The organism is Bacillus sp. 17RED48 (genome assembly GCF_019837545.1).
Lineage (GTDB): Bacteria > Bacillota > Bacilli > Bacillales > Bacillaceae_G > Bacillus_A > Bacillus_A wiedmannii.
The window spans coordinates 403,231-460,241 of the sequence record NZ_JADAXG010000002.1; the positions used below are offsets into that span (position 1 = coordinate 403,231).

The 57,011-nt window shown below is 35.9% G+C and carries 68 protein-coding genes (1 of these 68 running past the window's edge); 5 read left to right on the forward strand and 63 right to left on the reverse strand.

The window, feature by feature from the left end:
• The 10 genes from ILT06_RS08690 to panB all read right to left on the reverse strand — a co-directional run.
• Nucleotides 1–255 carry the beginning of a YpoC family protein gene (locus ILT06_RS08690; protein ID WP_064476604.1) on the reverse strand. The gene continues 264 nt to the left of window position 1, outside the view, so only the first 255 of its 519 coding nucleotides appear in the window; it begins with the start codon at nt 253–255; its stop codon lies off the left edge, out of view.
• 3 nt (nt 256–258) lie between these two features.
• A complete protein-coding gene (gene nth, locus ILT06_RS08695; protein WP_002158563.1) occupies nt 259–906 on the reverse strand; it encodes an endonuclease III in 648 nt (215 codons plus the stop codon).
• Nucleotides 907–921: 15 nt separating this feature from the next.
• Complete coding sequence (gene dnaD / locus ILT06_RS08700) at nt 922–1,629, reverse strand: DNA replication protein DnaD (protein ID WP_064476605.1); 708 nt, start codon at nt 1,627–1,629, stop codon at nt 922–924.
• Nucleotides 1,630–1,750: 121 nt separating this feature from the next.
• Nucleotides 1,751–2,938, reverse strand: coding sequence for an aspartate transaminase AspB (gene aspB / locus ILT06_RS08705; protein ID WP_000761545.1), 1,188 nt, complete (start codon nt 2,936–2,938; stop codon nt 1,751–1,753).
• An 18-nt stretch (nt 2,939–2,956) separates the two neighbouring features.
• A complete protein-coding gene (locus ILT06_RS08710; RefSeq protein ID WP_000758745.1) occupies nt 2,957–3,460 on the reverse strand; it encodes a cell wall elongation regulator TseB-like domain-containing protein in 504 nt (167 codons plus the stop codon).
• 7 nt (nt 3,461–3,467) lie between these two features.
• Entirely contained in the window at nt 3,468–3,638 is a 171-nt protein-coding gene (locus tag ILT06_RS08715) for a YpmA family protein (protein ID WP_000358354.1), read from the reverse strand.
• A gap of 250 nt (nt 3,639–3,888) precedes the next feature.
• On the reverse strand, nt 3,889–6,693 hold the full coding sequence (gene dinG, locus ILT06_RS08720) for an ATP-dependent DNA helicase DinG (RefSeq protein WP_222655021.1): 2,805 nt from the start codon (nt 6,691–6,693) through the stop codon (nt 3,889–3,891).
• Between the two features lie 128 nt (nt 6,694–6,821).
• Nucleotides 6,822–7,205 carry an aspartate 1-decarboxylase gene (gene panD, locus ILT06_RS08725; protein ID WP_075308788.1) on the reverse strand — a complete coding sequence of 128 codons (384 nt, stop codon included), beginning with the start codon at nt 7,203–7,205 and terminating at the stop codon, nt 6,822–6,824.
• A 12-nt stretch (nt 7,206–7,217) separates the two neighbouring features.
• A complete protein-coding gene (gene panC / locus ILT06_RS08730) occupies nt 7,218–8,066 on the reverse strand; it encodes a pantoate--beta-alanine ligase (protein WP_222655022.1) in 849 nt (282 codons plus the stop codon).
• Entirely contained in the window at nt 8,066–8,902 is an 837-nt protein-coding gene (panB, locus tag ILT06_RS08735) for a 3-methyl-2-oxobutanoate hydroxymethyltransferase (protein ID WP_000853116.1), read from the reverse strand. The genes panC and panB overlap by 1 nt, the downstream gene beginning before the upstream one ends.
• 412 nt (nt 8,903–9,314) lie before the next feature.
• Here panB and ILT06_RS08740 point away from each other — a divergent pair, with 412 nt between their 5' ends.
• Nucleotides 9,315–9,704, forward strand: coding sequence for a cupredoxin domain-containing protein (locus ILT06_RS08740; RefSeq protein ID WP_142315013.1), 390 nt, complete (start codon nt 9,315–9,317; stop codon nt 9,702–9,704).
• 26 nt (nt 9,705–9,730) lie between these two features.
• Here the strand turns inward: ILT06_RS08740 and ILT06_RS08745 are convergent, their stop codons facing one another.
• From ILT06_RS08745 to ILT06_RS08775, 7 genes are read right to left on the reverse strand one after another with little or no spacing between them, the layout of a single operon-like run.
• The gene (locus ILT06_RS08745; RefSeq protein WP_064476609.1) at nt 9,731–10,711 is read right to left on the reverse strand and encodes a biotin--[acetyl-CoA-carboxylase] ligase; all 981 of its coding nucleotides are present in this window, start codon (nt 10,709–10,711) and stop codon (nt 9,731–9,733) included.
• Nucleotides 10,696–11,889 (reverse strand): CCA tRNA nucleotidyltransferase, encoded by a 1,194-nt coding sequence (locus tag ILT06_RS08750; protein WP_064476610.1) that lies wholly within the window; start codon nt 11,887–11,889, stop codon nt 10,696–10,698. Before ILT06_RS08750 ends, ILT06_RS08745 begins: the two co-directional genes overlap by 16 nt.
• On the reverse strand, nt 11,876–13,021 hold the full coding sequence (gene bshA, locus ILT06_RS08755; protein WP_222655023.1) for an N-acetyl-alpha-D-glucosaminyl L-malate synthase BshA: 1,146 nt from the start codon (nt 13,019–13,021) through the stop codon (nt 11,876–11,878). Before bshA ends, ILT06_RS08750 begins: the two co-directional genes overlap by 14 nt.
• Nucleotides 13,018–13,722: a bacillithiol biosynthesis deacetylase BshB1 gene (gene bshB1, locus ILT06_RS08760; protein ID WP_087979995.1), complete on the reverse strand. Its 705-nt coding sequence runs from the start codon at nt 13,720–13,722 to the stop codon at nt 13,018–13,020. Before bshB1 ends, bshA begins: the two co-directional genes overlap by 4 nt.
• An 11-nt stretch (nt 13,723–13,733) precedes the next feature.
• Nucleotides 13,734–14,129, reverse strand: coding sequence for a methylglyoxal synthase (mgsA, locus tag ILT06_RS08765; protein ID WP_000684766.1), 396 nt, complete (start codon nt 14,127–14,129; stop codon nt 13,734–13,736).
• A 14-nt stretch (nt 14,130–14,143) separates the two neighbouring features.
• On the reverse strand, nt 14,144–14,944 hold the full coding sequence (gene dapB / locus ILT06_RS08770) for a dihydrodipicolinate reductase (RefSeq protein WP_000658814.1): 801 nt from the start codon (nt 14,942–14,944) through the stop codon (nt 14,144–14,146).
• Entirely contained in the window at nt 14,944–15,285 is a 342-nt protein-coding gene (locus ILT06_RS08775) for a nucleotide pyrophosphohydrolase (protein ID WP_001992677.1), read from the reverse strand. Before ILT06_RS08775 ends, dapB begins: the two co-directional genes overlap by 1 nt.
• Before the next feature lie 270 nt (nt 15,286–15,555).
• Here ILT06_RS08775 and ILT06_RS08780 point away from each other — a divergent pair, with 270 nt between their 5' ends.
• Complete coding sequence (locus tag ILT06_RS08780) at nt 15,556–16,437, forward strand: YitT family protein (protein WP_064476612.1); 882 nt, start codon at nt 15,556–15,558, stop codon at nt 16,435–16,437.
• Between the two features lie 28 nt (nt 16,438–16,465).
• Here ILT06_RS08780 and ILT06_RS08785 read toward each other — a convergent pair whose 3' ends face one another.
• The 30 genes from ILT06_RS08785 to ILT06_RS08930 all read right to left on the reverse strand — a co-directional run bounded on the left by ILT06_RS08785 (nt 16,466) and on the right by ILT06_RS08930 (nt 41,099).
• Nucleotides 16,466–17,107 carry a uracil-DNA glycosylase gene (locus ILT06_RS08785; RefSeq protein ID WP_088048408.1) on the reverse strand — a complete coding sequence of 214 codons (642 nt, stop codon included), beginning with the start codon at nt 17,105–17,107 and terminating at the stop codon, nt 16,466–16,468.
• A gap of 109 nt (nt 17,108–17,216) precedes the next feature.
• Entirely contained in the window at nt 17,217–17,900 is a 684-nt protein-coding gene (locus tag ILT06_RS08790; protein WP_073517780.1) for a zinc metallopeptidase, read from the reverse strand.
• A gap of 101 nt (nt 17,901–18,001) precedes the next feature.
• On the reverse strand, nt 18,002–18,790 hold the full coding sequence (ypjB, locus tag ILT06_RS08795; protein WP_048561338.1) for a sporulation protein YpjB: 789 nt from the start codon (nt 18,788–18,790) through the stop codon (nt 18,002–18,004).
• Nucleotides 18,791–18,897: 107 nt separating this feature from the next.
• Nucleotides 18,898–19,584 carry a lipoprotein intramolecular transacylase Lit gene (gene lit, locus ILT06_RS08800; protein WP_000739736.1) on the reverse strand — a complete coding sequence of 229 codons (687 nt, stop codon included), beginning with the start codon at nt 19,582–19,584 and terminating at the stop codon, nt 18,898–18,900.
• A 25-nt stretch (nt 19,585–19,609) separates the two neighbouring features.
• Nucleotides 19,610–20,200 (reverse strand): lipoprotein heptaprenylglyceryl N-acetyltransferase LhaT, encoded by a 591-nt coding sequence (gene lhaT, locus ILT06_RS08805; protein WP_098102214.1) that lies wholly within the window; start codon nt 20,198–20,200, stop codon nt 19,610–19,612.
• A 120-nt stretch (nt 20,201–20,320) separates the two neighbouring features.
• Nucleotides 20,321–21,088 (reverse strand): menaquinol-cytochrome c reductase cytochrome b/c subunit, encoded by a 768-nt coding sequence (qcrC, locus tag ILT06_RS08810; RefSeq protein WP_000554600.1) that lies wholly within the window; start codon nt 21,086–21,088, stop codon nt 20,321–20,323.
• Nucleotides 21,089–21,131: 43 nt separating this feature from the next.
• The gene (gene qcrB, locus ILT06_RS08815) at nt 21,132–21,806 is read right to left on the reverse strand and encodes a menaquinol-cytochrome c reductase cytochrome b subunit (protein WP_000932700.1); all 675 of its coding nucleotides are present in this window, start codon (nt 21,804–21,806) and stop codon (nt 21,132–21,134) included.
• Nucleotides 21,807–22,319, reverse strand: a complete 513-nt coding sequence (qcrA, locus tag ILT06_RS08820; RefSeq protein WP_001290419.1) for a menaquinol-cytochrome c reductase iron-sulfur subunit — start codon at nt 22,317–22,319, stop codon at nt 21,807–21,809.
• Nucleotides 22,320–22,462: 143 nt separating this feature from the next.
• A complete protein-coding gene (locus tag ILT06_RS08825; protein WP_000872168.1) occupies nt 22,463–22,918 on the reverse strand; it encodes a YpiF family protein in 456 nt (151 codons plus the stop codon).
• Nucleotides 22,919–23,072: 154 nt separating this feature from the next.
• Complete coding sequence (locus ILT06_RS08830) at nt 23,073–23,609, reverse strand: ReoY family proteolytic degradation factor (protein WP_001095922.1); 537 nt, start codon at nt 23,607–23,609, stop codon at nt 23,073–23,075.
• A gap of 73 nt (nt 23,610–23,682) precedes the next feature.
• Nucleotides 23,683–24,945: a tetratricopeptide repeat protein gene (locus ILT06_RS08835; RefSeq protein ID WP_064476614.1), complete on the reverse strand. Its 1,263-nt coding sequence runs from the start codon at nt 24,943–24,945 to the stop codon at nt 23,683–23,685.
• A 99-nt stretch (nt 24,946–25,044) separates the two neighbouring features.
• Nucleotides 25,045–25,188 (reverse strand): hypothetical protein, encoded by a 144-nt coding sequence (locus ILT06_RS08840; RefSeq protein ID WP_179194479.1) that lies wholly within the window; start codon nt 25,186–25,188, stop codon nt 25,045–25,047.
• Nucleotides 25,189–25,308: 120 nt separating this feature from the next.
• Entirely contained in the window at nt 25,309–26,421 is a 1,113-nt protein-coding gene (hisC, locus tag ILT06_RS08845) for a histidinol-phosphate transaminase (RefSeq protein ID WP_064476615.1), read from the reverse strand.
• Nucleotides 26,422–26,537: 116 nt separating this feature from the next.
• Nucleotides 26,538–27,623, reverse strand: coding sequence for a 3-dehydroquinate synthase (gene aroB, locus ILT06_RS08850; RefSeq protein WP_064476616.1), 1,086 nt, complete (start codon nt 27,621–27,623; stop codon nt 26,538–26,540).
• Complete coding sequence (aroC, locus tag ILT06_RS08855) at nt 27,623–28,795, reverse strand: chorismate synthase (RefSeq protein WP_064476617.1); 1,173 nt, start codon at nt 28,793–28,795, stop codon at nt 27,623–27,625. Before aroC ends, aroB begins: the two co-directional genes overlap by 1 nt.
• Before the next feature lie 273 nt (nt 28,796–29,068).
• On the reverse strand, nt 29,069–29,515 hold the full coding sequence (gene ndk / locus ILT06_RS08860; protein WP_222655024.1) for a nucleoside-diphosphate kinase: 447 nt from the start codon (nt 29,513–29,515) through the stop codon (nt 29,069–29,071).
• A gap of 124 nt (nt 29,516–29,639) precedes the next feature.
• Entirely contained in the window at nt 29,640–30,602 is a 963-nt protein-coding gene (gene hepT / locus ILT06_RS08865; RefSeq protein WP_064476618.1) for a heptaprenyl diphosphate synthase component II, read from the reverse strand.
• 39 nt (nt 30,603–30,641) lie between these two features.
• Nucleotides 30,642–31,355, reverse strand: a complete 714-nt coding sequence (menG, locus tag ILT06_RS08870; protein ID WP_001187666.1) for a 2-heptaprenyl-1,4-naphthoquinone methyltransferase — start codon at nt 31,353–31,355, stop codon at nt 30,642–30,644.
• Nucleotides 31,356–31,384: 29 nt separating this feature from the next.
• On the reverse strand, nt 31,385–32,134 hold the full coding sequence (locus ILT06_RS08875; RefSeq protein WP_002096763.1) for a heptaprenyl diphosphate synthase component 1: 750 nt from the start codon (nt 32,132–32,134) through the stop codon (nt 31,385–31,387).
• Between the two features lie 212 nt (nt 32,135–32,346).
• On the reverse strand, nt 32,347–32,916 hold the full coding sequence (gene folE / locus ILT06_RS08880) for a GTP cyclohydrolase I FolE (protein ID WP_001151478.1): 570 nt from the start codon (nt 32,914–32,916) through the stop codon (nt 32,347–32,349).
• Nucleotides 32,917–33,036: 120 nt separating this feature from the next.
• Nucleotides 33,037–33,309: an HU family DNA-binding protein gene (locus ILT06_RS08885; protein WP_001043860.1), complete on the reverse strand. Its 273-nt coding sequence runs from the start codon at nt 33,307–33,309 to the stop codon at nt 33,037–33,039.
• Between the two features lie 298 nt (nt 33,310–33,607).
• Nucleotides 33,608–35,086, reverse strand: coding sequence for a stage IV sporulation protein A (spoIVA, locus tag ILT06_RS08890; protein ID WP_000416522.1), 1,479 nt, complete (start codon nt 35,084–35,086; stop codon nt 33,608–33,610).
• 242 nt (nt 35,087–35,328) lie between these two features.
• The gene (locus ILT06_RS08895) at nt 35,329–36,042 is read right to left on the reverse strand and encodes a hypothetical protein (protein ID WP_064476619.1); all 714 of its coding nucleotides are present in this window, start codon (nt 36,040–36,042) and stop codon (nt 35,329–35,331) included.
• Between the two features lie 64 nt (nt 36,043–36,106).
• Nucleotides 36,107–36,310 carry a DUF2768 domain-containing protein gene (locus ILT06_RS08900; RefSeq protein ID WP_001288995.1) on the reverse strand — a complete coding sequence of 68 codons (204 nt, stop codon included), beginning with the start codon at nt 36,308–36,310 and terminating at the stop codon, nt 36,107–36,109.
• A 266-nt stretch (nt 36,311–36,576) separates the two neighbouring features.
• On the reverse strand, nt 36,577–36,828 hold the full coding sequence (locus ILT06_RS08905) for a stage VI sporulation protein F (RefSeq protein WP_000369753.1): 252 nt from the start codon (nt 36,826–36,828) through the stop codon (nt 36,577–36,579).
• Nucleotides 36,829–36,943: 115 nt separating this feature from the next.
• Nucleotides 36,944–37,966 (reverse strand): NAD(P)H-dependent glycerol-3-phosphate dehydrogenase, encoded by a 1,023-nt coding sequence (locus tag ILT06_RS08910; protein WP_000161770.1) that lies wholly within the window; start codon nt 37,964–37,966, stop codon nt 36,944–36,946.
• An 18-nt stretch (nt 37,967–37,984) separates the two neighbouring features.
• Nucleotides 37,985–39,295, reverse strand: a complete 1,311-nt coding sequence (gene der / locus ILT06_RS08915; protein ID WP_001125888.1) for a ribosome biogenesis GTPase Der — start codon at nt 39,293–39,295, stop codon at nt 37,985–37,987.
• A gap of 124 nt (nt 39,296–39,419) precedes the next feature.
• Complete coding sequence (locus ILT06_RS08920) at nt 39,420–39,605, reverse strand: capping complex subunit for YIEGIA (protein ID WP_000979052.1); 186 nt, start codon at nt 39,603–39,605, stop codon at nt 39,420–39,422.
• Nucleotides 39,602–40,495 carry a YIEGIA family protein gene (locus ILT06_RS08925; RefSeq protein WP_064476620.1) on the reverse strand — a complete coding sequence of 298 codons (894 nt, stop codon included), beginning with the start codon at nt 40,493–40,495 and terminating at the stop codon, nt 39,602–39,604. Before ILT06_RS08925 ends, ILT06_RS08920 begins: the two co-directional genes overlap by 4 nt.
• Nucleotides 40,488–41,099: a YphA family membrane protein gene (locus tag ILT06_RS08930; protein ID WP_000399216.1), complete on the reverse strand. Its 612-nt coding sequence runs from the start codon at nt 41,097–41,099 to the stop codon at nt 40,488–40,490. Before ILT06_RS08930 ends, ILT06_RS08925 begins: the two co-directional genes overlap by 8 nt.
• Before the next feature lie 116 nt (nt 41,100–41,215).
• Between ILT06_RS08930 and ILT06_RS08935 the strand changes: the two genes are divergently transcribed.
• The gene (locus ILT06_RS08935; protein ID WP_000513900.1) at nt 41,216–41,350 is read left to right on the forward strand and encodes a YpzI family protein; all 135 of its coding nucleotides are present in this window, start codon (nt 41,216–41,218) and stop codon (nt 41,348–41,350) included.
• 331 nt (nt 41,351–41,681) lie between these two features.
• Here ILT06_RS08935 and ILT06_RS08940 read toward each other — a convergent pair whose 3' ends face one another.
• The 4 genes from ILT06_RS08940 to ILT06_RS08955 all read right to left on the reverse strand — a co-directional run bounded on the left by ILT06_RS08940 (nt 41,682) and on the right by ILT06_RS08955 (nt 45,204).
• Nucleotides 41,682–42,731, reverse strand: a complete 1,050-nt coding sequence (locus ILT06_RS08940; protein WP_088048403.1) for a type 2 isopentenyl-diphosphate Delta-isomerase — start codon at nt 42,729–42,731, stop codon at nt 41,682–41,684.
• Between the two features lie 12 nt (nt 42,732–42,743).
• Nucleotides 42,744–43,892: a 30S ribosomal protein S1 gene (rpsA, locus tag ILT06_RS08945; RefSeq protein WP_000229549.1), complete on the reverse strand. Its 1,149-nt coding sequence runs from the start codon at nt 43,890–43,892 to the stop codon at nt 42,744–42,746.
• Nucleotides 43,893–44,224: 332 nt separating this feature from the next.
• Complete coding sequence (gene cmk / locus ILT06_RS08950; protein WP_088048402.1) at nt 44,225–44,902, reverse strand: (d)CMP kinase; 678 nt, start codon at nt 44,900–44,902, stop codon at nt 44,225–44,227.
• A gap of 128 nt (nt 44,903–45,030) precedes the next feature.
• Complete coding sequence (locus ILT06_RS08955; protein WP_000738047.1) at nt 45,031–45,204, reverse strand: YpfB family protein; 174 nt, start codon at nt 45,202–45,204, stop codon at nt 45,031–45,033.
• 180 nt (nt 45,205–45,384) lie between these two features.
• Here ILT06_RS08955 and ansA point away from each other — a divergent pair, with 180 nt between their 5' ends.
• Nucleotides 45,385–46,359 carry an asparaginase gene (ansA, locus tag ILT06_RS08960; protein ID WP_081257388.1) on the forward strand — a complete coding sequence of 325 codons (975 nt, stop codon included), beginning with the start codon at nt 45,385–45,387 and terminating at the stop codon, nt 46,357–46,359.
• A gap of 36 nt (nt 46,360–46,395) precedes the next feature.
• Here the strand turns inward: ansA and ILT06_RS08965 are convergent, their stop codons facing one another.
• The 12 genes from ILT06_RS08965 to ILT06_RS09020 all read right to left on the reverse strand — a co-directional run bounded on the left by ILT06_RS08965 (nt 46,396) and on the right by ILT06_RS09020 (nt 56,394).
• On the reverse strand, nt 46,396–47,376 hold the full coding sequence (locus ILT06_RS08965; RefSeq protein WP_001168483.1) for a YpdA family putative bacillithiol disulfide reductase: 981 nt from the start codon (nt 47,374–47,376) through the stop codon (nt 46,396–46,398).
• 109 nt (nt 47,377–47,485) lie between these two features.
• The gene (locus ILT06_RS08970) at nt 47,486–48,016 is read right to left on the reverse strand and encodes a peptidoglycan recognition protein family protein (RefSeq protein ID WP_001240648.1); all 531 of its coding nucleotides are present in this window, start codon (nt 48,014–48,016) and stop codon (nt 47,486–47,488) included.
• A gap of 79 nt (nt 48,017–48,095) precedes the next feature.
• The gene (locus tag ILT06_RS08975) at nt 48,096–48,332 is read right to left on the reverse strand and encodes a DUF3961 domain-containing protein (protein ID WP_001983018.1); all 237 of its coding nucleotides are present in this window, start codon (nt 48,330–48,332) and stop codon (nt 48,096–48,098) included.
• Nucleotides 48,333–48,425: 93 nt separating this feature from the next.
• A complete protein-coding gene (locus tag ILT06_RS08980; protein ID WP_000426773.1) occupies nt 48,426–48,635 on the reverse strand; it encodes a hypothetical protein in 210 nt (69 codons plus the stop codon).
• Between the two features lie 79 nt (nt 48,636–48,714).
• On the reverse strand, nt 48,715–50,001 hold the full coding sequence (gene gudB / locus ILT06_RS08985) for an NAD-specific glutamate dehydrogenase (protein ID WP_000225171.1): 1,287 nt from the start codon (nt 49,999–50,001) through the stop codon (nt 48,715–48,717).
• 351 nt (nt 50,002–50,352) lie between these two features.
• The gene (locus tag ILT06_RS08990; RefSeq protein WP_001235391.1) at nt 50,353–50,961 is read right to left on the reverse strand and encodes a genetic competence negative regulator; all 609 of its coding nucleotides are present in this window, start codon (nt 50,959–50,961) and stop codon (nt 50,353–50,355) included.
• Nucleotides 50,962–51,038: 77 nt separating this feature from the next.
• Complete coding sequence (locus tag ILT06_RS08995; protein WP_064476623.1) at nt 51,039–51,914, reverse strand: MerR family transcriptional regulator; 876 nt, start codon at nt 51,912–51,914, stop codon at nt 51,039–51,041.
• Nucleotides 51,914–52,690, reverse strand: coding sequence for a metallophosphoesterase (locus ILT06_RS09000; RefSeq protein ID WP_064476624.1), 777 nt, complete (start codon nt 52,688–52,690; stop codon nt 51,914–51,916). Before ILT06_RS09000 ends, ILT06_RS08995 begins: the two co-directional genes overlap by 1 nt.
• A 58-nt stretch (nt 52,691–52,748) precedes the next feature.
• Nucleotides 52,749–53,228 carry a LysM peptidoglycan-binding domain-containing protein gene (locus ILT06_RS09005; protein WP_001231546.1) on the reverse strand — a complete coding sequence of 160 codons (480 nt, stop codon included), beginning with the start codon at nt 53,226–53,228 and terminating at the stop codon, nt 52,749–52,751.
• Between the two features lie 22 nt (nt 53,229–53,250).
• Nucleotides 53,251–53,814, reverse strand: coding sequence for a CPBP family intramembrane glutamic endopeptidase (locus ILT06_RS09010; RefSeq protein ID WP_001025763.1), 564 nt, complete (start codon nt 53,812–53,814; stop codon nt 53,251–53,253).
• Nucleotides 53,814–55,343, reverse strand: coding sequence for a RecQ family ATP-dependent DNA helicase (locus ILT06_RS09015; RefSeq protein ID WP_064476626.1), 1,530 nt, complete (start codon nt 55,341–55,343; stop codon nt 53,814–53,816). The genes ILT06_RS09010 and ILT06_RS09015 overlap by 1 nt, the downstream gene beginning before the upstream one ends.
• A complete protein-coding gene (locus ILT06_RS09020; protein ID WP_064476627.1) occupies nt 55,333–56,394 on the reverse strand; it encodes a YpbB family protein in 1,062 nt (353 codons plus the stop codon). The genes ILT06_RS09015 and ILT06_RS09020 overlap by 11 nt, the downstream gene beginning before the upstream one ends.
• Nucleotides 56,395–56,692: 298 nt before the next feature.
• Here ILT06_RS09020 and ILT06_RS09025 point away from each other — a divergent pair, with 298 nt between their 5' ends.
• Nucleotides 56,693–56,941, forward strand: coding sequence for a ferredoxin (locus ILT06_RS09025; RefSeq protein ID WP_001151994.1), 249 nt, complete (start codon nt 56,693–56,695; stop codon nt 56,939–56,941).
• The last annotated feature ends 70 nt before the right edge of the window (nt 56,942–57,011 follow it).

A 57,011-nucleotide genomic window follows, 5' to 3' on the forward strand; every position in this document is an offset into this window, starting at 1 on the left:
AGCTTCTTGCTTATTTCTGTTTCGAAATAGTGTAGCAATGTCTTCATGCTTACTTTTCCACACTTTCAACAGTACAGGAATACTATTTTCAATTTCATTCCATGGCTCATATTGTCTTTCAATATCATGTATAAAGTAAGTATTTTGTATTATTTCTTCAAAAGATTGGTCTGTGTGATACGTAATCGAATTCGCACTCTCTTTAAAAAATGGTACGCACCGAAACTCTTTCGGTATTTCTATAACTCGCTCCATCCTTTATTTCCCCTTCATTCGTTTCTTTCCTTCGCGACATATTTCTAGTAATCGGCACTCTTCACATTGTGGTCGTTGCGCCTTACAGTAATAACGTCCAAAGAAAATCATACGGTGGTGTGTAACTCCCCACTCATCCATTGGAATTTTCTTCATCAATGTCTTTTCCACTTCTAACACAGAATCTTTCCATCTACAAATTGCTAACCGTTTACTCACTCTCTCTACATGCGTATCAACAGCAATCGCTGGAATTCCAAATGCAACCGAAACAACTACATTCGCTGTCTTTCTTCCTACTCCTGGTAGTTTCGTCAGCTCGTCCCGGTCTTCTGGAACTTTCCCGTTATAATCATCTAGCAACATCTGGCACAATTTTTGAATGTTTTTCGCCTTATTTCTAAACAATCCAATGGAACGTATATCTTGTTGTAATTCTTCTAAAGACACACTTAAATAATCCTCTGGTGTTTTGTATTTTTGAAATAAATTTTTCGTCACTTTATTTACAAGTGCATCTGTACATTGTGCAGATAATGCCACCGCGATTACTAATTCAAACGGATTATCATGAATTAATTCACAATGTGCTTCTGGATACATATCCGCCATTGTGTCTAAACAATAGCGAATTTGCGTTTTATTTAACATATACTTCCTCCTACATTACTGCTCCAACCAATTATAAAAAGGCACTTTCCCAGTAAATTTCGTCTCTTGTTTTGTCGTTTGCTGCGTTCGTTGTTGATTTGCTCTAAATTTCCGTCCTTGGTTTTGGGCTTGATCTACTGTTTTAATACCATTCTTTTTCCACTCAAATAAAATACGATCAATATATCGGAAATTAAGCTTACCACTCATTACAGCTTCCCTGAGGGCCGCTTGAATTAAATTCGGATGATGTTGATCTTGATCTTCCCACATACCCAACGTTTCACATTCAAACGGAGAAAGTGGTCTTCCAAATTCTTTTTCAAATACTGTATATAAATTTACTTGCAGTTGTTTTATTTCTTTTTGTTCTTCCTCTATTGATTCGTTCATTAAGAAATGCAATATTTTTTCCCATAGCGGTTGTAAAGAATAACTTTCACAAATCATCGCTTCTGATTTTTGTCCACCTTCTAATGATAAAAAACCTTTTTGAATCAATGTCTGAATTACTTCCATACATTTCATTTCAGTAATCGTCATCCGTTCTGAAATCTCTGACGGAGTCGGGAACGAATTGCCCGATTCTAAAAATGTGTGTACATGAAGTACAACCATAAATTCCACTTCATTTAACCCTAATTTTTTATAATGCATCATAAGTAATTTTGGAATTGCAATGCTTCCCTGCTCAAACCACTGTAACATCATTTTCTTTTTCATCACCAAACACCTCGCTCTCTAGTATAACACACCTTTCGCTATTTCTTTTTGTCACAATTCGTCAAAAAAACCTCCCTATTATGTAGGAAGGTTTTTTGTATTGCGTTAATAAAATATACAATTAAGCTTGCACTTTACTTTTCATAAACGTATGAATGCGTTCTAATGCTTTCTCTACTTGTTCAAGAGATGTCGCATATGATAAACGAACATTATTTGGAGCACCAAATCCTGTACCTGGTACAAGAGCCACTTTTTCCTCTTCTAATAGAGCTTTTGCCCAATCATCTACAGTTTCGTATCCTGATAAAGCTACAGCTTCTTTTACATTAGGGAATAAGTAAAATGCACCTTGTGGTTTAATGCAAGTAAAGCCAGGGATTTGAATTAATTTATCATAAATAATGTTTAATCTTTCTTCAAATGCTTGACGCATTGTTTCTACAGGTTCTTGTGAGCCTGCATATGCTGCAATTGCGCCGTATTGAGCGATTGAAGTAGGGTTTGACGTACTATGACTCGCTAAGTTCGTCATCGCTTTAATAAGCTGCTTATTTCCTGCTGCATATCCAATACGCCATCCTGTCATAGAATGAGATTTAGATACACCATTAATAATAAGTGTTTGTTCTTTTAATGCATTAGAAAGCTGGGCAATCGAAGTATATTCTGCTCCACCATAAATTAATTTTTCATAAATTTCATCTGAAACGATTAAAATATCGTGTTCTAAACATACTTCTCCAAGCTGTTGTAATTCCTCTTTGCTATAAATCATTCCTGTTGGATTGCTCGGTGAATTAATAATAACTGCTTTCGTTTTCTCTGTAATTGCCTCACGCAGCTGCTTCGCTGTAATTTTGTACTCATTGTCTTCCAGGCCTTCTACGTAAACTGGCTTACCTCCAGCAAGCTTTACTTGCTCAGGATAACTTACCCAATAAGGAGTTGGGATGATAACTTCATCTCCTTCATCAAGCAACACTTGGAATAATGTATATAATGCATGCTTTGCACCGTTACATACAATAATTTCAGATGGATCATACGCAATTCCTTGATCACGTGTAAACTTCTTCACAATTTCTTGTTTTAACGCTTGTAATCCACCTGTTGGTGTATACTTCGTATGTCCTTCTAACATCGCTTTATGTGCAGCATCCATAATATGTTCTGGCGTATTAAAGTCAGGTTCTCCTGCCCCTAATCCAATTACATCATGACCTTCTGCTTTTAATGCTTGTGCCTTTGCTGTAATTTCTAAAGTTGCAGATGGTGTTAAAGCAGCTACTCGCTTTGCTAATTTCATTTGTAGTTCCCCCTACATCTATTTTTCAATGCTGTAATGACCAGCATAAGCCCCATTTTGAAACTCTAAATAATAATACGTATAACGATCTTCCTGATCAATATATGTAATTTCCCACAACGGAATATCGTTTTGAGCACCTAATTTTACTTTTATAATTTCTTTTGGCTTTGGCTTCGGCTCATCGCCTTTTCCTGTAGCTTGTTCAGCCAACTTTTGCAAAGCTTCTTTTTCAGGAATACCTTCACTCTTTTTCTTCACAAGGACATTCCCTTTTTTATTTGGCACCCAAACAATAATTTGTTCTCCTTTTTCGTCTACACCTTGTACGACTGTATATGAAGAATTTCCGTTATAATAATCTACAGATTTTACTTTTGTAAGCTTTGCCTTTTCTTTTGCAATTTCTACAGATTTTTCCTCTTTATGGATTTTCTTTTCCATTGCTTTATTATAAACATACGCCCCATATATTCCGCTAGCAACGATTACGATAACGATTGCAAAGATCCACTTTTTCATTGTATCACTACGTTCTGTAAATCGTAAATACAGCTGTTTCTTTATCTTTTTCGTCTAATGCTAATCCGAACATGAGGTCCTGCTCTTTTAACGTACGATTCAAACTATCAACAATTTTATACAAATCAGACGAATATTTAAGACGCGTCGTTGATAGGACTTCGATTTTCTTATCCATGAAAAAACTCCTCCGTTACACAAAAATTTCTAATTATAGAAGAACGCAATACGGTTACAATAAGAGTACATTCTTTACAACCCCTGCTTCATCACCCATCTATTATAGCAGGACATGTACTGCAAAAAAAGGTTTCAAGTCGAAAACCAATACATTTTGTATACAAGAAGTAAGAAAAATAAAATTCCTCCTACCCACATTTTTTACGCCTGAAGCTTAAATGTACTTCAGGCGTATTTTTCTTCCAATTTTATTTATTTGGCCGTTCCTTTAATTGTTCTAATAATTCTTCTAAAGGGCCTTCATAAAGCGGAACAGTTGGGATTGATTGTAAAAAACGTTTTCCATAAGAAGCGCTTGTCAAACGACGGTCTAATACAAATACTGTTCCGGTATCTGTACTTGTTCTAATTAGACGACCAAATCCTTGTTTGAAACGCAAGATTGCTTGCGGGAGTGCTAACTTAGCGAATACGTCCTGTCCTTGATTTTGTAACCACTCTCCTTTTGCTTCCATCATCGGTTGATGCGGAGGTGTAAAGGGAAGTCGTACAATAACAAGACAACTAAGGGCATCTCCAGGTATATCTATCCCTTCCCAAAAACTACTTGTTCCTAACAAAATCGATTTGTCGAACTCTTGAAATTTACGAATGAGACGACTTCGGCTCTTATTATTCACACTTTGCGTTAATAATAAATACCCCTCTAATTCCTCATCATTTTTCAAATTCGTATACGCTTCTTTCAACATCTCATAAGAAGTGAATAAAACAAGCATTCTACCTTTTGTAGCTTTCGCTATTTTTGCAATATGTGCCGACACAGATTCAATATATTCTTCATTACTTGCTTGCTTAATAAAAGGCACATCTGTTGAAACCATTAATTTCATCTGTTCTTCAAAACGGAATGGTGACGGAACCTGTAATGTATTGGGAGCAAAATCATATAAACCTAGCTCTTCTTTTATATAGTCAAATGAATCGTTTACTGTTAACGTTGCTGATGTGAAAATAACACTCTTTTTCTGTGTTAAAAATTCATCCGCAAGCCTTTCACCAATATGAACAGGCTGTGCATATAAAACGGTTGAATGAATTGTCCCCTTCGTTTCAGTCTCCATCCATGTCACGTATGAATTTTTTTCTAAAATGAGTAATTGTAAAGATTGTTCCATCTTTCTCAACAACTCAATTAAATGCATAAATTCACCTGTAACAACATGCATCTCCCATTCTAATTTACTTTGCAATATATCAACTTGCTTCTCAAGTGTAGTCAATAATTTTCTTACATCGTATACAAAACGATTTGTTAACTCGGTAATGCTATCCCATAACTTACCTTTCTCTACTTCCGTGTTATATCGATAAATGAGTGGCATATTGCTTATCCCTTGTTCCTGCTTTGTTTGTTTAAAGATGAAAGCACGTAACATTTGGAATAGCTCATCCGCATCAAATTTCAATTCCTTCAAACTATGACTCACCATACGAAAAGTCGAACGAGAGGCTTGCTCTGATTTTTTCATCATTTTATATACTTTAGAAAGTACATCATCTGTTTCTAGCGTACCAAGACGAGATAAAACTAATTGAAAATACATACAGGAGAACTGTTCACCTAATGTTCTACTCGCCGCTTCCTCGATATGATGAGCTTCATCAAAAATAATATGTTCACATGAAGCAAATAGTGGTTCTTCGCTTGAAAAATCTTGAAATAATAACGCATGATTTGTAATAACGATATCTGCAAATAATGCTTTATTCTTTGCTCGTTGATAAAAACAACGGCTATACCAGTTGCTTTGCATCCCGCCTGGACTATGTACATCACTACAAATACGGTTCCAAAGTAACTTTCCGCCCTCAGGAATATTTAATTCATCACGATCGCCAGTTTCTGTTTGCAATAACCACACTAAAATTTTTGCCTTTGTGAGCGCCATATCATAATTTTTCTCTTCCTCTTGCAAAGCATATTCAAATTTATGTAGACAAAGATAATGCTTTCTTCCTTTCAAAAGAGCTACTTCAAATGAAAATGGCATTATTTTCTGTAATAATGGAATTTCTTTTTCTAATATTTGTTGTTGCAGTTGTACTGTTTGGGTACTTATGATGACAGGTTCTTCTTTTTTCGTTGCAAAATAAATACTTGGAAGTAAATATGCAAGAGTCTTCCCTGTTCCTGTTCCTGCTTCAATTAGTGAAAACCTAGAATCTCTTAGTGCTGTATATATTTCCTTCATCATAATCTGTTGGCTTTCTCTTTTTTCAAACTTTGGCATATTCAATTCAAGTTTATCGATTGCCTTATGCAAGAAAGCATCAAATTTAGATGAACATGTTTCACTGAGATTTAAAGCATAATTTCGTTTTCGAAGCGCAATATTTCGATATACTTCATACCCCTCTGCCGCTTTTCTACCATGCATCATTTTCTTTAAAATATTTTCAGAAAGTACATCCGCTATATCACTTTGAAAAACATCGCTCAATTCATAAAGCGATTGCAAGGTGACAAGTGGCAAATTTACAATTTCATTTAAAAATTGTAAAAATAATTCCGCTGTTGCAAGAGCATCACTATCCGCACGATGCGGTTGATCGTGCTCTAATTCATGTTGTTTAGCTAAATCACGTAATTTATAACTATCAGCCGTCGGCAAAAGAATTTGCGCCAACTCAACTGTATCAACTTTCGGACAATGTACTTCTGTATATCCAGCACGCCTTAATTCTTCTGTTAAAAAATTCCAATCAAAGTGAACGTTATGTGCAACGAAAGCTGCACCTTGCAATAGCTCAACAACCATCGGGGCTACATCTTGAAATAACGGGGCTTGCTTAACCATACTCTCATCAATCCCTGTTAATTCTGTAATAAATGGCGGAATCTCTCTCTTCGGATTAATAAAAGATGAAAAAATCTCTAGTATCTCTCCATCTTCCACTACAACAGCTGCGATTTGGGTAATTTTATCCTTCCCGTCCTTCCAGGAGTTCCCTGTCGTCTCTAAATCCACAACGACATAACGTTTACTCATATATGTAACACCTCAATTTCTTACCTATCAAACACAAAATTATATAATGTTACTATACCACGTTTTATCTCATCTTAATGAAAAGATGCACAAAAAAGCTATCTCCGTAATAGAGATAGCCTTCTTACTTATAATATCGTACCCGCTTTTTCAGCGCCTAACATTTGGATAATTTGATTATCATCGTCTAATACTGCAATTTTCGGCTCTTGGTTATGAATATTTTCTTCTGCCACTAAACCGTAGCAAATAATAATAACTTTATCCCCTGGCTGTACAAGCCTTGCAGCTGCACCATTTAAACAAACAACACCGCTACCTCGTTCTCCTTTAATAACATATGTCTCTAAGCGAGCACCATTATTGTTATTTACAATTTGTACTTTTTCATTTTCTATAATATTTACTGCATCCATTAAATCTTCATCAATTGTAATACTACCTACATAATTTAAATTTGCTTCTGTTACCGTAGCGCGATGTAACTTCGCTCTCATCATTGTGCGAAACATAGATGCTCCCCCTTATTTAACCGTTAATGTTATATTGTCAATTAATCGTACATTCTCAAATTTAACTGCAATTGCTAAAATCATTCGTCCTTCAATTTTATCTATTACTTGTAGTGAAGGATAGGCATATAAATCAGCATAATCTACAGTGCCTTTCGTATACGTCTCAATATACTCTTTCACAAGAGTTGTAATGATTTCTGCATTACGTTCGCCTGCTTCAATTCTTTCTTTCGCTTTACATAGACTGCTGTATAAATGAGGAGCCTCTTCACGCTCTTCTTGTGATAAATACACGTTACGAGAACTTTTCGCTAATCCATCTACTTCCCTCACAATATCCACTGGTACGATCGTAACCGGGATATTAAAATCAGCGACAAATCCTTCAATGACAGCAACTTGCTGTGCATCTTTCATACCAAAATAAGCACGCTTTGGCAATGTAATATTAAATAGTTTCATTAGTACAGTCGCAACTCCAGCGAAATGACCAGGTCTTTGTTTGCCACATAATACATCAGTACGTTTCACAACTGCTACTGTTGTCGTTTGTTCTGCTGGATACATTTCTTCTACGCTCGGATAAAATAAATAATCTACACCGTTTTCTTTTGCTACATTTTCATCTCTATCAATATCACGAGGGTATCGATCTAAATCTTCATTCGGCCCAAACTGTAGTGGATTGACAAACACGCTTAAAACTACAATTTCATTTTCTGCTCTTGCCTTACGTAATAAAGTCGCATGACCTTCATGTAAATAACCCATCGTTGGAACAAAACCAATACTTTTTCCACTTATACGAAGTTCGTTTGTAATTTGCTGCATCTCTTGCACTGTAGTTACGATTTTCATTATTGTTTTCCTCCGTATAACGCTAAGCATTCTTCCTCTTTCATTGTGAACGAATGTTTTTCTTCTGGAAATTGTCCCGTCTTTACTTCAGTAACGTATTGTGAAATCCCTCGCACAATCTCCTCTTGAACAGACGTATATTGCTTCACAAATTTCGGAACACGATTTACGCCGTATGAGATAAGATCATGATAGACAAGTACTTGCCCATCTACTTTTTTCCCTGCTCCAATTCCAATCGTCGGAATTGTTAGTTGCTTCGAAATTAATTCCGCTAACTGCATTGGCACACATTCTAACACAAGCGCTATCGCACCAGCTTCCTCACATCTCTTCGCATCTTCTATTAATTTTTTTGCACTTTCAGCATCTTTCCCTTGTACTTTATACCCACCTAGTACTCCTACAGATTGAGGAGTTAAGCCTAAGTGTGCCACGACAGGAATTCCCGCATTCGTCAAGTAATGAATAGTTGATACCACTTCCCCTGCACCTTCTACCTTCAATGCATGAGCACCACTCTCTTGAACAATGCGGCGTGCATTCACCATCGTATCTTGAGGCGACACATGATACGACATAAATGGCATATCAGTTACAATAAACGTCTCTTTCGCTCCTCGGCGTACAGCTTTCGTATGATGAATCATATCCTCTACTGTGACAGGTACTGTTGAATCGTAGCCGAGCACAACCATCCCAAGGGAATCTCCAACTAGAATCATATCAACTTCAGCTTCTTCTGCTAACTTAGCAGATGGATAATCATACGCCGTTAGCATCGTAATCGGCTCACCTTGCTCTTTCATCTTCAAAAAATCTGTTTTTGTTTTCAAAAACTACTCCTCCTTTATACAGGAGAGAGGAGATGGCCGAAATCATATAAAAAACCCCTCTGGCCATAAAAGGGCAGAAGGGTTGTGTGTTAGTCGGCATTATTCATCCCTCTGTCCCAGTCCGTTATTGGATCAAGGCAGAATCCAAGTTATTATTTTTCGTATTGCTTCGAATCATGGTGCAGTTCGCTCTGATACTGCCCACATTCGAACTAATTATAGCAAACTCCAAAAAGGAATTACTACATTTTTTTGAAAAAATAATTTTTTATTCCCATTACGGTATGTGAAAATTTCATAACTAACGAACTCATAGAAAGGGTAAATAGCTTTTAGTTTATATGCATTGTATAACTCGTGAACTAATGATGCAGGTTAATTGAGAAAAGTACTTACAAAAGGAGAATTGCGAATGTTTATGAACAAATGGTTATTTCCATCGACCGGTTTGCTTCTGATGATTGTAGTGATGATAACTTTTAGCTCCTTCCATGCATTTGCCTCAGTTAACGTTGTAACACAACCTATCGATTCAACGAAAGTAATTGAGGTCGAACTGAATGATGATTACTTTCATCCAAACGTCATCACCATTCCAATTGAAGAGTCAACAACATTGTTATTAAAAAACAAAGGTAAGAATGAACATACCTTTACAGTAAAAAAACTCGGCATTGATGTCGTAGTCGAGTCAGGAAAAGAAAAAAACATTACCGTGAAACCTAAAAATACTGGTACATATGAATTAATATGCCGGTACCATCTTCTTAAAGGAATGGAAGGCAAAGTAATAGTCAAATAAAAAGAAGTTCCTTTTTGGAACTTCTTTTACTTAATTTCGATATCTGCAGAATGAATGTGATGTACTTTCCCTTCATGGTCCTCCAGAAGCAATACACCATCCTCTGTAATTCCTTTTGCTACCCCTGTAATTGTCTCTCTCATCGTTCGAGCGGTAATTTCTTTCCCGACGCTCACAGCGTAACTTTCCCAAAGAATTTTAATGACAGAGAAACCATTTTGTAAATACTCTTCATATAATTTTTCTAGTTGTAAAAAGATTTGTTGCATAAGCTCTGCACGAACAATTGGCTCACCGGATTCAATCGCTAAAGAAGTAGCAATATGTTGAATTTCCTCATCAAAATGTTCTTGCTTTTGATTCGCATTAATACCAATGCCCATAATGACAGCATTAATTTTATCAGGATCTGCCTGCATTTCTGTTAATATACCTACAGCCTTTTTACCTTGAATTAAAATATCATTCGGCCATTTTATTCCTACGTTTACACCCGTGCACTTTTCAATTGCTTGTGCAACGCTAACAGCCGCTAATAAAGTAAGTTGTGGTGCATGATGAACCGGGATTGATGGACGTAAAATAATACTCATCCAAATTCCTGTTCCTTTTGGTGAATGCCATTTCCTGCTTAAACGACCTCTGCCAGCTGTTTGTTCTTCTGCAACAACAATCGTTCCTTCTTCCGCACCTTCATAAGCAAGTTTTGCTGCAATATGCTGCGTGGATTCGACAGTTTCTTCAAAATATACCGTTCTACCAATATGTTTCGTTTGTAACCCTAACTGAATTTCATTAGCAGTTACTTTGTCTGGCTTACTCGCAATGCGATAACCTAATCGACGCACAGCTTCAAGTTCATATCCCTCATTCCGAAGGTCCTCCATATGTTTCCACACAGCGGTTCTTGAACAACCAAGTTTATCACTAATCGTTTGGCCAGATACAAACGCGCCATCCGCTTCCGAAAAAACTTGCAATAACTGCTTTCTTATAGTAGATTGCATTCTTGCAGCCACTCCCTTATACACTCTTTCTCATTACCTACGTTTCCTTGTACGATTGCTTCCTCAATTTTTTGAATCATTTCAGCAACCCACGGACCGGGCTTTTTATTTGCCCAGTTTAATAAATCATTCCCAGTCACATTCATTTCTTGGCGACTCTTTATTGGCAATACTTCAAACAACGTTTGTACTCGTTTAACAGATGTATGATCATAGCTTTCAATCATCGCTTCATATACTCTTTCGGCCATTTCAGCGATATGAAGTCCCGTTTTATAAAGAAGAACTGTATCCCAATCCTTCTCCTTTCTCGTACGAATTGTTAATAAAACTGCGACGATATCTTTTATTTTTTTATTCGAAAACTTCCATTGACGTAAAAAGACAGATGGATGCTCTTCCCCAATACAATATAAGAAGAATGCCCATGCCTCAATGTCCGTTTCAAAAGAATCCCAGTTATACTGCGTAGCTTTTAATAATCTCTCTTCTGACATTTGTAAATATGGCAGATGAGAAAATAGCTTCGTTTCTACTAATTCTTGCAAGCCCTTCACACAATATGTACCAGTTAACAGTTTCTCAAACTCCACTGTAATTCGCTCAATTGCAATATGTTCTAGCAAATGTCCATATGTTTCAATTGCTTGTTTCGTTTTCATTTCTAAAGAAAAACCTAACGTACTTACGAAACGAATACCACGCATCATTCGCAGGGCGTCTTCTTGAAAACGATCCGCAGCATTTCCAACCGTCACAACTTCTCTCTTTTGAATCGCTTCCTGTCCAGCAAATAAATCAACCATTTTGCCTTCTTCTGTCATCGCAATTGCATTCATTGTGAAATCACGACGTTTTAAATCCTCTTCTAATGAACGAACGAATTGAACACTACTAGGTCTTCGAAAATCTTCATATTCGCTCTCTGTTCGAAAAGTAGTTACCTCATAAGGTTCACCATTTTCTACCACAATTACAGTTCCATGCTCAAGACCAACAGGAACATGTCTTGGAAATATAGCCATCACTTCTTCTGGTAAAGCAGATGTCGCAATATCAATATCACCAATTGGCCTATCGATAATAAGATCTCGTACGCTTCCACCGACAAAGTAAGCCTCATGTCCTTGTTGCTTTAAAGTCTCAATAATAGAACTAGCTTTTTTAAATCTTTCCATTTTTGTCATCCCTTAGTACATCGTAGTAAATCGTTTCATATTGTGAGACGATTTTTTCAGAGCGGAACTGCTCGTAAACACTTTCTCTTGCTCGCTCTCCCATATTACGGTGAAGTTCTTCATCCTTTAATAGCTGAATGGCTTGATTTGCCACTCCTGTTGGATTGCCAACTTCACATAAATATCCTGTTTCACCATGTTGAATGACTTCCGGAATACCTCCAACCCTTGTTCCGATACAAGGTACACCACACGCCATCGCTTCTAATAAAACAAGACCAAAACTCTCCTTCTCTGAAAGAAGCAACATTAAATCACTCATCGCAAGTAGTTCTGCAACATTATCTTGCTTCCCTAAGAATAAGACGCGATCTTCAATATGTAGATTTTTCACTATCTGTAAAATCGTGCAAAATTCTGGTCCATCTCCAACAAGAAGCAACTTCGCATCTACTTCTGTAACAATTTTAGCAAATGCCTGAACAACATCTTGCACACGTTTCACTTTACGGAAATTTGAAATGTGAATTAGTATCTTTTCACTCTCACTTATACCGTATTCTTTCTTTAATTGAGACATATCACGCTTGAAATATACACGTTCGTCTATAAAGTTATATACCGTTTGAATGTTTTTATTTGGTTTTACAAGCTCATGCGTTTCGTTAATTAATGAATGCGAGACCGCCGTCACAACATCAGATTGCTCAATACCAAAACGAATTAAATTATTTAGCGAAGGGTCGGAACCTAACACAGTAATATCTGTTCCATGCAAGGTTGTAACAACTTTAATACGCTCTCCAATCATTTGTTTTGCTAAATAAGCACAAATTGCATGTGGTATTGCGTAATGCACATGTAAAATATCTAGGTTTTCTCTTTGTGCAACTTCTGCCATTTTACTCGCTAACGCTAAATCGTATGGTGGATATTGAAATACAGAGTATTGATTTACCGTCACTTCATGAAAATAAATGTTTGGATACACTTTATTTAACCGGAATGGTAAACCCGATGTAATAAAATGAATTTCATGCCCGCGTTCCGCTAATTGCTTTCCTAATTCTGTTCCAACAACTCCAGAACCACCTACAGAAGGATAACATGTAATACCTATTTTTAATTTCATTTACATCCCCCTATTAAATCAGCATGTAATAAAACCGGTTTCTTACTCATAAATCCCTCGGCATATAAGACTCCAACTTCTTTTCCAAACATTTTCTCTCGAGCGACCACAGTTTCAACATAACCTTCTGTTAACGGCGTTTTCACACCATCACTACTTGTTGAAAACTGACTTTCATATGCTTCTAATGCTTCCACTTTTATAGAAAGGTACTCACTTATATCTATACAAAAATTCGGTTTATGAAAACCATTAATCATATAATAATAAAAAGACTCCACACGATGTGGTGGAAGCTCTGGCATATATTTACGAATTCCCGCTGAAAAAATAGCTTCTTCCACAAGTTTTGCACAATTCGCATGATCTGGATGACGATCTTCATAATACGGCGCAAAAACTAGTTTTGGTTTATATGTACGAATCACCTTTACAATTTCACGTATATACTCTTCTTTCATATACAAACCACGGTCTGGCATCGCTAAATTCAGTCTCGTTTTTACTCCCATTATACGAGCTGCCGCCTTTGCTTCTTCTTTTCTCAATTCTATTGTTCCATTAGAAGAAAGATCAGCTTCTGTTAAATCACAAATACCTACTTCATACCCTTGCTTCGTATATTTAGCAATGGTACCGGCCATGCCGATTTCAACATCATCGGCATGAGCACCAAACGCTAATATATGTAATCCACTCATAATTGTTCCCCTCATTTTCTAAACTTACGGTAATCTAAATCTCCTCGCTCTAATGCGTGCATTAACATTTCAGCACTTGCCATGTTCGTTGCAAGTGGAATCGCATATACATCACATAGACGAAGCAATGCATTTACATCTGGTTCATGCGGCTGAGCAGTTAGTGGATCCCGGAAAAAAATCACCATATCCATATCATTTTTCGCAATCATGGCACCAATTTCTTGATCACCACCAAGAGGACCCGATTGATATCTTGTTACAACTAAACCAGTTGCCTCCATAATACGAAGTCCTGTCGTCCCTGTTGCAAACAATTCATGTTGTTCAAAAATTGGTTTATATGCGTATGCAAACGAAACCATGTCATTTTTCTTTTTGTCATGTGCGATTAAGGCAATTTTCATCCGTTGTCTCCCCTTTAGTCGATAATGTTTTCTAATCCGTACACAAGATGATCTAAATTCATTACTGTATCAATTGATAGTTTTACACCTGACATAAAGGATGCACGATTGAATGAATCATGGCGAACCGTTAACATTTGTCCATCTCCACCAAACATTACTTCTTGGTGTGCAATAAGTCCTGGTAAACGTACACTATGAATGTGAATGCCGTCTACATTTGCACCACGAGCACCTTCTAGTTGCTCTACTTCATTCGGGTGACCTTGCTGCTTTGATTCACGGTTTTGACGAATTAATTCTACTGTTTTTACAGCTGTACCAGATGGTGCATCTAATTTTTGATCATGATGCAATTCAATTACTTCAACATCTTGGAAGTACTTCGCTGCCATTTGTGAGAATTTCATCATAAGAACTGCACCAATTGCAAAGTTTGGAGCGATAATTGTTCCTACTGCTTTTTCTTTCGCATTCTCTGTTAATTGCTTTAGTTCTTCTTCTGTAAATCCAGTTGTACCAATAACAGAACGAAGTCCACGCTCAACTGCTAGTGTAACGTGTTGTTTTCCAACTTCTGGCGTTGTTAAATCTAACAACACATCTGCTTCTACTTCCTCTAAACAAGTATGTAAATCCGCGTAAATTGGCGCTTGTAACGCTGGCATGCCCGGTAAATCAGAGATTTTCTCTCCACCATGCTTATAATCCACTGCTGCTACTAAATTAAAATGTTCCGTTCTTTCCATAAGAAGGACTGCTTCATGTCCCATACGTCCTCTTGGTCCAGCGATAATTACTTTAATTTCTTTCATTATTCTTTCTCTCCCTCATCAATACGTGTCCAGCGATCTTTATCGCGAGTATTAAATTTATTCATTACAATGTTATGTGCTGTTTCTAAATCAATATTTAAACTATTTGCCATACAAATCATAACAAATAATACATCTCCAAGCTCTTCTTCAATACTACGTTCTGTTTCAGTTGTTTTCTTCGGTTTCTCACCATAATAATGATTAACCTCTCTTGCAAGCTCCCCCATTTCTTCCGTTAAACGAGCCATCATTGCAAGTGGACTGAAATAACCTTCTTTAAACTGACCAATATATGCATCTACTTCTTTCTGCATATCCTTCATCGTTTTTGCTTCCATACAATTCACCTCTAATCCTTCCTCTTTCATGTTAGCCAATTCATCGCGATTTGACAAATATTATTCCCCGCAAAACACCTATTTGCGCCCCTTTTTTGGATAGACTATAATAAAGTGAAACTTCTTTTGCATGCTTTTCGCAAAAGATTAGTTGAACCAATCGGATTTTTTTAGCCTTCACTATTTTTACTAACAACTAGAAATTACTTATCATTATGTTTTACCGTTTCAGCGGAGCAATGCAATCTACATAATTAGGGGGATTTCTATATGACATCAAATTTGAAGATTCGAAATATCATTTTCATTTTAATCGGTTCCGCTATTTTTTCTTTCGGTATTGTGAATATCAATATTGAAAATCACCTTGCGGAAGGTGGATTTACCGGTATTACACTATTATTGTATTTTCTATTTAAGTTTGACCCTTCTTACTCAAACTTAATTTTAAATATCCCTATATTTATTATTGGTTGGAAGTTACTTGGAAGAACGACATTTTTATATACACTAATCGGCACCTTTAGCGTATCTTTATTTCTATGGATTTTTCAGCGTTACGATGTTCTGAACTTACATTTAAATTTACAAAATGATATGACACTCGCGGCTTTATTCGCCGGGGCATTTATTGGTATCGGTCTTGGAATAATATTTAAATATGGCGGGACTACTGGCGGTGTAGATATTATCGCGAGACTCGCTCATAAATATGTTGGCTGGAGTATGGGGAAAACGATGTTTATGTTTGATGCTATCGTCATTATCGTCTCGATTCTTACATATTTATCATACCGCGAGGGCATGTATACGTTAGTTGCTGTTTTTATCGGTGCTAAGGTCATTGATTTTATGCAAGAAGGAGCTTATGCGGCGAAAGGAGCAACTATTATCTCAGATAAAAACGATGAAATTGCTGCCAAAATTTTATCTGATATGGAACGCGGAGCTACTTTTTTAAAAGCTGTTGGATCGTATACAAAAGTGGAACGGAACGTATTATATTGCGTTGTTGCTAAAAATGAAATCGTGAAATTAAAAAATATTATTACTTCTGTAGATCCTCATGCTTTTGTTGCAGTAAGTGATGTACATGATGTAGTTGGTGAAGGTTTTACGTTAGATGAAAATAAAAATCCGTTACATACATAAACGCAACTAGAAAAGCTCTCTAGCTTTTCTAGTTTTTTATTACATGTTTTTTAAGTTTCTCTAAATCCTCATAAATAAGCTCCAATAAACTCCGATTATAAAAAATGGACGCAGGATGAAAAGTCGGGAAAATATGATATTCTTTCTCTGACCATGTAAACTCTGCACTTTGCATATCCTTTACTTTTTGAATAGGCTGTTTTAATAATTGTCCGTGCACATCAGTTATTTTTTTATTTTTTCCTGTTAAACGTTGAAGGCCGATATTTCCAAGTGTGACGATAAGATTCGGGTTTATTTTCTCTAATTCATAATCTAACAAAGGTGCATGGGCAAGTATTTCTCCTTGATTTGGCGTTCTATTATACTTTTTCTGTATGATTTCACCATTTCGTTCTCTTTTCTCTCGCCACTTATAAGGTCTACTCCGAACAGCGCTCGTAATATATACTTCTTCCCTTGTAACGTGAATCCGTTCTAAAAAAACCATTAATTGTTTTCCCGCTCTCCCGCTAAACGGAATCCCATTATGAATTTCTGTTTCACCAGGCGCTTCTCCTAACAGCATAAATTTTGGATTTTCAGGACCTTGTCCACTTAAAAAGCCTTCTAACTGATAAGAAGCGCTTTGTTCTTTCACTTGTTTTACTATATGACTTGGATATTTCACTTCCCCCACCGCCTTTCCGCATTATTTCTATTCCTTCTATTATTTCTATTTGCAATACATTATATAATTCAATCCACAAAACAAAAAAGACTATCAAAATTGATAGTCTTTAGTCGTCGCTACGCTGCATACCAGTATACATTAATACGAGACGTAATAATTCAAATACCGCTACAGCTGCAGCCGCTACATATGTTAATGCCGCCGCATTTAATACTTTACGAGCTTGGCCATATTCATCTGTTGATACGATACCTAACGCTTCAATTTGTTGCATTGCACGCTTTGATGCATCAAACTCAACTGGTAATGTAACGAGTTGGAACACAACACCTGCTGCCATTAAAATAATTCCTAATAACAATAGTTTTGACATTGTCGCAAATATACCAATCATAATAAATACCCATGATATATTCGATCCAAAATTCGCCACAGGCACTAACGAATGACGAATACGCATAAAGTTATAATCTTTTGCATCTTGAATTGCGTGTCCTACTTCGTGTGCTGCCACTGCTGTACCAGCAACTGAATGACCGTAATAGTTATCTGTTGATAATCGAACTGTTTTGGCAGTTGGATCATAATGGTCTGATAAATGACCTGGTGTTTCTTCTACAGCTACGTTGTATAATCCATTTTCATCTAAAATCTTTCGAGCCACTTCCGCTCCTGTCATACCTGATGTTGAATAAACTTGTGAATACTTGCTATAAGCACTACGTACTCTTGACTGTGCATACAACGGTATGATCATTATGATCGCGAAGTAAATTAAATAAAACATCATGAACCTCCATTGAAGTTTTAATTATAGTACTTCTCATTCTATTTTCTTCTGTCATCATTGTCAATGAATAAACCTTACAATCCATATCTTTATTTATTGCATTATCTATTCTTAGAGTGTACATTACTTTTTCTTTTTTCTCTCTCTCCTTTATACTTTCTCCATCCAACATAAGTTAATGTGAATAAAATAAGACCTCCAGTAATTGTCATAAACCAAATGAGAGAGGGTGCAATTTCATCTTTTTTTACTGTGTGAAATATTTTTTGCAAATCCCCTTTAATGATTCCTACTTGCATTTGCCCCCCTTTCGTATTTAACATAACGTTACGAAATTCATCCAAATAAGATAAATGGGCATTTACACGCTGCACTTCATTTTCTGGCAGGGCGATCATTAAGCTTGGATAAATAATATTAAATTCATGTAAAAATGTGTTTAACGTTTGTTGAAACTGTCCCGTATCTTCTTTTTTCATCGCTTTTTCCATTTGAGAAAAGGCACCCATTACTTTTCTTTCTCTTTCCATCCAAAGTGGTTGATATTTCGACACTTGCGCATCAACAGCGAGCTGCAGGGCTAACACATTATCAATTTTAACTTGTTTACCTAAATCTGTTTCCGAGAGAGATTGTTTCGCCTTGTCGTAAGCTAAAGAAATAACTCTAACTTGATCTGGCGTTACTTCTTGCTTCTTTTCATTCCCCTTTATAACAAACTGCTCGGAGAAATGTTGTAATACTTGTACTGCTTTTTCATCTTCATTACGCTTCACTAATTGTAATGAGTCGTCTAACAACCCTGTTAGTTCACTCCACTCTTCAGCATATATACGTAACGGAAACATTATAATTAGAAATACTATTAATCCAATTAATGTTCTCTTCATCACGGTCCCCCCTATAACTACTAGTACAAAATATGTTAATTTGGACAAGAATAGAACAGTACTGGACCGAAAAATATATTATCGTTTTACAAACAAAAAAATTCTCTTTAAACAGAGAATTTTTCCTTTGAAATCCTTTTCTTTTTTACGAAATATCTATACAAGCTGTAACAAAGTATGCTGCCGCATAAAATAAATAATAAAATTGCACACGCAGCATGCATAAAGAATTCTTCTGGTAGCATTAATATAATTGGATCCGTTTCAATATCAAACATCCAATAATCATTACTGAATAAAAGCTTATGGAATAATACAAAACTCTTTTCAAAATTAATAGCGATCGGTAACATGAGCGCGATCGGTAAGATAATTGTTAAAATTGATCCGTGCAGTAAAAACTTTTCATTTTTCTTTTTTAATAAATAAATGCCGCCTATTATTGCAATCATAATTGTCGCATACATTACATATTGAATCTTTACTAAAATATTTTTAACATCTACAAAATGAATACGGCCATTTGTAGACATATCTAATGTTGGCAACTGCAATGCTCCATCATAAAACGGCGATAAATATGTAATAAGCACATCATAATTTCTTTTAATATCATCCTTCGTCATATCCGCTAAATCTGGAATGTTTAAAAAATCAATTTCAAAATAATATAGCCATTTTCCGTATACAACCGCCGTTGTTGCGAGTGCAAATATAGAAAATGCTATGCTATATGAAACAACTATAGTAATCAATCGATCCAATATTTTTGTACCACTCTTATTTTTCTTCATTTTCTCCCCCTACATGTTCTAACAATCATAAAGAAAACTGTTTTCGATTCTCACGCAAGCAATAATAATATGTAATACATAGTGTGGTGATACTTAGCCAAAACGTAAAGTAACCAATTTCTTCTACAAACAAATGCATAATTCCATATCTCGGCATTTGCCAAAATAAATAATCAATTGCATCATTATGTAATGTCCATATAGCCGCTACCGCAAAATGCCATTTTTCTATACGGTAAAACGGTGCATATAACAATCCTTGTACTGCCATCGCAAAATGCGAAAACATTAACAGATATCCGATAAGACCAATGGGACCTTTTACATAGATCATAATTGCATTTACAACAACAGCCCATATACCATATTTTATTAAAGTAACAATCGCTAACGCCTCTATTAACCCCCAATTTCTCTTTCTTAAAAAAGCAATTAAAACAAAGACAAAAAAGAGACTCGCCATCGGGCTATCAGGTACAAACGGCCAAAATATAGGTGAGGTCTCTTTTAATTGATTTCCATACCATATAAATCCGTATATTGTACCTAATATGTTAACAACTAATAAAAATAATAATACAGAGCGTTGTCTTAACATTGCATACAAATAAACCAAGCTGCATGTCCAACACCTTTCAAACAAAGTCATTCTTTCCTCAAACTCTACTCTATTATATAGTAAACTTTCTTTCATCAAAATAAAAAGCTGACTACAAATTTTGTAGTCAGCTTTTTATTATTTTTTATTATACTTAGCAATGAATTCCGAAAGCTTCTTCAATTCCTCATCCGTACCTTTAAATACGCCTTTAGGCATTGAACCTTTTCCATCTTTCGCAATTTTAGCAATTTCTTCTGGCTTTAAAGTTAAATTTTGCAGTGCCGGTGCTGCTGCCCCGCCTTGTAAATTGTCACCGTGACACGTTAAACAAGTATTTTTTTGCATTAATTTATAGCCGTCATCATTTTTATCAACTGGTGCTGTTTTTACAATTGCTCCTTGTTTTTTTGCAGCTTCCCAGTCGTGGTGTGCTACAGATTCCCAAGTTAAAAAGATAATTGATGCAATGGCTAAAAGCATAAATCCAGTTGCTACAGGACGCTTTAACGGGCGTCTTTCTGGTCCTCGATCAAGAAATGGAGCTAATAGTAATGCGCCAAACGCAATCCCTGGCATAATAAACGCTCCAATTACAGTAAATGAACCAGAAGCATAAGAATACTTTAATAACTGATACAAGAATAAGAAATACCAATCTGGAAGTGGTATATATCCGGCATCAGTTGGATCCGCCATTCTCTCAAGTGGTGACGGATGCGCCACTGTTAAACATAAATAACCGATTAAAAAAACTGCACCAACCATCCATTCTTTTAACAAGAAGTTCGGCCAAAACGCTTCTGTTTTTCCTGGGTATTCAGAATAGTCTTTCGGAATATTTGGTTTCCTAGCTACTGGTACCCGAGAATCTCCTACAAACTTCATCCCTTTGCCGCGATGCATAATCTCCCTCCTTTAGTTCTTTCCCCTTTAATTTAGCAATCTCTTATAGCGGACCGGAAATACCTTGTTTGCGAATCATGATGAAGTGGAAGGCCATTAAACCTAGAAGTGCTGCTGGTAAGAAGAAGACGTGAATAGCAAAGAAGCGAGTTAATGTTTGAGCGCCAACAATTTCGGAATGACCAGCGAGTAATGTTTTAATATAAGGACCAATGAGTGGCGTTTGCTCTGCAATTTGAATCCCTACTTTCGTAGCAAATAATGCTTTCATATCCCACGGTAGTAAATATCCGGTAAAACCAAGACCTAACATAACAAAGAAAATAAGAACACCAACAATCCAGTTTAACTCACGAGGCTTTTTATACGCACCCTGGAAGAAAACTCTAAGTGTATGTAAAAACATCATTACAATGACGAGACTAGCGCCCCAGTGGTGCATCCCACGAACAATTTGCCCATATGCAACTTCATTTTGTAAATAATAAACCGATTCCCAAGCATTTTTAATATCAGGCACATAATACATCGTCAAAAACATTCCTGATAAAATTTGAATTACAGTAACGAAAAAGGTAAGTCCTCCAAAGCAATAAACGAATGCAGAAAAGTGATGTGCCGGGTTTACATGTTCAGGTACTTCATGATCAGCGATATCACGCCATATTGGTGTAATATCTAACCTTTCATCTACCCAATCATAAATTTTATTTAGCATCTACTTTGCACCCCCTTTTGGCTTCGCTTTTCCTAAATACAGCGTTCCATCTTTTACTTTGGACTCGTATACATCAAGCGGAGCAAGGGGCGGCGTGCCTTTAATGTTCATCCCGTCTTTTGTGTAACGGCCCCCGTGACATGGACAAAAGAATTGATTCGGATGTGCTTTGTCCGAATTCCAGTTAACTGTACACCCTAAATGTTTACATACCGGAGAGAACGCAACAATGTCTCCGCTTTCATCTTTATGAACCCAAGCTGATTTTGGCTCTTCGGACTTGTACCAACCATCAACCTGCTTCACCTTAAAGTCGAAACGTTTCGGCTCTGTTGTAATATCCTTTACTTGTGCAACAGCAACCATATCCGTTCCCGCTTCTTTTCTTAACACCGGATCAAGCGCAAATCGCGTCATCGGCATTAAAATACCCGCTGCCATAAAGCCTCCTACCCCTGTAAGGGTGTAATTTAAAAACTGTCTTCTTGATACACGATGTTCTTTCTCGCTCACGAAAATTTCCCCCCTCTATCAGAAATTGTCCCCTCGTGATAAATTATATAAAAAATAAAAACTAGGACACTATCATGATATAATACGCTTAGGTACAGGTCAATATCATACTACTCGTAATAATAAGAACTTTCTGTTTATTATTACTTTCCCCATTTTTCTTCTAACATCACCATTATATTTTTTATATGTGCATGAATAACTTCTCTTTTCGCTTGATCACTAAATTGTTCTAACGCTAATGAAGGAAACCAAAATAAATCTCCTTGTAACTCTTGCATATCTTCTTTCCATGAAAAATCACTTGTAACATAAGCAATATGCTTAAAACCTTGCTTTTGCAAATGATTTGTCCATTCTTGCAAACGACCTTTTTCATTTTTTTGACTTTCTACTAAATACGTAAATGCAGGTAGTAAAAGTACTCTTCCTTTATATTCTCTTTCCAACTCCATACTCAACAATTCGATAAATTCACCTTGTTCTACTACCATTTTCATTTCTTTTGCTGCCGAAATTGATAAAAGTGGTATAACACCGGTATCTACATACTCTCTTGCTTGCTCAAACTGCTCCACATCTTTTACACTCCATTTCAAATGTCTTCCCTCCCTTCATCTACAAATTACAGAACTTTCACTTTATATATATTAAACCATACTAAAAGAGGTAAAAAAAGAAAAACTACCTATATTAAGGTAGTTTTTCTTAAAAAGTCTGAAATTTGTAAAATTTTATGAATCCAAATGAATTCTATAACATCTTTAACTCAGCTGTTAACTTATGAAACGCTTCCTTATCTTGCTTATCCAGCGCTTCATCAATTTGTTTCAAAAGACGTTCTCTTCTAAAAGAAAATACACTTTCTTCTAAAAATCTTTCTGCAAGTAAACGATCTTTTTCATTTACTTCAATATGCTTTGGTAAATACGGGTTTTCTTCTAATACAGCTACATAATTGGCATTTTGAAACGATGATTTAAAATTGAGTTGAATATAAATATCTTCATCTCGATTTAAACGAATATCATGAAACGATTTTTCAGCATCTGTTGTCATAACATTTTGTTTAAAAAAGTGAAATGGTGTGTCCTTCACACAATTCGCGGACATCACTAAACCACGCGGACAATATTTTGCATGCTCTACGAAGTGGACTTTATGCATCAATTGGTCATGACTCATTAAATAATTCAAAATCCATACGCATTCACGCTGTTTCAGTTGGTAATTATTCAAAAACCATTTTACAAAATCCTTCTTCTCGTTTACAGAAACAGGGGTATTCATAGCAATTAAGTCCCTCCTCTGTCTTTCTCTTTTCTTTTTAGATTCAAGAAGCGGCATTCAGTTTCCTTCCAACTTATGAAAAATCCTCTAAATTATATAACAATTCTTCAATATGAATTTGTGTCGGGTCTAGTTGTATTAACTGAGTAAATACTTCTTTCGCCTCTTTTCGCATACCTTCTTCCAATAAGAAATAACCGTACTCTTCCAAGAAGTCTGGATGATTCTTAAAAGAAGTATATGCACTTTCATAGTGTTTTAATGCATCCGAATACATTTCTAATTGTTTTTTTGCAAACGCAAGATCCCAAAGTAGTTGTGTATCTGGTTCTCCGCTATCAATCGCACGCTCTACAACTGCAATTAACTCTTCATATTTTTCTTGTTCTTTTAAGATATACGCATATTTTAATATCGCACCTAAATGTCCTGGATCTAACTCAAGCGCTTTTTGAAGCACTTCCTCTGCTTCCGCTATTTTTCCTAATTTCGCCGCAATGTTCGCTAATTCTACATAAAATGGTACAGAAAGCTCATCTACTTTAATTCCTTCTTGAAGTGTTTCATAGCTTTCTTGAAGCATTCCTTCTTTTTCATAGCTTTTCGCCAAATACATGTAAAGCGATGCATACTCCGGATCTAATTCTTTTAGTTCTTGCCAAGCACCAATTGCTCTTTGGTATTCTTCACCTTGGTATAATGTGAAGGCATATCCAAATAATGAGTGGATATCTTTTTGTTCCTCTAAACCTGCTTCGTAGTAAGAGATCGCTTCTTCCCAATTCCCAATCGCACTTAACGTTTCTGCGAGGCGAAGTGCAATGACAACTCCACCCATTACTTTATGTTCCGCTAATAGCGACTCATAATGAGTGATTGCCTTTTGTTCTTCACCTTTACTACTATATAACTCTGCTAATCCAAACGTAATAACAGGTTCGTCAGGCATCATTTCTTTCGCCTTTAATAGTTTTTGTTCTGCTACATCATCGAAACCTTGCATTTGGAATAAATCTGCAACAAGTAATAACGATTGGACATATAAATCATCATTTTCTGGAATATCATGAAGCACTTCAATTGCTTCATCTTCTTTGTCTAGATCAATATATAATTCTGCTAAAAATACAGTGAATTCACTTTCTTCCGGATACAATAAACGCAAGTCTTCTGTAATCGCTAACGCTTCATCCGTAAATCCAAGTGTATGATAGTAACGAGCAATATCATATTTCTCTTCATCATTCGCAACTTTTAATTGCTCTTTTAATAATTGTAATCCTTTTTCCGCTTCACCATTTTCAATATATGAAACAGCTTGTTCAAACTTTTGCATAAACGTCTCCTTTAATTCTAAAAAATATTCTTTTCTGTTCATTTACCCCCGATTGGTGCGGACTAATAATCAGTGAGAGAATGAGCATCCCCTCACTGATTAAAGTGTCACTTTATCATAAGCAACTATGTGTACGAACGCAACCTTTAGAATGAGCATACTTCTTCTTGTACTTTCACTGATAACATTCGAATATGACACCGATACCGCATTACTACTTTCTATTGTACCGTTTTCTTTCATTACCGTGCAAATAACTTCCCTTATTAATTATTAACACACACGGATCAAGCTTTACAGGCCTTCTCCACTTCGATCTTTATTTAAATAAAAAGACTCCTATATAGGAGCCTTCACACACTCTTAAGAGTATGTTTCTTCTTTCTTTACTTGCTCGTTTACAAGCTCTTTCAATAATTCTATAATTTCATCATTTTCTTCTTTCAAACCTACAGTAATACGAATACCATCATGTATACCAAATGCAGCACCAGAACGAACAATATAGCCTTTTTTCATTAATCGTTCGAAAGCTTCATTACCAGGAACACCGAGCTTTAAGAAAATGAAATTTGTTTGAGATGGATAATAGAATACGTTATATTCCTTACAAAATGCGTAATATTGATTTAATCCTTCTTCATTCTTTTTCACACATTCTTGTAAAAACGTTTGATCTTCTAATGCAGCGAGTGCTACAGATTGCGCTACAGTCGATGTATTAAATGGTAACCTTGCTACTTCTAGTTGCCCAATTAACTTCTCATTACCAACCGCATATCCGATACGGAAAGCAGCTAAACCATATGCTTTTGAAAACGTGCGTAAAACCATAAGATTTTCATACTTTTCAAGAAGTGGTAATGTTTGCGGATAGTCTTCTGCTCCGGCATATTCATAGTATGCTTCGTCCATAATAACGAGCGCTGACTTAGGAACTGATTCTAAAAATGAAAGTAATTTTTGTTTCTCTACATATGTACCTGTCGGATTATTTGGGTTACAAATCCATACAATCTTCGTTTTATCATCTACTTGCTGTAACATCGCATCTAAATCGTGAATGCCATCTTTTAGTGGTACTTCACGAACTTCTGCTCCTTCAATAACAGCATGGTGATGGTATTGCGAGAATGTTGGATTCGCCATTACAACATTTGTTCCTTCGTGTAGTAATGCACGGCTAATCATTTGAATGACTTCATCTAATCCACTACCAAATAACAGTTGTTCTGCTTTGACACCTAACTGCTCTGCTACTTTTGTCCGAAGTTCAAATGCATATCCATCTGGATAAAGAGCGTATTGACTCGCTAAAGAAGTTAATGCTTCTGTTACGCGTGCTGAGCAACCGAATGGATTTTCGTTCGATGCTAATTTCACAATTTTTGATAATCCATATTCCCTTTTTACTTCTTCAATATTTTTCCCAGGTACATATGCTCTCAAAGTTAACAATTGCTCTTTCACTCTCATTTTTCTTCCCCCAGTCATTTTATTCAATTACAATACGGTTATAATCCCTTACTATAATCGTTTATCATTACCGTCACTATTACGAGAATACCTCTAAACAAGCACTTCGCAACCTCTTAAGCCATATCCTTTTGAAATGCCTCTAACGCAAGATGAACAGTCTCATCTGGAATAGATACGACGTTCACTACCCCATATTCCTGCATTAGCACCATATGAATTGCTCCAGCATTCGCTTTCTTATCCTGTTTCATCAATTGAACGAGGCGTTCTACATTCAAATCACTTGGCATTTTTGGATAGCCGTACTTTAAGAACCACTGCTTCATCTCTTCATAAGAAAGATCAACTTTGTACACTTGCTCACTTAAAAACAAGGCAAATAACATTCCAACCGCTACTCCGTCACCGTGAGTAATATTTCCATATCCTAGTTCTTTTTCAAGAGCATGGCCTAACGTATGTCCAAAGTTCAAATGGGCACGTACACCTTTTTCTGTTTCATCTTGTGATACAATATTTGCCTTTACAGGAATTGCCTTCGTTAATATATGGATTAACTTCTCATCACGAAGATCCGCTAATGTTTGCACTTCTTCTTTTAGCCAATGATACAGCTTTACATCACCAATAAGAGCATGTTTTATCACTTCTGCATAACCTGAACGCCACTCTTTTTCAGGAAGTGACTGTAAAAACGGCGTATGATATACAACTGCTTCCGGTTGATGGAATGCACCGATCATATTTTTACCTAACAGATGATTGATCGCTACTTTCCCACCTACAGCGCTATCGTGAGCTAATAAAGTCGTTGGAACTTGAACGAAGCGAATTCCACGCATAAACGACGCAGCAACAAAACCAGCTAAATCTCCAATCATCCCGCCTCCAAGTGCGATAATTAAAGAATTTCTATCTAATTTATTTTCAAGAGCTGACGTATGAGCCGCATAGAAATTTTCAAAAGACTTCTCTTTTTCACCACTCGGTACGACAAATGAAAATACGTTTTGCTCTATTTGCAATGCATCTACAACTGTCTGTAAATGGAAAGATGCAACAGCTTCATCTGAAATGATCATGATATTTGATACAGATGGCTGCATGTTTTGAATGATTGTTGTCAAATGTGACAACGATTCTTTTCCTACATGTACATCATATTCTTTTGATTTCGTTTGAATATGTATGTTTCCCATTAAAATCCCCTCGCATATTCATTATGTTTCTCAATATTTTCACGAATAAGGTCCATACGATCTAATCCGAATTGTTCTATTAAAGCTGTCGCTAATTCCCAAGCCACAACCGCTTCTGCAACGACACTAGCTGCTGGCACAGCACAACTATCTGAACGTTCAATGCTCGCTGTAAAAGGCTCTTTCGTTTCAATATCTACACTTTGAAGAGGTTTATATAGTGTAGGTATCGGTTTCATCACACCTCGCACCACAATTGGCATTCCAGTCGTCATACCGCCTTCTAATCCACCTGCATTATTTGTTCTTCGTGTATATCCATGTTCCTCGTTCCACAGAATTTCATCATGAACTTCACTTCCCGGTCTATGCGCTGCTTCAAAACCAATTCCAATCTCGACGCCTTTAAAAGCATTAATGCTCATAATTGCGGCTGCTAATTTTGCATCCAGTTTTCGGTCATAATGCACATAGCTACCGATCCCAATTGGCATTCCTTCCACAATCACTTCAACGATTCCACCGATTGAATCACCATTTGCTTTCGCATCATCAATTGCTTTCATCATTTGGTTACCTGATTCTTCATCTAAGCAACGTACAGGTGATGCTTCTGTAATACTTTTTAATTCTTCAATTGAACTATACGTAATTTCCTGAGCCTCAACACCGCCAATTTCAATTACATGGCCAGCCACTGTAATACCAAGTTCTGCTAACACTTTTTTAGCAACCGAACCAGCAGCTACACGCACTGTCGTTTCGCGTGCTGAAGAACGCTCAAGTACATTTCTCATATCTCTATGACCATATTTAATCGCACCATTTAAATCAGCATGTCCAGGTCTTGGTTTTGTTACTTTCCTTTTCATTTCTTTTTCTTCTTGTTCCGTTAAAGGCTCTGCGCCCATAATTTTTGTCCAATGTGCAAAATCACGATTTTCAACAACAAGTGCAATTGGAGAACCTAATGTCTCTCCATGTCTAACACCACTTACAATTTGCGCTTGATCTGTTTCGATTTGCATGCGTCTACCACGCCCATACCCCTTTTGCCTTCTAGCTAACTCTTCATTTATATCATCCGCTACTAAAGGCAGTCCTGCCGGAACACCTTCTATAATCGTTGTAAGTTGTGGACCATGAGATTCACCAGCTGTAATATATCGCATACGTTATTCCTCTTTTCGTATATGTATTTATCCCGCTATATTAAGCAATGATATTATCTTTCCTTACTCTAAAAATATGAAAGAAATTATATATTTGATCAGCCATTCGCTTATTCTCCGATAGGCCTTTTACTTTACATATCAATATATCATAACAGCTCTAACTTCGTAACTAATTGAAATAAAAAAAGTGCAAGAAGAATACCCCTATTCTCCTTGCACTTTCTACTATTATCACAGTGATTAAAGCGTTTACAAATTATTTCAAAATAATTAGTAAATCCATTCATTCATTAATTTTGAGTAGTCAACTAATTCTTCTTCCTTAAAGAAAATAGCAATCTCGCGCTCTGCACTTTCTAACGAATCAGAACCATGGATAATGTTTTTCGCAACAGTTACACCGAAATCTCCACGAATTGTTCCAGGAGCTGCTTCATGTGGTCTTGTTTTACCCATCATGTAACGAGCTGTATCTACTACACCTTCACCTTGCCATACCATTGCGAATACAGGTCCAGATGTAATAAAGTCAACTAATTCACCAAAGAAAGGTTTTTCTGTGTGCTCAGCATAGTGTTGTCCAGCAATTTCCGGAGTGACTTGCATTAATTTTGCACCAACTAATTGAAAGCCTTTCTTCTCAAAACGAGCTACGATTTCCCCAATGAAGGCACGTTGTACACCGTCTGGTTTTACCATTAGAAATGTTTTTTCCATAAAAAATCTCTCCACTTCTGAATTATGTATGTAATTGTATATCCCCACACACATATTAACACCCTTATCACAATTGTGCAATAGTTTTGAAATAGAGAGATTATTTTATTTTTTAGAAAAAACACTAAAATTTTCGTTTTCCAATATACTTTGCTACATTTTGTAATGCATACTTCGCTTGTCCACGTGGGAGTGGTTTTATAATTTCTAATGCTTTATGTAAATAACGTTCACTAAACGCAAATGCTTGATCAATAGCGGTACTATTCTTTACAGCCTCAATAATTTCTTTCATTTCGTCCGCTGTTGTATTTTCATGTACAGATATGATTTTCTTACGAAGCACTGGATCTTCCATAGCGTATAGGGCAGGAAGCGTAATATTCCCTTGTAGTAAATCTCCGCCAGCAGGTTTTCCAAGCTTCTCTTCTGTGGAAACGAAGTCTAAAATATCATCAATAATTTGATACGACATTCCTACAAAATACCCATACCAAAATAGTCGATTTACCGTATCACGATTAGCACCAGCAGCAATCGCTCCTAGTTGACAACTCGCAGCAATTAATAATGCTGTTTTTCGCTTTATTCTTCTTAAATACGTTCGTAAATTTTGGTCATAATTGTATTTATCTTTAATTTGTTCAATTTCACCTTTACACACTTCTAAAATGGTATGCGATAGCGCCTGATGCGCCTCTGGAATTTCAATATTTGTAATACATTCAAGAGACTTAGCGAACAAATAGTCCCCTGTATACATTGCAATACGATCTCCCCATTTCGCATTCACAGTTGCACTACCACGTCGTAAAAATGCAGCATCAATAACATCATCGTGAACAAGAGAAGCCATATGAATAAGTTCTAACGCAACAGCTACATGCTTAATTGCATCTAACTTATAATCTCCAAATTTTCCCGCAAGCAACACAAATACAGGACGAATTCGCTTCCCACCAGCTTCAATAAGTTGTAATGCCGCCTCTTCTACCAATGGCTGTTCAGAAGCAACTGTCTTTTTTAATTCTTTTTCTATCACATTAATATCCGATCGTAAAAAAGAGTACATAAGTTGTAACTTCATATTGTTCACCTTAACCTAAAACTTCTTTTTTCTTTTTTTCTATTTTGATTCTGGTTTCATACCTAAATGCATCGCTGCTACCCCAAAAGTAAACGGCTTCACTTGTACATGTTCAAGTCCAGCTTTTTCAAACATATGAGCCAACTCTTTCATACCTGGGAATGTACTAGCAGATTCTTGCAGCCATGAATATTCTTTAAAACTTTTCGCAAATAACTTTCCAAATAACGGCATGATATATTTAAAGTATAAAATATACCCTTGTCGAAAACCAATCATTGTTGGTTGAGATGTTTCTAAACAAATTACTTTTCCACCTGGTTTTACTACACGTGTCATTTCTTTTAATACGTGCATATAATCCGGTACGTTACGTAAACCAAATCCAATCGTTACATAATCAAATGTGTTATCTTCAAATGGAAGCTCCATTGCATTCCCGTGTAAAAGTTCTACTTGTTTTAATTGTAACGCCTCTACCTTTTGCTTACCGACAGATAACATATTTTCACTGAAGTCTAAACCAACAACCTTGCCCTGTTCACCTACCGCCCCAGCTAGCGCAATTGTCCAGTCCGCTGTCCCGCAGCATACATCAAGAGCTTTGCTACCTGGTTTTACATCCATAATGCGCATCGTCTCTTTACGCCACGCTTTATGTCTTTGAAAACTAATGACAGAATTCATCACATCGTATTTATCAGAGATTTTCTCAAATACATCATGTACTCTTTCTTCTTTTGATTGTTGCATGCTCGTACCTTCTTCCAATGTAAAATTGCTTATGTCTTCGATTTATCTCTTAACACAGAGTTTATTTCGCTTATATCTGTGTGGTTTTCCAAATATTGATTTTCTTTCTTTCTGAGTTCCATCATCCATCCATGAATAACTGTTTCTACCTCCGCTTTATCCTTCATAATCCCTTGAACTGCTTGAAAAACAGGTGAATGTTGTTTATCAGCGTGCAGTTCACATTCTTTTTGAAGACGGTTTTTTCCTAGTACATACGTTATAAATGGTTTCCAATGCGATACATGAAAATGATCACATGTTTTTTGCAAGAGTGCAGACTCAATCGTTACTACACTTTCCATTATGTCATCCATCGTTTCATGCGCTTTTTGATATAACATTATTTTGTGTTCATTAATTTCTTTAATTCCTTCAGCAAGCGCGCGAATTAAAACAATATCACGATTCATAGACAATAAGTAATAATATAACCCACTATAGTAATCACCAGCAAGTACTGTTAACTGGCGACGTTTATGCGATTCAACCGCTTCTTCCCCTGCTTTATTTGATACTCTTTCATGTGTATCAAGCGCAATTTGCACAAGCATAATCGTTACTACATAATGCTCAATTTGTTCTATATGTAAATTTTCACTTTTTAAAGCACCATATAACAATGCTATTTTTTCTTCATCAATAAATGGTTCTTCAATATAGTTTATAAAATAAGGATGGCGTAATTTCTCCATCAATTTCTCTCTTATACCCGCATACCCTCCGTAGATGTCACACACAAAAATCACCCTTGTTTTCTAATTCATAAAACTTATTATAACACATACATTCTATTTTCTATAACCAAAACTTGACTACTCTTTCCAAACTTCCACCGAACTAAATAACATCTTCCATTCTTTTTAGTAGTCTTTCTATTCTCACTCTGCCTTGCTAAAACTATATCATTTATTTACATAAAAAAAAAAGAAAAGCAGTTTCCTACTTTTCTTTACTTTGTTTTAATAAAAGATAAAATTTCACTACGTGCCGCTGCATCATTTTCTAACACACCACGTACTGCTGTTGTTACAGTTTTCGCGCCCGGCTTTTTCACACCACGCATCGTCATGCACATATGTTCCGCTTCTACTACTACCATTACACCATGCGGCTCTAGTACTTCCATAATAGAGTTCGCTACTGTTGATGTAATACGTTCTTGCAGTTGTGGACGACGTGCAATTGTATCTACAGTTCGAGCTAATTTACTTAACCCTGTCACTTTTCCGCCTTGCGGAATATATGCAACGTGAGCAACTCCATAGAATGGAACTAAATGATGCTCACACATCGAATAAAACGGTATATCTTTTACTAATACAAGCTCCTCGTGATCTTCTCCGAACACTTTATGCAAATGTTCTTTCGGATCTTCATGCATACCCGCGAACACTTCTGCGTACATTTTTGCCACACGCTTTGGTGTATCAAGTACTCCCTCACGATTTGGGTCATCTCCGATTGCCTCTAAAATAAGGCGTACTGCATGTTCAATTTGTTCTAAATTAACTTTTGCCATCCGCTAGCCCTCCCGAAAACCTAAAAGTGATACGAACACATTCTAGCATATTTATGTTTTTAAAAGCAAAAAGAAGAGTTCCCAAAAAGGAAACTCTTCTTCCCTGTTAATATGTAAGGATTATTTAACCGCATCTTTTAACGCTTTACCAGGTTTGAATGCAGGTACTTTACTTGCAGCGATTTCAATCTCCTCACCTGTTTGTGGGTTACGACCTTTACGAGCCGCACGCTCACGAACTTCGAAGTTACCGAATCCGATCAGTTGTACTTTATCACCTTGTTTTAAAGCTTCTAAGATAGAATCAAAAACAGCGTCTACTGCTTTTGTTGCGTCCTTTTTAGAAAGGGAACTTGCTTCTGCAACAGCATTGATTAAATCTGTCTTGTTCATGCCATTCACCTCCTCCCAAAGATAAGACTGTATAATGATCATAAAATGAGTCTTACTTTCATTTGTAGGCAATTTTTACAAATTCTATACTACAAAGATGTAGATAAATCATTATCAACGCCTATATTATACGATTCTCCTTTATAATTCAATATTTTTAAGGAAATTGTTACTCTTAAAATGTGAAAATCTGATGAAACTTGACAATTTACAACAATATATTAGATAATGACTGTTTATTTCTCTATTCTATACGCGAAAATCAAAAAAATCCCTCTACGATGAGAGGGATTTTTTCTTATAATATAATCGCAATTAATCCGCCAGATCCTTCATTAATAATTCTTTCTAGCGTTTCTTTTAATTTATATCTCGCATTTTCTGGCATTAAAGATAGTTTCGCTTGAATGCCTTCTCGAACAATAGAGCTAAGTGAACGTCCGAATATATCAGAATTCCAAATTGATAATGGGTCATCTTCAAAATCCTGCATTAAATAACGAACTAATTCTTCACTTTGCTTTTCAGTACCAATGATCGGCTCAAACGTTGACTCCACATCTACTTTAATCATATGAATAGACGGAGCTACAGCTTTTAATTTTACACCAAACCTTGAACCGTGACGAATAATTTCCGGCTCATCCAAGCTCATGTCAGCTAACGCAGGCGCTGCTACACCATATCCTGTTTGCTTTACCATACGCAGAGCATCCGCCACTTGATCGTATTCTACTTTCGCATGAGATAAATCGAGCATAAGCTTCAATAAATGATCTTTCCCTCGAATTTCTACTCCTACTACTTCTTTTAAAATTTGATCATATAATTCATCTGGTGCATATAAATCAATCTCTGCTACACCTTGCCCCATATCAATGCCAGCTAGGCTCGCTCGATCAATAAATTCATACTGACTAAACTGCCAAACGACACGGTCCACATCACGAAGACGTTTTATATCCTTCACAGTCTCTTGAACAGCTTCTTGATAACTTTGGCGTAACCAATGTCCTTCATTTAACACCATCACCCAGCTCGGAAGGTTAACATTCACTTCTAAAACAGGGAACTCAAATAAAGCTTCTCGAAGCACATTGTACACATCTGTTTCCCTTAAACTCTCTACACTCATCGCAATGACTGGGATATCATATTCTTCAGATAAACTTTGGCGCAATTGCTCTGTATCTGGATGATACGGCTGTACAGTGTTGATGATCATAATGAAAGGTTTTCCGACTTCTTTTAACTCATTTACTACGCGTTCTTCTGCCTCTATATAATCTCTTCTTGGAATTTCACCAATCGTTCCATCTGTTGTAATTACAACACCAATTGTGGAATGTTCTTGAATTACTTTACGTGTTCCGATTTCTGCAGCTTCATGGAATGGAATAGGTTCTTCATACCAAGGAGTATTAATCATGCGTGGGCCATTCTCATCTTCATAGCCTTTTGCTCCTGGAACCGTATATCCAACGCAATCTACCAATCGAATATTCACTTCAAGACCTTCATCTACTTCGATAGAAACCGCTTGGTTTGGAACAAACTTCGGTTCCGTCGTCATGATTGTACGACCAGCAGCACTTTGAGGCAGTTCATCCTGCGCCCTTTGACGGTCAGACTCATTCTCAATATTAGGAATAACTACAAGTTCCATAAATTTTTTAATGAATGTTGATTTCCCTGTTCGAACAGCTCCTACAACTCCAAAATAAATATCACCGCCTGTGCGTTCCGCAATATCTTTAAAAATATCTACCTTTTCCAAGTGATTCCCTCCCTCAATATTTTTGGGAATAATTCCACATTTATAGTCAACTAATACCTTCTCTAACGTTGCCTATAATATCTGATATAATATAATGGTATTCTAGAAGTTCGGACAATATATCATATAATTTTGTCCAATTTCATATGACTATTAAAAAATACCTTTTGTTTGCATCGCAAGTTGTGTAACATAAAAAACCTTTCTTCTAGAACTTATTCACTAAAAGAAAGGTTCATGACTTATGATTTTAAAAAAATTGGTTCTCCATTCTTTACCGTATACGGTAAAGAATACGCAGGTACAAATGGAGAATCTTTCGAAAGTATATTCCGAATATCTTCCCCCTCCTTAAATTGCCCTTCATTTTTTTTCAACGCTTCATATAAATCGATTCGATAATCAACATAAATTTCTCCCTTTTCATTGATTACAAAAGGAAGCCCTTTACCAGAATACGGACTTGTCACTTGCGGTACATCTTTATATCCTAGTTTTTTGAAATCTAATTCATACACACCATCTGAAATTACCTTTTTAAAAGGTGGATATTGATGTTCATCTCGATACATCCTAAGCTTTAATGATAATTCCTGGATTTGTTCAGCCATCCTAACATCAATTAACTTTACTGTCGGGTTTGTTTCAACGTCTATTAATACGTATTGGTATACTCCTCCACTTTCATACGCATTTCCTGGCGCTTCTTGTATGTAGCGCGGAGCAATCTTTTGAAAATCAATTGGATACTTTTGATAAATAGGCGTACTCATATCCCGCGTCTTAATTGGCAATATACCCTCATTTTGCTCCTTAAATGTCACTATAGCTTTTTGAACAACCTGTATCTGATCTTCATAAGGAACAGCATTTTGTTTCATATTTTCTTTCGGATACAGACATCCTGTTAAAAGGCTCATACAACAAAATATTAAAATAATATGGACTTTTTTCACTAGCAATCACCTTTTCATACTAATATAACTTGCTCCGTATGTAGCATTTTCGAGACCATTCCCTTTACTGCTGTACAGGTCCACTAAATACAACAAGAAAAATAACAATTCCTGACACAATCATAAGGGTGTACGCTACTAACGCTGTAATCCCTTTCAAAAATTTATTCTTTATTTTGTATCTACTTAGTAAAATAAAACTTACTGCAAAAAACATAAATCCAATTGCTCCTAAAGCAAACCACATTTTTATGAGCCCTTCTGACATATACACACCCCTTTTTATTAATCTATTTTTATACTATTTTAACAAATTAAAATCTTTAAACAAATACAAAAAGAACATTTTACTACAAATTACGAATATATAACTTTAATCAACAGGTTTTTTCGCATCTTCCACTAATCTAGATAAAAATAAAACCGAAGCGAGTATATCTCTCGCTTCGGTTGACCAAATATGCCCAAAACAGCTCTATTCCCATACTTTCATGGCTATCATATGCAATCTACAAACTCTTTGTTTCTTATATTTTATTTTTTAAACATTTTGCTTAACGAGCCAAAATCAGCGGGCATATTATTGTTAATGATCGCTTTTACAATTTGATCCTCTTGTTCTTTCGGCACTTCACGTCCTGCCATAAGAGCCACTTGATGAATCAATTGACGAAGCACAGTCTCATCACGTAAGTTCGCATTCTGTACAGATGATGCTAATTTAAAAATATCTTCTTTATTCACTTTCGCTTCTTTTTCAATGTTATTAAAAATGTTATTATCCATTCTTTTCACCCTCTCCTCAAGTTACTCTTCATCCTATGCAAAATTAAAAAAATGGTGAAAAGACCCATAAAAATAAAAAGCGACAGAAGTACAAATGTACTTCTGTCGCTTTTCTTTAAAGTAAGTCAGGTATAGCTTCCACTTCATGTTTTCGAACACGTCCCATTAATGAGCCTACTGCATCTTTCACATTATTCCCATTGAACAGCACGTCATATAAAGCAGCTGTAATCGGCATTTCAACTTCCATTTTCTCTGCTAATTCGTGAGCAGCTTTCGTTGTTCTTACACCTTCTACAACCATACCCATGCTTTCTAACACCTCTTCTAAAGAGTGTCCTTTTCCAAGCATATTTCCAGCGCGCCAATTTCGGCTATGAACACTTGTACAAGTTACAATTAAGTCTCCCATACCAGTTAGACCAGCAAACGTTAATGGATTTCCGCCCATTTTTCTTCCTAAACGAGCAATCTCCGTTAAACCACGTGTCATTAATGCCGCTTTCGCATTATCACCTAATCCAAGTCCATCAGTTATCCCAGCAGCTAATGCGATAATATTTTTTAACGCACCACCAAGCTCAACCCCAACAATATCCGGATTTGTGTATACACGGAAGTAACTATTCATAAACAAATCTTGTACTTCCTCAGCAGCTTCCATACGCTTTGCTGCAGACGTAACCGTCGTCTCTTGACGTAAACCGACTTCTTCAGCATGACTCGGTCCAGACAGTACAACAACGTCTTTAATCAAGCCCTCTGGAATTTCTTCCTCAATCACTTCCGAAATACGTTTTGACGTACCAGGTTCAATCCCTTTACTTGCATGAATCCAAGTAGTCGGACCCGCTACATATTTCTTCATATCTTGTAATACCTCTCTATACGCTTTCGTTGGTACTACAAGAAGTACTACATTTACATCTACTAATGCTTCTTCTAAAGAAGAGTAGGCTGCGATTGTGCTTGGCAATGTAATTCCTGGAAGGTATCGACTATTCTCATGTTTTGTATTAATCTCATCCATAAGTTCAGAACGATTTCCCCAAATACGTACATCATGTCCATTGTCAGCTAATACCATCGCTAACGCTGTTCCCCAGCTACCTGCTCCAACTACTGTGATTTTTGTCATAAAATCACATCCTCTCCATTAGTCTCTTGCTCTAGCGATAATGTGAATCGGCGTTCCTACAAAACCGAACGCTTCACGTAAACGATTCTTTAAGAAGCGCTCATATGAAAAGTGCATTAATTCTGTATCGTTTACAAATATAACAAATGTTGGTGGTTTTACCGCAACCTGTGTCGCATAGAAGATTTTCAGACGGCTACCATTATGAGTTGGTGTTGGATTCATCGCTACCGCATCCATAATTACATCATTTAATACGTTCGTTTGAATACGGATACTATGACTTTCATTTACTTCATTAATAACTGGTAATAATGTTTGTGTACGTTTTTTCGTTTTCGCAGATAAGAATACAATCGGTGCGTACTCTAAAAATTGGAAATGAGCACGGATGTTTTCTTCAAATGCTTTCATTGTTTTTTCATCTTTTTTCACTGCATCCCATTTGTTTACGACGATAATAACAGCACGTCCTGAATCATGAGCATATCCAGCAATTTTTTTATCCTGTTCAATAATTCCTTCTTCTCCGTCTAAAACGACTAAAACAACGTCAGAACGTTCAATCGCTCTAAGCGCACGAAGTACACTATACTTTTCTGTGCTTTCGTATACTTTCCCTTTTTTACGCATACCAGCTGTATCGATGATTACATAATCTTGACCATCTTTACTATATGGTGTATCAACAGCATCACGTGTCGTTCCCGCTATATTACTTACAATTACACGTTCTTGACCAAGAAGTGCATTTACAAGTGATGATTTCCCTACATTTGGACGGCCAATTAAAGAGAAACGGATTGTTTCATCATCATACGCTTCTTCTTCAATCTTTGGAAAATGATTTGCAGCTTCATCTAACAAATCACCAAGTCCTAAACCGTGTGTACCTGAAATCGGGAATGGCTCGCCAAATCCTAATGCATAAAAATCATAAATATCACTACGCATTTCTGGATTATCAACCTTATTTACCGCAAGTACAATTGGTTTTTTAGAACGATATAAAATTTTAGCAACTTCTTCATCTGCTGCAGTTACACCATCGCGACCATTCGTCATAAAAATGATAACATCTGCTTCATCAATCGCTACTTCCGCTTGTTGACGAATTTGTGTCAAGAACGGCTCGTCTCCAATATCAATTCCACCTGTATCAATAATGTTAAATTCATGATTTAACCATTCTCCCGCACTATAAATACGGTCTCGTGTTATACCTGGTATATCTTCTACGATTGAAACTCTTTCTCCAACAATTCTATTGAAAATAGTAGATTTTCCTACGTTCGGGCGGCCTACTATTGCTATTACTGGTTTCGGCATATACTTTCATCCTTTCAACTTGCTTCTGTTTATTATGTAAAAAACCCTTCTTTGTGCAAGAAGGGATTTGCATTCCAGAATATTTCTCAGCGTATCAAAACACCTCACATTATACCACACGTTACTAATGTTTCACAATAATATATACATTCTCTTGTAAGCGATGCGCAATACCATCTAAAATTGCCTCTAAATTATTTGCAACAAATTCTAACTCATCTGTCGATTCACAAGTAAACAAAGGGGCACCACCAGCAAATTTCTCCGGCGTTGTTGTAATAACCGCGAGAATCACACTTTCTAACATCATCTTTTATCTCCCCTTCCTTTCGGGGCTTCCGATGACATATGAACAGCACTTTCTAACGTCGGCACATTCCCTATGACACCTATCGCTTTCTCTGCATCTTGATCTTGTGGCAAGACAAAAATCCCAACCCTACCATCTTCTAAATCACGCTTTGCCAACGGCACAAGCGCTGGCGTACCAGAATCTCTATAAATCCCTAAAGCAACAGAAACATCATGTAAAATAGCTTGTCGTTGTCCTAAGTTTGAGATTGTCACCATCGCATCAATTGTTTTCGGCCTTAAAATAAAGCCCATTCCATATTTCATAATTTCCTCTTGCCTTGCTGGCAATCCAATATTCATAATGTAAATGTTATCAATATACAGCCCCGCTCCTTCAAAACGAAGTGGAACATGCTCGATATCAACAAGATCATGTAACCTTCTGCCAGACATTAATTTTTTCGCGATAATAAATGCGATTATAGCCATAATTACTCCAGCAATCCACGAATGGAATCCTATATACGCAAACGTCGTTGCAAACGACGTTAACATCGCCAAATAGTTTCGACTTTCAAAAACTAACGCAATCCCTTCAATATATGTATTTCCACGCGGTACGAGCTCATATCCATCTAATTGTTGAAGGGTATTTCTTTCCATATTACGCACATCACGAAACTGTGTTGCTGCTAATGTAAGAAATGTAATAGCAGAAAAATCTTTTTTCAAAATTGACGGAATCGCAATCGCTCCTAAAGCCGCTGCAATTAACCCCATCGCAACGTGAATAATTTTTCCGTGGAGCCTCGTCGGATATTGACGCGTATCTGTCCGGAGCATTAGCACTCTCGTTATTGTCCCCGCTATTACTCCGCATAAAATGGCCGGTGTATATTCAATCATGTATTACCCTCGCCTTTCTTTTACGTGCTTTCCTCTTGAACTGTTCCATGTATACTGATGCTTTTGCAATCCAAAACAAAATTGCCATGAAAAATGTAGCAACGGCGACGATATCAAAAAACGCTAAACTTCCGTAATCATAAGGGAAATGTAGTTTTCGAAAAATAAGTGTCACTAACAATTCCCCCTGTAACATTCCTATATAAAGAGAACATAATCGCAATATGCGATCCTCATGCAATAAAACCGATGCATACACAAGAGCACCACTTAACAAAAACAACCTGTCCACCACAATCCAAATCGGATCATATACTTCTAACAAATGAAAACTTGTATATAACATTGCAATAATAAGTGCCGAAAGTAAGCTATATAATTTTTTCCAAATAGAATATAGTGCGATTCCTATAAAAGCAACAATACAAAGCAAAAGTGCATTTACTGATACCGTGAATGAAGCAATCGTTACATGTAACGGAGAGCAAATAATAAAAATCAATATACAAACGCTTATCTTCCAGCGCATAGAGTCTTTTTTCATAAAAAAAGTTACAACGATCCACCCTATCCAAGCTAAAAAATAAAAAGTACTCCCTTCCATCATTTCACCTCCTATGTTTTCCATTATGGGAACTTTTTATGAAAGTTAATCCACTTTCTTCGCGCATAGTTTTTTCATATAACAGCAACACTTTTAATAAGGAGGTGCTATTCATTATGGGTAAAGATCGTCAAGAACGAAAACTAAGAGAATCACGACGCGTTGAATCTGATCGTGACCAATCACTACAATATCCGGGTGCAACTGGACTGGATACACCAGAGCAAGCCCGAAAACAAAATCAGCACTAATGAACACAAAAAGACGGTTTCGATATTGTACGAAACCGTCTTTTACATAATTATTTTAATGATTTTTACTTATATCAAAATAACATTTAACATCCGAATTTTTCTATGGTTTATTTTTATCTCCACCTATTTTTTCCTTTGCGAAATTAAACCCTCCCCAATAATTCAGTAGCAAACTATCTACATTTTCCAGCCTCTTTTTCAGTCGCAACTTGCACAAGATAGTGTTTATATAGGAATAATTTTATTTTGATAGAATATTAATTCCATTCCTCACCTTAAATTACTAAAACGAACAAAAAACAAAAAAATCAACCAAACGGTTGATTTTTTATCTTCTACTATAATGCGTCGTATCAATACCACGCTGCGTTAACCAATGATACGTTTCGCCCTTTACAACAAGAGGTACAGCCTGTAACTCTTCTATCGTCTTTGCACCAAGAGCTGTCATAATAAATTTCAAATCTGTATGTAAAAGATCAATTTCATCCACTAACTTCTCGATACCATCTTGCATTAAAATACGTAAAAAATATCCAGCAAACGCAGTTGTATTCGCCCCTAATGCGATTGCTTTCGCTACATCAAGCGCTGTTTGTATACCCCCAGATGCAATAAAAGAGAGGTTATTATTTGTAGAGGTTGCTTCAATAATCGAGGTTGCTGTTTGTATGCCCCAGTTATTAAAATAAGAAAGCATTCGCTGTCTTCTTTCATTTTCAACAGCAGCAAAATTTGTACCACCTTGTCCACCAATATCAATTGCCGTTACACCTATGCTCGCTAACTGTTGTACGGTTTCCTTACTCATCCCAAATCCAACTTCTTTCACAATGACAGGAACTTTACTATTTAATACAATTTTCTCAATGCGCTGAAGTACACCAGTAAAGTCACGGTCTCCTTCTGGCATCGTTAACTCTTGTATGACGTTTAAATGAATTTGCAATGCATTCGCTTCAATCATATTAACGGCACGCTCTGCTTGTTCGATAGTTGCCTCACTACCTAAATTAGCAAAGAAAACACCATTCGGGTTTACCTTTCTGATAATCTTATAAGAAGCAGCCTCACTTTCATCTTTTAACGCCGCCATTTGCGACCCTACAGCCATAGCAAGATTATGATGTTTCGCTACATATGCTAATTGCTCATTAATATGTAACGTTCTCTCTCCCCCACCACCAGTCATCGCATTGATAAAAATCGGCGAACTTAGTGAAAGTTCGCCGATTTTTGTTTCACATGTTATTGAGTCATAACTTGAATTTGGCAATCCTTGATGCACAAAATCAATATCATGAAAGCCATGCGTACGAGACTGACCAGTAGAAAGAGCGTATTCAATATGATCTAATTTACGTTTTGCCCTTACCACTTGTACCCCTCTTTATTTCTTTAATTTTTTCAGTTGTTCACCAATAATATCACTTAATTGGAAAGTAGCAGAATCAGCATTTGGTTCATACTGACTGTAATCCTCAATTACATTATTTTCCTCAAGCGTTTCTTTTATACTTAAAGAAATACGTTTCTCTGCAACATGGACTTCAAGCACTTTCACTTTTACTTCTTGTCCCATTTCCAATACTTCATTTGGATTTTTCACGTGACGATTTGCAATTTGAGATACATGCACAAGACCTTCAACGCCAGGTAAAATTTCAACGAATGCACCGAATGTAACAAGACGTTTTACTACTCCCTCACGAATATCTCCAGCTTTTATTTCGCCAGCAACATTCTCCCAAGGTCCTGGCTGAGCTGCTTTAATTGATAAAGAAATACGTTGTGTATCAGCATCAACAGATAATACCTTTACCTTTACCTTTTGACCTTGCTCTAATACTTCAGAAGGTTGCTCTACACGTTCGTGTGAAATTTGTGAAATATGAACTAAACCGTCCACACCACCAACGTTAACGAAAGCACCAAAATCCGTTAATCGTTGCACTGTTCCTTCAACAACGTCTCCTTCTTTTAATGAAGAAATCGCTTCTTTTTTCTTAGAATCTAGTTCTAATTCTACTACTGCTTTATGCGAAAGGATTACACGATTTTTTTCGCGGTCTAATTCAACAATTTTCACGGCTAATGTTTTGCCTTTATAGTCAGTAAAATCTTCTACATAATGTACTTCTACAAGTGAAGCTGGGATAAAACCACGAACACCAAGGTCCACAACTAATCCACCATTCACGATATCTTTTACAGTAACATCAAACACATGACCAGAAGTAAATTTCTCTTGTAATTCTACCCATGCTTTTTCTGCATCAACAGCACGTTTAGATAAGACAAGATCATCTTCTTCTAATTTAATAATTTTCAATTCTAGTATTTGATCTAATTCTACAACATCGCTTGCTTTTTCAATATGAACGTTAGCTAATTCACTAATTGGAATTACGCCATCTGTTTTGTATCCAACATTTACAAGCACTTGTTTCTCTTCAACTTTCGTTACAGAACCTGTAACAACGTCACCAACTTGTAATTCTTTTGAATCCATAACTTCTTCATTCATTTTCTCTACCATGGAAATACCTCCCTACAGAATTGACAAAGCATTTTTATGTATATACGAAATGAAAACATATGTTTTCATTTGCATGTTTAAGAATTTATCATCACATACTCAGTTTTCATACATTTCACTAGAAAATATATTAAACCTATATAAATAGTATACAGCAAAATCATCTTGAAGAAAGTATGTTTTGAAATATAATAGCGAATATATTCTGAAAGTTTTATCCTTCTTTTACTAACTTCTTACAAATCCGATCATTTGTCAAGGAAAGAGACTCACAATTCACGCATCCTTTACATTGCTATATAAACAAAAAAGAAAGAGGTTATCCCCTTTCTTTATTTCGTAAACACTCCTGAAACAATACTCATAATTTTTTGGACAACTTCTTCAATTGATAAAGAAGTTGTATCTAATTCCAATGCATCATCAGCTTTCTTTAGAGGAGAAACTTCGCGTTCTGAATCTAATTTATCACGCTGAGCAATTTCTTTTTTTAACTGCTCTAAATTAGAATCGAAACCTTTATTTATATTTTCTAAATGTCTTCTTTCTGCTCTTTCTTCAACAGAAGCAAGCATAAAGATCTTCACTTCAGCATCTGGTAACACATGTGTACCAATATCACGGCCATCCATTACAACGCCGCCTTTTTCCGCTAACTCTTGTTGACGACGTACCATTTCTTCACGAACAAGGCGATGTTTCGCCACAATAGATACTCGATTCGTCACCTCAGGTGTACGAATTACTTCAGAAACATCTTGTCCATTTAAAAATACAAGTTGTGTATTTTCTCCTTGCTGAAACTCAATATTTACATTCTTTACAACTTCCATTAACTTCTCTTCATTTTCAATGTCCACTTTTTGTTCAAGGGCTGCATATGTAATCGTGCGGTACATTGCGCCTGTATCAATATAAACGTAAGAAAGTTTCTTTGCCACAACTTTTGCAACCGTACTTTTTCCAGCAGCTGCTGGACCATCTATAGCAATTGAAATTCGTTTATCCATTGTAACACCTCATTTTTTCACTTATAAAACAAAACGAAAAGCAGGTATTCTCCTGCTTCTTCTCATTTGCTTCATGTCATTAAATCCTCAATTATTGTAGCATAATCCTCCATAGAAGAAAATGAAAACTACCTATTCACCTGTAAGATTTCTGCTTTGTTTTTTACCATGACACCTTCATAATAAACAATTTTAGATAAATATTTCACTGATGACTTATGTATAAATAACAATTGCACAACAGAAAGGCAAATGAATTGTATTACTAATATACGAATAAAAATTTTCTCCATCTTTTTCAATGTAATTGCTCCCTCCTATCCTACATTTACACATTTCGTTTCGTGATTTTATACATCGTATATATAGCAGCTAACTTTATTGTCATTTTCGAGGCATACTTTTATACATTTCCATTGTCGAATTTACTCAAAACATGTTATGTTCTAAATGTATTTTTCAACTTGAAAGGGGTATAAGCATTGAAAAGAATCCTAGTTTTACACACAGGTGGAACAATTGCAATGGAGGAAGATAAAGAAACTGGGGTCGTACAACCAGGTGAAAAAAATCCTCTTTTAAAATTTATTCCTGATTTAGAAGGCGATGTTGATTTAATCGTTGAAGACGTGTTCCATCTACCATCTCCTCATATGACACCGAGCGAAATGTTACAATTACAAGTCATCATTGATGAAAGAGTAAAACAAGACAACATTCATGGCGTAGTCATTACGCATGGTACGGATACATTAGAAGAAACAGCCTATTTCTTAGATTTAACAGTGCAAGCAACTATTCCAATCGTTGTAACAGGTGCAATGCGTTCTAGTAATGAATTAGGTGCTGATGGTCTATATAACTTCTTATCGGCTGTAAAAGTAGCTAGCTGTAGTGAAGCTGCTGAAAAAGGTGTTTTAGTCGTATTAAACGACGAAATCCATTGCGCTACAAATGTAACGAAAACACATACAAGTAACGTGGCAACATTCCAGAGTCCACAGTATGGACCAATTGGTATGGTAACAAAGCGCGGCGTTGTATTCCATCACGCTTTAGTACACCATGAAACATATTCAGTAAATAAGGTTTCTAAAAACGTAGTTGTTCTAAAAGCATACGCTGGTATGGACGATACATTGTTAGGAGCAATTGAAAACCTTCCAGTAGATGGGATTGTTATTGAAGCACTTGGACAAGGTAATTTACCTCCAAGAACACTTCCTAGTCTAGAACGATTAATCGACAAAGGAATTCCTGTCGTATTAGTTTCTCGCTGTTTCAATGGCATCGTGCAAGATGTATATTCATATGAAGGTGGCGGCAAACAATTAAAAGATATGGGTATTGTATTCACATACGGTTTAAATGCTCAAAAAGCACGTATTAAATTATTAGTTGCATTAGAGAATACAAATTCTCATGAAACAATCCAAAATATGTTTATGCACAATTAAAAAGAAGCTGTCGAAGTTTATTTCGACAGCTTCTTTTTATATTTCCCTTGACGCAATGGTTTGCGCAATCGCATCCCCATGAAATCGACCGTTCTCAATAAATATTTCATTTGCATTATTTCCAGCAGCAATTACACCTGCAATGAAAATATTTTCAGCGTTCGTTTCCATTGTATCCTCTGCATAAATCGGACGTCCTGTTTCTTCATCAATCCGAACACCCATCTTCGTTAAGAAACTATGATCAGGATGGTAACCAGTCATCGCAAATACAAAATCATTTTGGATTGTATATGCCTCATCATCGACTGTAAACGTTACTGTATGTTCAGTAATTTCTTTCACGTGAGCCCTGAAATGCATTTGAATTGTGCCGCTTCGTACTAACGCCTCAAACTCCGGCAAAATCCACGGCTTAATGCTTGGTGAATACTCACTTCCGCGATATAAAACCGTTACACGCGCACCGGTTTTAACAAGTTCTAACGCGGCATCTATACTCGAGTTTTTCCCACCTATAACTACTACATCTCGATCAAAATAAGGATGTCCCTCTTTAAAATAGTGAGCTACTTTCTTCAGTTCCTCGCCAGGAACATTCATATAATTTGGATTGTCATAATATCCAGTTGCTACAACAACATATTTCGCTATATATATTTCTTTACTTCCGTCACGCTTTGTTGTCTCAACATGAAAAACTTCTCCATCTTTTTGTACTTTCTCCACTCGCTCAAAAGCATTTACACGTACAGATTTACGCTTTACTACTTCACGATAATACGCAAGCGCTTGATTTCGAACTGGCTTACGATTTTCTGTAATAAAAGCTACATCACCAATTTCTAATTTTTCACTAGAAGAGAAAAATGTTTGATGAGTTGGATAATTATAAATCGCATTTACAATGTTTCCTTTTTCAATTACTAACGGATTTATCCCTACCTTTTGCAACGAAATTGCTGCTGCTAATCCGCACGGACCGCCTCCAATTATGATAGCTGTTTCTTTCTGCATACTCAGCTCACTCCTAGTCTTCTACCAATACGCTATTTATAAAAACAAGAAAAAACCTACTTACAGCAGTAGGCACCTATCTTTATTGTATTCATTTTTCATATATTTGTCATCTAAACGAAACGTACATCCGATAGACATCTGCTAAAAACTGCTGAAATTTAATACCTTGTTTCCCTAATACATTTTCAGGATCAATCTTTCTAGCTGGGTCAAGTGTTTTATGTGATACGATATCTTTCTTCGGATTCAAGCCGAAGTTTTGACATAAATACGCATGATACCACGTAAAACGGGTATATGCTTCCCAAAAGTTAACATCACCGCCATAACAAAGTTCCACTCCAATGGCAGCCTTATTGGCATCATAACCATATAAGTCATTATCTGTCGGCACACCATATCGAACGTGATAGGCAACTTCATTTATAGGAACAATTTCCAATATTGTTTTATCATCTATAAATGTATGTGCCGAAGCTTTCGGTTGTATTTCATTAAAATAATCCCGATTCCCTATCGCATTGCTACCAGGGTTCCCCGTATCATGACTTACAATAAACCTTACTTTAGAAAGAGGAATTCCCGGTCGTGAACTTCCATACCCAATATAGTTACGCTCTATAGGAAACATCGCCATTACTACCAACTCCCACTTCAGAAGATTACCTTACTTCTTTATATATGTATTCGGTAGCAATGTCCTTATCGCATATTTCTTACGCGAAGAGAAAATCGAAAATATTTGATGTGAACACCATAAATAATAAAATACTTACAGCAACTCCATAAAAACCGTAAAACCAAACACAATCTTCTTTCGTATCTAAACCGAAAAATTTATTTACAGATTGTAATAATGTGCCGCGCTTACTTTGTTTGTTTCTTAATACTTCCACTCGTTCTACAACATCTGCTGGCATCATAAATCTTTGGTCTACTGTCATTTTCATCATTTATCTCTCCTTAAAATCATTTCCGTTTTGTTTATCTAAGGAAAGTATAGCACGTTTGTTCGTGCAGAACAAGCGTTCTTTTTTGTTTTTATTTTATTTTTCAACAATCCAAGTAAGAATCGAGATTACAAAAGCGATAATCGGCCCTACTACAACTGCACCAAATATTAAAAACAGTAGTCCTTCTCCGAACATCCGAACGTTACTTGTTTTTCGGGCTTTCATCGTTCTTGAGAGTTCTCCCTCTAACCTCTTAACCTTTTCTTCTAATTGTTCTACTCGTTCCATCATTTCATTTTCCATATACAACACCTCACACTAATACTTCAACAAAAAAAACGTGATTCCCTCGAAAGGAATCACGTTTTCTCACGATATAATATTATACCCAACCTCTGAAGCGACTTGCTTCAGCCATTTTACGAACACCGACCATATACGCAGCTAAGCGCATGTTCACTTTACGAACTTGTGCTGTTTCATAAATAGAATCAAATGATCTTACCATTACTTTTTCTAAACGTTGTTCTACTTCTTCTTCAGTCCAGTAGTAACCTTGGTTATTTTGTACCCACTCAAAGTAAGATACTGTCACACCGCCAGCACTTGCTAATACGTCTGGAACAAGTAAAATTCCGCGATCTGTTAAAATTTTAGTTGCTTCTAATGTTGTTGGACCATTTGCAGCTTCAACAACGATTTTCGCTTTAATATTATTAGCATTTTCTTCTGTAATTTGGTTCTCAATTGCAGCTGGAACTAAAATGTCGCAATCCAGTTCTAACAATTCTTTGTTTGAAATTGTATTATTAAATAGTTTTGTTACTGTACCGAAGCTATCACGACGGTCTAATAAATAATCAATATCTAATCCGTTTGGATCATGCAATGCACCGTAAGCATCCGAGATTGCAATAACTTTCGCGCCTGCATCATGCATAAATTTAGCTAAGAAGCTACCAGCATTACCGAATCCTTGAACAACAACGCGTGCACCTTTAATATCAATATCGCGTTTTTTTGCAGCTTCGCGAATACAAATTGTTACACCTTTCGCCGTTGCTGTTTCACGTCCATGTGATCCACCTAATACAAGTGGCTTACCTGTAATAAATCCTGGTGAATTAAATTCATCAATACGGCTATATTCATCCATCATCCATGCCATGATTTGAGAGTTTGTGAATACATCTGGAGCTGGAATATCTTTCGTCGGTCCTACGATTTGGCTAATTGCTCGTACATAACCGCGGCTTAATCTTTCTAACTCACGGAATGACATTTCACGTGGGTCACAGATAATTCCACCTTTACCTCCACCGTATGGTAAATCAACAATACCACATTTTAAACTCATCCAAATTGAAAGTGCTTTCACTTCATTTTCTGTTACATTCGGATGGAAGCGAATTCCACCTTTCGTTGGACCAACAGCATCATTATGTTGTGCACGATATCCTGTAAATATTTTAACAGTCCCGTCATCCATACGAACTGGTATTTTCACTGTCATCATACGAATTGGTTCTTTTAATAATTCATATACTTCGTTTGGATAACCCAATTTTTCTAATGCTTCACTAATAACAATTTGTGTCGAATTCAATAGTTCAAAATGTTGTTCCCTTTGTTGTTGTGTTTTTGTTTGAGTTCCCTTTTCGGCTACCATAGTAAGTAAACCCCCTGTAATTTCACTTGTTTAGTAAACCTTCATTGCCTAGTATACACCGTTAAATTTGGAATGCAATAGAAAACGCTAACAAATATATACAAACTATTTCCTGTTGCAAGCGTTTTCACTATCATTATAGTCCTTTTATCGCTTTTAGAAAAGTAAAATACTTAAATATTTAAATATTTTTTATTTTACTTATATATAACAACTTAAGAAGATATTTTTAAGTATAGTAAAGAGCACCCAAATATTTATGATTCCCGCTATACCATCAATCGTTTTGACATTTTCAGACCAACATTTTAGGTTTCTCCAAATAAAAAACAAAACCTTAGCTTTGTTATATTAGCTAAGGTTTTGTTTTTTCACAAAGTAATTGTGTATTTGTTCAATTGCTTGAGAAGCCATTAATTCTTTACCATACTCCATTAGACGATAAATAGTTGCTGTAGACGGATTACCATATTCCGCTAAAATAGCTATAAAATCTGCCTTCAGTAATTGAACTTGCTCCTCTTCTTCCATCCAAAGATAGAAACGCCCATCCCACGTATATAGTTTTCCGCCAGTTACATCAAGGTTATATAAACGATTCGACAGGTTAATTACGTCATCTAGTGTAGCAAACTCATAAAGTATATGCTCGCTTTCATCTAGAGTCACTTGCATTTCAATAAACTCGTCACGGAACTCATCATCTGTATCCACATCTTGATGTTCTTTCGTTACAATTACGACCATTCCTTGCGCTTGTAGAGAAAATACTTCAACTGCAATCGGGCCATCCGCTTCAAACCCTAGTTCCTTATTTGCTTCTTGCATCATATCACGAAATAATTGCTGTACTTTCGGTGCATTTCTCCACAAATCTTCTTTTGTTAACCCTCGTTCAGATAAATCATCAAATGTTAAGAAAATTTTTATCTTATTGTAATTTAATCGTTCCAGCCTCATCTCATACCCTCCCTACGTAACCAATGAATATAATTTTTATTATATGAAATAGAAAATAGATGGTTCTTTTCGAACAACTATTCTAACATTTTTAACCAATCATCCCATTCTTCTTTCGTATCACCAATTAGGCATGTTTGAATGTTCAACTGATCTCGAGCACCTATTTCTCCTATAAATCCAACAGAAAGTTTCTCACTTTTTTCTTGCAACAAATTCATGTCTTTCATCGCATTCTTAAGTTCTCGTTCCTCATTAAAAGAGACTACTACATATGTAGGTTGTATTTGCTCAACAGCTAACAAAATACCATCTTCCACTAAGCTTGACCTAATATATATCGCCTCATATCCTTTTAAGCGTAAATACGTTGAGAAAACAAACCCTTTCAACATATTATTTTCTAACACGACAACTTTGTGTATAGAAGAAAATGATGATGCATTATGATACACCATTCCTAGACGAGTTTGTAAAAATGATACGACATATTGGAATTGCACCATTGTAACTTCATTATTATTTTTTAACGTTAACAATTTATTTGACACTTGAAGAACAATACTTGCTATGACTTTTTCTGTTGCATAAATACTGAAAGCCTCGTTTAACAATGCAGAAGTTGTAATTTCATCAAATTTTAACAAAGCTTGCAGTAAATCGTCCACTAAAACAACTTCTCTATCGTAATGTATTTCTTTTTGAACATTACTCTGCAAACGATTCTCTTCTAATAATTGAACTGCTTGTCCAATCATCATGCCGGAAGAAACCTTGTCCATTAACCATTTCAAAATTTGAATATGTTCTTCTGTATATAATCGATGCCCCGCATGATTCCGCTTTGGGGCAATAATTTGATATCGTCTTTCCCATGCACGAAGCGTACTCGGCTGAATTCCAATTATATTCGAAACAGCTTTTATGTTATATTTCCCGTTTAGAGTTGGCATCATTTCCCTCCGCATAACGTAATAATATGTGTTTGAGCAGGTGCTCGGAAGCGAAGTGGAATCAACGTTGTTCCATACCCATTACTAACAAAAAGAGTCATATTTGAATGCTTATATACGCCACCTTTTAAATATTTTTTAGATGGGAATAATCGAATCTGTCCTCCATGTGTATGTCCACTTAACACAAGTGAAATTTGTTCTTTTCCAGACATTTTATTTATTATATCAGGGTTGTGGCTAATTAATATGCGAAAACCATCTTCTTTGCAATCAGCCAACGCTAAATCTAAACGATCACGCTTCAAACCAACATCATCTATACCGAGTAAACAAATTTTTTCTCCTAGTTCAGACTCAAATACAACTCTTGTATTATCTAAAACTTTCACATTATTTTCTAATAACAAAGCATCTAATTCATGATATTCAATCTCATAATCATTATTTCCCCATACAAAATATACAGGAGCTATCGCTCTTAACTTTTGTATATTTGCAGAAATTTTCGATAAAGGGACGCCTCTTTCCGCTAAATCACCGCCAATAATTACAAGGTCTACTTTTCCTTTTACTTGTTCAATTAATGAACTTGAAATGACCCTTCTATGAATATCAGAAATAAAAAACACCTTTACTTTTTGAAAACTTTTCGGAAATTCTTCAAAAAGTAAAGTATGTTCTAACACAGTATTACGCATCGCTTCTGTATACATTACAAGAAGAAATATAATACCAATACATATGAGAGCACTTAATAAGATAATCCATATCATATATTTTTTACTCCCTTCCTCATAAAGATAATCCTCCGTTTTTATAGTAGGTATGTTACTAGCTATCCTGCTTTGCGGACTTATCTTTTATCGGAATTTTTATTTCTTGACCTACATTCACTTCATCTTCTTGTAAATCATTATACTTTTTAATCACTTCAATCCCAGTTTCATCTGAAAAATATTGCTTCGCTATACTTTCTAAAGTTTCTCCTTCTTTCACTGTATGCGTTACTACTTTCTCAGATGTTGCCTCAGACTCAGATTTAGCTGAATCAAAGAAAATGACCTCAAACGCACTTTTCCCAGCGTTATTACCATCACTTTTCACCTGAATATATTTATCTGTATACCATAAGATACTAATTGGTAGTAATATGAATAGAAATGTTAAAACTCGGACGAAAATATGATTCATTTTAAACTTTTCTTTTTTCTCTTTATTTCTATGAATTTCACTACGCGGCGGTAAACTTTCTTTTTCTTCCACTCGCTCAACTTCTAATTCCTCTTCGAAATCAGGAATTCGTTTTCTCATGTTGTTCACCACCACCTTCCATTTATTTTCTTAATTGGAGTCCCATTATAAAATCAACAAGAAAGTGTGCAAAGATTGTTATAAACAAATTCCCTGTCCATTCAAATACATAACCAAAGACAAAACTAATGAAACAGACGAAACAAAACAAAAATGGCTTTGTTATATACCGAATATGTAACACTGCAAATACTAAACTGGCTATTACAATTCCAAAGTGCGTCTGCACTACACCTCTAAATAAAAATTCTTCTGCAAAGCCGATAATGAACGTAATAACGAGTAGGTGCATAACTGACATTCCTTGAAACATCTTATCGTTAATACCACCATCATCAAACCAAGACTCTGGAAATACTCGCATTGCAACATAATCTAATAACACAATACCAATCGCCAACAAGCCACCTATTATAAGTATAGACACCGGTTCCCACTTCCACAGACTATACACCGATTTTATATCTCGGAATAATATATATGCTAGTAAACAACCGATACCGATAATAATGAACTGTGTGATATACAGATTCAGCCTTATTTCTTTCGGACTCATATCTTCAATATTATGCCTTTGAATGTTCATCATTCCCCCATCTTTTCTAGACCGAAAAGCTTTTGTAACTCTGTTTCCCAATTATAGTCGAAATCCGATTGTTGCGCTTGTCTTTTTTTATAATCTGTTTTTGTAATACCACAATAGTCACAGCAATTTTTCAACTCGTTCTCTTTTCTATAACCGAACTGTTGCAACAAATATTCACGCCTACATTCTTTCACTTGTATCCACGATTTCATGTTTTCTAGCTCACTATATTTATTACGTAGCCTTATTTCTACTTCAGCTATTAATCTGTTCATAATTTCATCTGACAAGCTCTCTAATTTTAATTTTCGCTGTTGTATGATTCCAAGCTGTTCGAGATGATAGCGGATGAAACGCCAATACTGTTCATTAAATCTTGCTGCATTATAACAAATTTCTTCTACCTCTTCTATTGGTAATTCTTTCGTTGGAAACATTCTTTCTTGTAGTAAAGAGAATAAAAATTGTATTTGCGACTGACTTGGCAATTCATCTTCAATTATTGAAATTGGTAAATCGTGATCTAACGGACTACATAGTAAGATAGCTATACTCGGTTCACCGTCTCTTCCAGCTCTTCCGATTTCTTGTAAATAGGAAGCTACATTAGTCGGATAATGAAAATGAATAATATAGCTCGTATTCGACTTATTTACTCCCATACCAAAAGCACTTGTACATATTACAAGCTGCAACTGGTCATTCATAAACTGCTGTTGAATTAACATACGCTCTTCATGTTCCATACCACCATGATAAAAAGCGACACCAGTCACGCCTTTTCCTCTTAAATATTCCGTTAAACGTTCTGTCCACGCTCTGCTTGAACAATATACAATCCCTGGCCCTTGTAAATACATCACCTGGTCCAAAAGCGCTTCTTTCTTCTCTTCTATCGTCTCCACAAATTGTACTTCCATTGCGATATTTGGACGATCAATAGAGTATACATGCTGCGTCACTTTCTTCAAATCTAAACTTTCTGCTATATCCCGGAGTACATCTTTTGTCGCTGTTGCCGTTAATGCTAGCACCGTAGGAGACCCGATATTCTCAATGACTACATTTAGTTTTTTATAGTCTGGTCTAAAATCATAACCCCATTGTGAAATACAATGAGCCTCATCCACAACAAACAATGAAATATGAACTTTCTTCAATTCTCTTATTAACACTTCCGACTGCAACATCTCTGGTGAAACAAAAATAAATTTATATGAAGCTAATTTTTTCATCGCTTCTCTTTTTTCATGTAATGTCCGAAAACTATTAAATGCTATTACTCGGTTTTTCACAACATACTTTAATTGTGTAACCTGATCTTCCATCAAAGATAATAATGGTGATACAACAAGCACGGTTCCTTCTTGCATTAACCCAGGAAGTTGATAGCACATAGACTTCCCTCTTCCAGTCGGGAGCATTGCTATAACATCTTTTCCTTCTAACAAATCTGTAATTACCCCTTTTTGTCCTGGACGAAATTCAGAATATCCAAACCATCTATATAAATATTCCTCAAGCTTCATTTATACCCTCCATCCGCGCCAATACAAGACGAACTTCAAAATAAGAGATACCCTCTCCAACCGCTTGTTTCAACTCACGCAACTTACGTGTTTGTAATGCCTCAATTACTTTTGTCACTTTATCTATTTTGTCTTTTTCCATAAACATCTCGATTGAAAACTCTTTTTCCCGCAAAGCAATTTCAACAAAATGATCTTCTATCGTTGCAACCTTTAAATTTCTAATTGTCGCTATTTCATCTAAAGAGCGTCCTTGTCTCCAAAAATTATATGTTTTTTTCGTTGATAAACTAAATAATTCAGCTCTCTCATTTGGATAAGAGATAATCTCAGCTAATAGAGGAAATTCATTTTCTTTATCGCGAACTTCTTGTATAAAGAAGTGAATTGTACCCCAAAATAAAAAATACACCCGGAATATATCTTGTTTCGTAATTTCCGCTAATTGCTGCAATGTACAACCGATACGTTCATATCCTGTTAATCTATATGTTACAATCGTCGCTTCTACCACATCACCTTTTCCTAAAAGATTATGTATTTCTTTCCATAATCTTTTAGCCAATTCACTTCGCCTATATGGTATACCTGTTAAAAAACGTTTTACCCACATCATTATTTCTGTATCTTGTTGAATGGGAATAAACTTCGTATTATTCTGTTGTAAATTAGATATAGTTTGAATAATTAATGATAATCGTTTCCAAAATGTTTCACCTAATTCACCATAGTGTAAACCATGTAAATGCGCGGGAAAAGCATACACTTCCTCCCATGTATGTAACTGCATTTTACCTTTAGATGTTAACAAATATGTATTTTCATGTATTTCTCGAATCAAATCTACTTGCAACAACTTTGCAACTTCCCGATCATAGTCTGTTCTATTTAACGATTTATATATTCCAAACAAAAATGAAATTCGGAACATATTTCCATCTTGTAACGTTTGCGAAGATCGTTTTCCTTTTAATAAATAATAAATAGAAGAAACGGTCCTTTCACCATTCAATTGTTTTAAACAATACAATAAAGTATATTGTAGTTGCATTACCGCTTCCACCTTTCAATCTAGCTTAATTACTTTTTAGTATGATTGCACCATTCTATGTTACTCATTAAACTTATCATATCGGCACTATGTACTTGTATATAGTATATTGTACCAAACGAAATAACATTTACGTATTTTGAAAATCTTATGACATAATGCAAAAATTAGTTGACACTCTAATTGATAAGGATTATCATTATAATTTTATGTTGAAAAGTTTTAAAAACCGTTTTACAATAAGGTTATAATTTTTATGGCGAGCTTTTCACATACATATTATCAGGAGGGAAAAAAGATGGCAAAATATACAATCGTTGATAAAGATACTTGTATCGCATGTGGTGCTTGCGGCGCTGCTGCACCAGACATTTATGATTATGATGATGAAGGTATTGCATTTGTAACGTTAGACGATAACCAAGGTATCGTTGAAATTCCAGATGTATTGATTGAAGATATGATGGATGCATTCGAAGGTTGTCCAACTGACTCAATTAAAGTTGCTGATGAATCATTTGATGGCGACTCTTTAAAATTCGAATAGTCTTTTATTAACTTCAAAAAATATCCCTCATTAATATGAGGGATATTTTTTGTTTTCTATTTTCATTCTA

What these genes read in the sequence shown, in the direction of transcription:
- panD (WP_075308788.1), bottom strand. Translation starts at nt 7,205, where the DNA reads ATGTTTCGCACAATGATGAGAGCGAAGTTACATCGCGCTACGGTAACA.
- ILT06_RS08740 (WP_142315013.1), top strand. Translation starts at nt 9,315, where the DNA reads ATGTTTATGAACAAATGGTTATTTCCATCGACCGGTTTGCTTCTGATG.
- dapB (WP_000658814.1), bottom strand. Translation starts at nt 14,944, where the DNA reads ATGAAAGAAATTAAAGTAATTATCGCTGGACCAAGAGGACGTATGGGA.
- ILT06_RS08830 (WP_001095922.1), bottom strand. Translation starts at nt 23,609, where the DNA reads ATGAATACCCCTGTTTCTGTAAACGAGAAGAAGGATTTTGTAAAATGG.
- ILT06_RS08910 (WP_000161770.1), bottom strand. Translation starts at nt 37,966, where the DNA reads ATGACAAAAATCACAGTAGTTGGAGCAGGTAGCTGGGGAACAGCGTTA.
- der (WP_001125888.1), bottom strand. Translation starts at nt 39,295, where the DNA reads ATGCCGAAACCAGTAATAGCAATAGTAGGCCGCCCGAACGTAGGAAAA.
- ILT06_RS09010 (WP_001025763.1), bottom strand. Translation starts at nt 53,814, where the DNA reads ATGAACATTCAAAGGCATAATATTGAAGATATGAGTCCGAAAGAAATA.
- ILT06_RS08780 (WP_064476612.1), top strand. Translation starts at nt 15,556, where the DNA reads ATGACATCAAATTTGAAGATTCGAAATATCATTTTCATTTTAATCGGT.
- mgsA (WP_000684766.1), bottom strand. Translation starts at nt 14,129, where the DNA reads ATGAAAATTGCCTTAATCGCACATGACAAAAAGAAAAATGACATGGTT.
- ILT06_RS08750 (WP_064476610.1), bottom strand. Translation starts at nt 11,889, where the DNA reads ATGGAAAGATTTAAAAAAGCTAGTTCTATTATTGAGACTTTAAAGCAA.
- ILT06_RS08925 (WP_064476620.1), bottom strand. Translation starts at nt 40,495, where the DNA reads ATGATTGAATATACACCGGCCATTTTATGCGGAGTAATAGCGGGGACA.
- ILT06_RS08905 (WP_000369753.1), bottom strand. Translation starts at nt 36,828, where the DNA reads ATGGATAATAACATTTTTAATAACATTGAAAAAGAAGCGAAAGTGAAT.
- ILT06_RS08710 (WP_000758745.1), bottom strand. Translation starts at nt 3,460, where the DNA reads ATGAAAAAGTGGATCTTTGCAATCGTTATCGTAATCGTTGCTAGCGGA.
- ILT06_RS09005 (WP_001231546.1), bottom strand. Translation starts at nt 53,228, where the DNA reads ATGAGAAAACGAATTCCTGATTTCGAAGAGGAATTAGAAGTTGAGCGA.
- ILT06_RS08715 (WP_000358354.1), bottom strand. Translation starts at nt 3,638, where the DNA reads ATGGATAAGAAAATCGAAGTCCTATCAACGACGCGTCTTAAATATTCG.
- ILT06_RS08965 (WP_001168483.1), bottom strand. Translation starts at nt 47,376, where the DNA reads ATGCAGAAAGAAACAGCTATCATAATTGGAGGCGGTCCGTGCGGATTA.
- ILT06_RS09020 (WP_064476627.1), bottom strand. Translation starts at nt 56,394, where the DNA reads ATGCAACTACAATATACTTTATTGTATTGTTTAAAACAATTGAATGGT.
- bshA (WP_222655023.1), bottom strand. Translation starts at nt 13,021, where the DNA reads ATGAAATTAAAAATAGGTATTACATGTTATCCTTCTGTAGGTGGTTCT.
- aspB (WP_000761545.1), bottom strand. Translation starts at nt 2,938, where the DNA reads ATGAAATTAGCAAAGCGAGTAGCTGCTTTAACACCATCTGCAACTTTA.
- ILT06_RS08935 (WP_000513900.1), top strand. Translation starts at nt 41,216, where the DNA reads ATGGGTAAAGATCGTCAAGAACGAAAACTAAGAGAATCACGACGCGTT.
- folE (WP_001151478.1), bottom strand. Translation starts at nt 32,916, where the DNA reads ATGGCAAAAGTTAATTTAGAACAAATTGAACATGCAGTACGCCTTATT.
- dinG (WP_222655021.1), bottom strand. Translation starts at nt 6,693, where the DNA reads ATGAGTAAACGTTATGTCGTTGTGGATTTAGAGACGACAGGGAACTCC.
- ILT06_RS09025 (WP_001151994.1), top strand. Translation starts at nt 56,693, where the DNA reads ATGGCAAAATATACAATCGTTGATAAAGATACTTGTATCGCATGTGGT.
- aroB (WP_064476616.1), bottom strand. Translation starts at nt 27,623, where the DNA reads ATGGGAAACATACATATTCAAACGAAATCAAAAGAATATGATGTACAT.
- hepT (WP_064476618.1), bottom strand. Translation starts at nt 30,602, where the DNA reads ATGAAGTTACAACTTATGTACTCTTTTTTACGATCGGATATTAATGTG.
- panC (WP_222655022.1), bottom strand. Translation starts at nt 8,066, where the DNA reads ATGAAAATCGTAACTACAGTGCAAGAGATGCAGCAAATTACAAACGAA.
- ILT06_RS08745 (WP_064476609.1), bottom strand. Translation starts at nt 10,711, where the DNA reads ATGCAATCTACTATAAGAAAGCAGTTATTGCAAGTTTTTTCGGAAGCG.
- ILT06_RS08790 (WP_073517780.1), bottom strand. Translation starts at nt 17,900, where the DNA reads ATGATGTTTTATTTAATTTACTTCGCGATCATAATGATCATACCGTTG.
- ndk (WP_222655024.1), bottom strand. Translation starts at nt 29,515, where the DNA reads ATGGAAAAAACATTTCTAATGGTAAAACCAGACGGTGTACAACGTGCC.
- qcrC (WP_000554600.1), bottom strand. Translation starts at nt 21,088, where the DNA reads ATGCATCGCGGCAAAGGGATGAAGTTTGTAGGAGATTCTCGGGTACCA.
- menG (WP_001187666.1), bottom strand. Translation starts at nt 31,355, where the DNA reads ATGCAACAATCAAAAGAAGAAAGAGTACATGATGTATTTGAGAAAATC.
- ILT06_RS08970 (WP_001240648.1), bottom strand. Translation starts at nt 48,016, where the DNA reads ATGGCGATGTTTCCTATAGAGCGTAACTATATTGGGTATGGAAGTTCA.
- ILT06_RS08885 (WP_001043860.1), bottom strand. Translation starts at nt 33,309, where the DNA reads ATGAACAAGACAGATTTAATCAATGCTGTTGCAGAAGCAAGTTCCCTT.
- ILT06_RS08930 (WP_000399216.1), bottom strand. Translation starts at nt 41,099, where the DNA reads ATGGAAGGGAGTACTTTTTATTTTTTAGCTTGGATAGGGTGGATCGTT.
- qcrB (WP_000932700.1), bottom strand. Translation starts at nt 21,806, where the DNA reads ATGCTAAATAAAATTTATGATTGGGTAGATGAAAGGTTAGATATTACA.
- ILT06_RS08840 (WP_179194479.1), bottom strand. Translation starts at nt 25,188, where the DNA reads ATGAAAGAAAACGGTACAATAGAAAGTAGTAATGCGGTATCGGTGTCA.
- ILT06_RS08995 (WP_064476623.1), bottom strand. Translation starts at nt 51,914, where the DNA reads ATGCCAACTCTAAACGGGAAATATAACATAAAAGCTGTTTCGAATATA.
- rpsA (WP_000229549.1), bottom strand. Translation starts at nt 43,892, where the DNA reads ATGGTAGAGAAAATGAATGAAGAAGTTATGGATTCAAAAGAATTACAA.
- ILT06_RS08975 (WP_001983018.1), bottom strand. Translation starts at nt 48,332, where the DNA reads ATGATGAAAATGACAGTAGACCAAAGATTTATGATGCCAGCAGATGTT.
- cmk (WP_088048402.1), bottom strand. Translation starts at nt 44,902, where the DNA reads ATGGATAAACGAATTTCAATTGCTATAGATGGTCCAGCAGCTGCTGGA.
- ILT06_RS09015 (WP_064476626.1), bottom strand. Translation starts at nt 55,343, where the DNA reads ATGAAGCTTGAGGAATATTTATATAGATGGTTTGGATATTCTGAATTT.
- gudB (WP_000225171.1), bottom strand. Translation starts at nt 50,001, where the DNA reads ATGGTAGCCGAAAAGGGAACTCAAACAAAAACACAACAACAAAGGGAA.
- lit (WP_000739736.1), bottom strand. Translation starts at nt 19,584, where the DNA reads ATGAAGAAAAATAAGAGTGGTACAAAAATATTGGATCGATTGATTACT.
- bshB1 (WP_087979995.1), bottom strand. Translation starts at nt 13,722, where the DNA reads ATGAGTGGATTACATATATTAGCGTTTGGTGCTCATGCCGATGATGTT.
- hisC (WP_064476615.1), bottom strand. Translation starts at nt 26,421, where the DNA reads ATGAGAGTGAAAGAGCAATTGTTAACTTTGAGAGCATATGTACCTGGG.
- ILT06_RS08990 (WP_001235391.1), bottom strand. Translation starts at nt 50,961, where the DNA reads ATGAGGCTGGAACGATTAAATTACAATAAGATAAAAATTTTCTTAACA.
- ILT06_RS09000 (WP_064476624.1), bottom strand. Translation starts at nt 52,690, where the DNA reads ATGATATGGATTATCTTATTAAGTGCTCTCATATGTATTGGTATTATA.
- ypjB (WP_048561338.1), bottom strand. Translation starts at nt 18,790, where the DNA reads ATGAAGAGAACATTAATTGGATTAATAGTATTTCTAATTATAATGTTT.
- nth (WP_002158563.1), bottom strand. Translation starts at nt 906, where the DNA reads ATGTTAAATAAAACGCAAATTCGCTATTGTTTAGACACAATGGCGGAT.
- ILT06_RS08920 (WP_000979052.1), bottom strand. Translation starts at nt 39,605, where the DNA reads ATGATGTTAGAAAGTGTGATTCTCGCGGTTATTACAACAACGCCGGAG.
- aroC (WP_064476617.1), bottom strand. Translation starts at nt 28,795, where the DNA reads ATGCGATATATTACAGCTGGTGAATCTCATGGTCCACAACTTACAACG.
- ILT06_RS08835 (WP_064476614.1), bottom strand. Translation starts at nt 24,945, where the DNA reads ATGCAAAAGTTTGAACAAGCTGTTTCATATATTGAAAATGGTGAAGCG.
- ILT06_RS08900 (WP_001288995.1), bottom strand. Translation starts at nt 36,310, where the DNA reads ATGTCAGAAGGGCTCATAAAAATGTGGTTTGCTTTAGGAGCAATTGGA.
- ILT06_RS08775 (WP_001992677.1), bottom strand. Translation starts at nt 15,285, where the DNA reads ATGGAAGCAAAAACGATGAAGGATATGCAGAAAGAAGTAGATGCATAT.
- dnaD (WP_064476605.1), bottom strand. Translation starts at nt 1,629, where the DNA reads ATGAAAAAGAAAATGATGTTACAGTGGTTTGAGCAGGGAAGCATTGCA.
- ILT06_RS08980 (WP_000426773.1), bottom strand. Translation starts at nt 48,635, where the DNA reads ATGGAAAATGAAATGATGGAACGAGTAGAACAATTAGAAGAAAAGGTT.